General features: G+C 70.3%; 48 protein-coding genes and 1 riboswitch (2 of these 49 running past the window's edge). Of the genes, 19 read left to right on the top strand and 29 right to left on the bottom strand.

Annotated elements, in window-relative coordinates; all coding sequences use genetic code 11:
* Both LZ198_RS11320 and LZ198_RS11315 read left to right on the top strand, forming a co-directional pair.
* Positions 1–159, top strand: the end of a protein-coding gene (locus LZ198_RS11320; protein WP_253971932.1) for a MaoC/PaaZ C-terminal domain-containing protein. 369 nt of this gene lie to the left of the window's left edge; only the last 159 of its 528 coding nucleotides appear in the window; the start codon falls outside the window, past its left edge; the stop codon is at positions 157–159.
* Positions 146–1,141 (top strand): NAD(P)H-quinone oxidoreductase, encoded by a 996-nt coding sequence (locus LZ198_RS11315; RefSeq protein ID WP_253971931.1) that lies wholly within the window; start codon positions 146–148, stop codon positions 1,139–1,141. Before LZ198_RS11320 ends, LZ198_RS11315 begins: the two co-directional genes overlap by 14 nt.
* Here LZ198_RS11315 and LZ198_RS11310 read toward each other — a convergent pair.
* Entirely contained in the window at positions 1,130–2,149 is a 1,020-nt protein-coding gene (locus LZ198_RS11310; RefSeq protein ID WP_253971930.1) for a formylglycine-generating enzyme family protein, read from the bottom strand. The genes LZ198_RS11315 and LZ198_RS11310 overlap by 12 nt on opposite strands.
* 226 nt (positions 2,150–2,375) lie before the next feature.
* Here LZ198_RS11310 and LZ198_RS11305 point away from each other — a divergent pair, with 226 nt between their 5' ends.
* From LZ198_RS11305 to LZ198_RS11295, 3 genes are all read left to right on the top strand, one after another.
* Positions 2,376–2,873, top strand: a complete 498-nt coding sequence (locus tag LZ198_RS11305; protein ID WP_253971929.1) for a hypothetical protein — start codon at positions 2,376–2,378, stop codon at positions 2,871–2,873.
* Between the two features lie 7 nt (positions 2,874–2,880).
* Complete coding sequence (locus LZ198_RS11300) at positions 2,881–4,032, top strand: hypothetical protein (RefSeq protein ID WP_253971928.1); 1,152 nt, start codon at positions 2,881–2,883, stop codon at positions 4,030–4,032.
* Positions 4,033–4,146: 114 nt separating this feature from the next.
* Entirely contained in the window at positions 4,147–5,034 is an 888-nt protein-coding gene (locus LZ198_RS11295) for a hypothetical protein (RefSeq protein ID WP_253971927.1), read from the top strand.
* A 13-nt stretch (positions 5,035–5,047) separates the two neighbouring features.
* Here LZ198_RS11295 and LZ198_RS11290 read toward each other — a convergent pair whose 3' ends face one another.
* From LZ198_RS11290 to LZ198_RS11280, 3 genes are read right to left on the bottom strand one after another with little or no spacing between them, the layout of a single operon-like run.
* A complete protein-coding gene (locus tag LZ198_RS11290) occupies positions 5,048–5,968 on the bottom strand; it encodes an HAD family hydrolase (RefSeq protein ID WP_253971926.1) in 921 nt (306 codons plus the stop codon).
* A 15-nt stretch (positions 5,969–5,983) separates the two neighbouring features.
* A complete protein-coding gene (locus LZ198_RS11285; RefSeq protein WP_253971925.1) occupies positions 5,984–7,822 on the bottom strand; it encodes an aspartate:alanine exchanger family transporter in 1,839 nt (612 codons plus the stop codon).
* Positions 7,823–7,882: 60 nt separating this feature from the next.
* Positions 7,883–8,599, bottom strand: coding sequence for an outer membrane beta-barrel protein (locus LZ198_RS11280; protein WP_253971924.1), 717 nt, complete (start codon positions 8,597–8,599; stop codon positions 7,883–7,885).
* Between the two features lie 218 nt (positions 8,600–8,817).
* Positions 8,818–8,877: riboswitch (guanidine-III (ykkC-III) riboswitch) on the top strand.
* Between the two features lie 17 nt (positions 8,878–8,894).
* Between LZ198_RS11280 and sugE the strand changes: the two genes are divergently transcribed.
* Entirely contained in the window at positions 8,895–9,221 is a 327-nt protein-coding gene (gene sugE, locus LZ198_RS11275) for a quaternary ammonium compound efflux SMR transporter SugE (protein ID WP_253971923.1), read from the top strand.
* Positions 9,222–9,242: 21 nt separating this feature from the next.
* Here sugE and LZ198_RS11270 read toward each other — a convergent pair whose 3' ends face one another.
* The gene (locus LZ198_RS11270; protein WP_253971922.1) at positions 9,243–10,244 is read right to left on the bottom strand and encodes a hypothetical protein; all 1,002 of its coding nucleotides are present in this window, start codon (positions 10,242–10,244) and stop codon (positions 9,243–9,245) included.
* Between the two features lie 199 nt (positions 10,245–10,443).
* Here LZ198_RS11270 and LZ198_RS11265 point away from each other — a divergent pair, with 199 nt between their 5' ends.
* From LZ198_RS11265 to LZ198_RS11255, 3 genes are all read left to right on the top strand, one after another.
* On the top strand, positions 10,444–11,799 hold the full coding sequence (locus LZ198_RS11265; protein ID WP_253971921.1) for an amidohydrolase: 1,356 nt from the start codon (positions 10,444–10,446) through the stop codon (positions 11,797–11,799).
* Positions 11,800–11,915: 116 nt separating this feature from the next.
* Entirely contained in the window at positions 11,916–12,203 is a 288-nt protein-coding gene (locus LZ198_RS11260) for a hypothetical protein (protein ID WP_253971920.1), read from the top strand.
* Positions 12,204–12,389: 186 nt separating this feature from the next.
* Complete coding sequence (locus LZ198_RS11255) at positions 12,390–13,922, top strand: methyl-accepting chemotaxis protein (RefSeq protein ID WP_253971919.1); 1,533 nt, start codon at positions 12,390–12,392, stop codon at positions 13,920–13,922.
* On the opposite strand, the gene LZ198_RS11250 is transcribed toward LZ198_RS11255, so the two are convergent.
* A complete protein-coding gene (locus LZ198_RS11250) occupies positions 13,910–15,418 on the bottom strand; it encodes an MFS transporter (RefSeq protein ID WP_253971918.1) in 1,509 nt (502 codons plus the stop codon). The two genes, LZ198_RS11255 and LZ198_RS11250, sit on opposite strands and share 13 nt — an antisense overlap.
* 204 nt (positions 15,419–15,622) lie before the next feature.
* On the opposite strand from LZ198_RS11250, the gene LZ198_RS11245 reads away from it, so the two are divergent.
* The 3 genes from LZ198_RS11245 to LZ198_RS11235 are packed head-to-tail and all read left to right on the top strand — an operon-like array spanning position 15,623 to position 17,745.
* Positions 15,623–16,621, top strand: coding sequence for a polyprenyl synthetase family protein (locus LZ198_RS11245; protein WP_253971917.1), 999 nt, complete (start codon positions 15,623–15,625; stop codon positions 16,619–16,621).
* Complete coding sequence (locus LZ198_RS11240; protein ID WP_253971916.1) at positions 16,618–17,208, top strand: GbsR/MarR family transcriptional regulator; 591 nt, start codon at positions 16,618–16,620, stop codon at positions 17,206–17,208. The genes LZ198_RS11245 and LZ198_RS11240 overlap by 4 nt, the downstream gene beginning before the upstream one ends.
* 15 nt (positions 17,209–17,223) lie before the next feature.
* The gene (locus LZ198_RS11235) at positions 17,224–17,745 is read left to right on the top strand and encodes a gamma-glutamylcyclotransferase (RefSeq protein ID WP_253971915.1); all 522 of its coding nucleotides are present in this window, start codon (positions 17,224–17,226) and stop codon (positions 17,743–17,745) included.
* Between the two features lie 6 nt (positions 17,746–17,751).
* Here LZ198_RS11235 and LZ198_RS11230 read toward each other — a convergent pair whose 3' ends face one another.
* The 15 genes from LZ198_RS11230 to LZ198_RS11160 all read right to left on the bottom strand — a co-directional run bounded on the left by LZ198_RS11230 (position 17,752) and on the right by LZ198_RS11160 (position 38,008).
* Positions 17,752–20,913 (bottom strand): efflux RND transporter permease subunit, encoded by a 3,162-nt coding sequence (locus tag LZ198_RS11230; RefSeq protein ID WP_253971914.1) that lies wholly within the window; start codon positions 20,911–20,913, stop codon positions 17,752–17,754.
* Positions 20,914–20,922: 9 nt separating this feature from the next.
* Positions 20,923–22,176 (bottom strand): efflux RND transporter periplasmic adaptor subunit, encoded by a 1,254-nt coding sequence (locus LZ198_RS11225; RefSeq protein ID WP_253971913.1) that lies wholly within the window; start codon positions 22,174–22,176, stop codon positions 20,923–20,925.
* Positions 22,173–23,399, bottom strand: coding sequence for a TolC family protein (locus LZ198_RS11220; protein WP_253971912.1), 1,227 nt, complete (start codon positions 23,397–23,399; stop codon positions 22,173–22,175). Before LZ198_RS11220 ends, LZ198_RS11225 begins: the two co-directional genes overlap by 4 nt.
* A gap of 391 nt (positions 23,400–23,790) precedes the next feature.
* Positions 23,791–24,120, bottom strand: a complete 330-nt coding sequence (locus LZ198_RS11215) for a hypothetical protein (RefSeq protein ID WP_253971911.1) — start codon at positions 24,118–24,120, stop codon at positions 23,791–23,793.
* Between the two features lie 303 nt (positions 24,121–24,423).
* On the bottom strand, positions 24,424–25,875 hold the full coding sequence (locus LZ198_RS11210; RefSeq protein ID WP_253971910.1) for a bifunctional 2-methylcitrate dehydratase/aconitate hydratase: 1,452 nt from the start codon (positions 25,873–25,875) through the stop codon (positions 24,424–24,426).
* Between the two features lie 11 nt (positions 25,876–25,886).
* A complete protein-coding gene (gene prpC / locus LZ198_RS11205; RefSeq protein WP_253971909.1) occupies positions 25,887–27,047 on the bottom strand; it encodes a bifunctional 2-methylcitrate synthase/citrate synthase in 1,161 nt (386 codons plus the stop codon).
* Positions 27,047–27,946: a methylisocitrate lyase gene (gene prpB, locus LZ198_RS11200; RefSeq protein WP_253971908.1), complete on the bottom strand. Its 900-nt coding sequence runs from the start codon at positions 27,944–27,946 to the stop codon at positions 27,047–27,049. The genes prpC and prpB overlap by 1 nt, the downstream gene beginning before the upstream one ends.
* Before the next feature lie 31 nt (positions 27,947–27,977).
* Positions 27,978–29,021, bottom strand: coding sequence for a ribosome small subunit-dependent GTPase A (rsgA, locus tag LZ198_RS11195; protein WP_253971907.1), 1,044 nt, complete (start codon positions 29,019–29,021; stop codon positions 27,978–27,980).
* Positions 29,018–31,342: a 5-methyltetrahydropteroyltriglutamate--homocysteine S-methyltransferase gene (metE, locus tag LZ198_RS11190; protein ID WP_253971906.1), complete on the bottom strand. Its 2,325-nt coding sequence runs from the start codon at positions 31,340–31,342 to the stop codon at positions 29,018–29,020. Before metE ends, rsgA begins: the two co-directional genes overlap by 4 nt.
* A gap of 45 nt (positions 31,343–31,387) precedes the next feature.
* Positions 31,388–32,272 (bottom strand): 3-hydroxyisobutyrate dehydrogenase, encoded by an 885-nt coding sequence (mmsB, locus tag LZ198_RS11185; RefSeq protein WP_253971905.1) that lies wholly within the window; start codon positions 32,270–32,272, stop codon positions 31,388–31,390.
* Complete coding sequence (locus LZ198_RS11180) at positions 32,269–33,387, bottom strand: enoyl-CoA hydratase/isomerase family protein (RefSeq protein WP_253971904.1); 1,119 nt, start codon at positions 33,385–33,387, stop codon at positions 32,269–32,271. The genes mmsB and LZ198_RS11180 overlap by 4 nt, the downstream gene beginning before the upstream one ends.
* A gap of 10 nt (positions 33,388–33,397) precedes the next feature.
* Entirely contained in the window at positions 33,398–34,183 is a 786-nt protein-coding gene (locus LZ198_RS11175; RefSeq protein ID WP_253971903.1) for an enoyl-CoA hydratase, read from the bottom strand.
* Complete coding sequence (locus LZ198_RS11170) at positions 34,180–35,340, bottom strand: acyl-CoA dehydrogenase family protein (protein WP_253971902.1); 1,161 nt, start codon at positions 35,338–35,340, stop codon at positions 34,180–34,182. The genes LZ198_RS11175 and LZ198_RS11170 overlap by 4 nt, the downstream gene beginning before the upstream one ends.
* Complete coding sequence (locus LZ198_RS11165) at positions 35,330–36,496, bottom strand: acyl-CoA dehydrogenase family protein (protein ID WP_253971901.1); 1,167 nt, start codon at positions 36,494–36,496, stop codon at positions 35,330–35,332. The genes LZ198_RS11170 and LZ198_RS11165 overlap by 11 nt, the downstream gene beginning before the upstream one ends.
* A 9-nt stretch (positions 36,497–36,505) precedes the next feature.
* The gene (locus LZ198_RS11160; protein ID WP_253971900.1) at positions 36,506–38,008 is read right to left on the bottom strand and encodes a CoA-acylating methylmalonate-semialdehyde dehydrogenase; all 1,503 of its coding nucleotides are present in this window, start codon (positions 38,006–38,008) and stop codon (positions 36,506–36,508) included.
* 236 nt (positions 38,009–38,244) lie between these two features.
* On the opposite strand from LZ198_RS11160, the gene LZ198_RS11155 reads away from it, so the two are divergent.
* Positions 38,245–39,666, top strand: a complete 1,422-nt coding sequence (locus LZ198_RS11155) for a short-chain fatty acyl-CoA regulator family protein (RefSeq protein ID WP_253971899.1) — start codon at positions 38,245–38,247, stop codon at positions 39,664–39,666.
* Between the two features lie 157 nt (positions 39,667–39,823).
* Here LZ198_RS11155 and LZ198_RS11150 read toward each other — a convergent pair whose 3' ends face one another.
* The 6 genes from LZ198_RS11150 to LZ198_RS11125 form a co-directional block, all read right to left on the bottom strand.
* Complete coding sequence (locus LZ198_RS11150) at positions 39,824–40,033, bottom strand: hypothetical protein (RefSeq protein ID WP_253971898.1); 210 nt, start codon at positions 40,031–40,033, stop codon at positions 39,824–39,826.
* A gap of 605 nt (positions 40,034–40,638) precedes the next feature.
* Complete coding sequence (locus tag LZ198_RS11145) at positions 40,639–42,195, bottom strand: FAD-dependent monooxygenase (RefSeq protein WP_253971897.1); 1,557 nt, start codon at positions 42,193–42,195, stop codon at positions 40,639–40,641.
* A 52-nt stretch (positions 42,196–42,247) separates the two neighbouring features.
* The gene (glgB, locus tag LZ198_RS11140) at positions 42,248–44,449 is read right to left on the bottom strand and encodes a 1,4-alpha-glucan branching protein GlgB (RefSeq protein ID WP_253971896.1); all 2,202 of its coding nucleotides are present in this window, start codon (positions 44,447–44,449) and stop codon (positions 42,248–42,250) included.
* A complete protein-coding gene (locus LZ198_RS11135; protein WP_253971895.1) occupies positions 44,446–45,777 on the bottom strand; it encodes a maltokinase N-terminal cap-like domain-containing protein in 1,332 nt (443 codons plus the stop codon). The genes glgB and LZ198_RS11135 overlap by 4 nt, the downstream gene beginning before the upstream one ends.
* Positions 45,774–47,429 (bottom strand): maltose alpha-D-glucosyltransferase, encoded by a 1,656-nt coding sequence (treS, locus tag LZ198_RS11130; RefSeq protein WP_253971894.1) that lies wholly within the window; start codon positions 47,427–47,429, stop codon positions 45,774–45,776. The genes LZ198_RS11135 and treS overlap by 4 nt, the downstream gene beginning before the upstream one ends.
* A gap of 15 nt (positions 47,430–47,444) precedes the next feature.
* Complete coding sequence (locus tag LZ198_RS11125; RefSeq protein WP_253971893.1) at positions 47,445–49,439, bottom strand: alpha-1,4-glucan--maltose-1-phosphate maltosyltransferase; 1,995 nt, start codon at positions 49,437–49,439, stop codon at positions 47,445–47,447.
* Between the two features lie 220 nt (positions 49,440–49,659).
* On the opposite strand from LZ198_RS11125, the gene LZ198_RS11120 reads away from it, so the two are divergent.
* The 3 genes from LZ198_RS11120 to LZ198_RS11110 all read left to right on the top strand — a co-directional run bounded on the left by LZ198_RS11120 (position 49,660) and on the right by LZ198_RS11110 (position 52,849).
* Positions 49,660–50,265: a sigma-70 family RNA polymerase sigma factor gene (locus tag LZ198_RS11120; RefSeq protein ID WP_253971892.1), complete on the top strand. Its 606-nt coding sequence runs from the start codon at positions 49,660–49,662 to the stop codon at positions 50,263–50,265.
* 110 nt (positions 50,266–50,375) lie between these two features.
* A complete protein-coding gene (locus tag LZ198_RS11115; RefSeq protein WP_253971891.1) occupies positions 50,376–51,050 on the top strand; it encodes a response regulator transcription factor in 675 nt (224 codons plus the stop codon).
* Positions 51,051–51,631: 581 nt separating this feature from the next.
* Positions 51,632–52,849, top strand: coding sequence for a sensor histidine kinase (locus LZ198_RS11110; RefSeq protein WP_253971890.1), 1,218 nt, complete (start codon positions 51,632–51,634; stop codon positions 52,847–52,849).
* Positions 52,850–53,065: 216 nt separating this feature from the next.
* On the opposite strand, the gene LZ198_RS11105 is transcribed toward LZ198_RS11110, so the two are convergent.
* Both LZ198_RS11105 and LZ198_RS11100 read right to left on the bottom strand, forming a co-directional pair.
* A complete protein-coding gene (locus tag LZ198_RS11105) occupies positions 53,066–53,416 on the bottom strand; it encodes a hypothetical protein (protein WP_253971889.1) in 351 nt (116 codons plus the stop codon).
* 24 nt (positions 53,417–53,440) lie between these two features.
* Positions 53,441–54,091, bottom strand: a complete 651-nt coding sequence (locus LZ198_RS11100) for a metallophosphatase domain-containing protein (protein WP_253971888.1) — start codon at positions 54,089–54,091, stop codon at positions 53,441–53,443.
* Between the two features lie 275 nt (positions 54,092–54,366).
* Here LZ198_RS11100 and LZ198_RS11095 point away from each other — a divergent pair, with 275 nt between their 5' ends.
* From LZ198_RS11095 to LZ198_RS11085, 3 genes are all read left to right on the top strand, one after another.
* Entirely contained in the window at positions 54,367–54,672 is a 306-nt protein-coding gene (locus LZ198_RS11095; RefSeq protein WP_253971887.1) for a hypothetical protein, read from the top strand.
* Positions 54,673–54,988: 316 nt separating this feature from the next.
* Positions 54,989–55,693 carry a hypothetical protein gene (locus LZ198_RS11090; protein WP_253971886.1) on the top strand — a complete coding sequence of 235 codons (705 nt, stop codon included), beginning with the start codon at positions 54,989–54,991 and terminating at the stop codon, positions 55,691–55,693.
* A 12-nt stretch (positions 55,694–55,705) separates the two neighbouring features.
* Positions 55,706–56,176, top strand: partial view of a hypothetical protein gene (locus LZ198_RS11085; RefSeq protein WP_253971885.1) — the beginning only. 489 nt of this gene lie beyond the right edge of the window; 471 of the gene's 960 nt are visible here — the first part of the coding sequence; the start codon lies at positions 55,706–55,708; the stop codon falls past the right edge of the window.

Here is a 56,176-nt window from a genome sequence, read left to right as displayed (position 1 = left end):
GTGTTGGCGAAGCGGAAGTCCCGCTCACGCAAGACCCAGGGCGTCGTCACCGTGGAGACCCGGGGCCTCAAGGCCGACGGCACGGTGGTGATGACCTTCGAGCGCTCGTTCCTCGTGCCCTTCCGGGGCCATGGCGTGGATGTGGATGCGAACTACTGATGCGATGCGAGCGGTGGTGGTGGAGCAGCCTGGTGGCCCGGAGGTGATGTGCCTGCGGGAGCTGCCGCGCCCGGTCCCCGGTCCCCGTCAGCTCCTCGTGCGCGTGCATGCCTCCGCGCTCAACCGCATGGACCTGGTGCAACGCGCGGGGGGCTACCAGGCGCCCGCGAGCGCCGCCAGCCCGCTGATGGGCGTGGAGGTGGCGGGGGTCGTGGAGGCGGTCGGCGTGGACGTGCGCGCCTTCGAGCGCGGCGCCCGCGTCTTCGGGCTGGTGGACGGTGGTGGCTACGCGGAGGCCTGCCTGATGGAAGAGGGGATGGCCGTCCGCGTCCCCGACGACTGGTCCTTCGTCGAGGCCGCCGCCACGCCCGAGGCCTTCTGCGCCGCGCACGAGTCGCTGCTCGAGCTGGGCGGGCTGCGCGAGGGGCAGAGCGTCTTCGTGCATGCCGGGGGGAGCGGCATGGGCACCGCGTGCATCCAGGTGGCGCGAGCGGTGGGCGCCCGCGTCTTCGTCTCCGTGGGGACGGAGGACAAGCGGCGGCGCTGCGTGGCGCTCGGCGCGGAGGCGGGCGTGCTGCGCGGCGAGGACTTCAGCGCCGCGGTCGCCGGGTGGACACGGGGTGTGGGGGTCGACGTGGTGGAGGACTTCATCGGGGGCTCGGCCATGGCCCGCAACCTCGCCTCGCTGAAGGAGGGCGGCAGCCTGGTGCTCGTGGGGGCACTGGATGGGATGTGGGCCGACCTGGACCTGAAGCAGGTCATCCTCCGGCGCCTGCAGATCAAGGGCATCGCGCTGCGCCCCATGTCCCAGCCCATGAAGGAGGCCGTCACGGGCCGCTTCCGCGAACGCTGGCTGCCGGAGTTGGTGGCGGGGCGCGTGCGCCCCATCGTCGACTCGGTGTTCCCCCTGGAGCAGGTGGCGGACGCGCACCGGCGCCTGGAGTCCAACCAGACCTTCGGCAAGGTCGTCCTAACCCTCTGAGGCCAACGGCCGGACGACGCAACGGAACCCGATGTGCGTCGTCCCGCTGTCGACGGCCTGCGGGGAGCGCGCGGCGGGCCGGTATCTCAGGCAGTAGTTGGAAGCGCACAGGTGGCTGCCGCCCTTGAGGACGCGGCGGGGGATGCGGACCTGGGGCGTGCAGGGGTCGAAGCTGCGGCCCTCCGACGCGGGGCCGCGCGGATTGACGGGGATGCAGCAGGGCTTCCCGCCGTTGCCCTGGTGGCGCTCCTGGAACCAGTCCGTGGTCCACTCCCAAACGTTGCCCGCCATGTCGAAGAGGCCGTAGCCGTTGGCGGGGAAGCTGCCCACCGGTGACGTGCCCTCCTGGCCGTCCGGATTCTGGTTCTGCCAGGGGAACTCACCCTGCCAGATGTTGGCCATGCGCCGGCCCTCCGGCGCGAACTCGTCGCCCCAGACGTAGACCTTGCGGTCCAACCCTCCACGCGCGCCACGCTCCCACTCGGCCTCGGTGGGCAGCGCCTTGCCGGCCCAGGCCGCGTACGCCTCCGCGTCCTCGAAGCCGACGTGGACCACGGGATGTCGCTCGCGGCCCCGCCAGTCGCTGCCCGGGCCGGAGGGGTGCTTCCAGCAGGCGCCGGGGGTGTAGACCCACCACTGGGTCAGGTCCTTGAGGTCCACCCGGTGCGCCGTCTTGCGGAACACGAGGGAGCCGGGGACGAGCAGCTCGGGGCGCGCGCCGGGGAAGTCCTCCGGGGCCAGGGGACGCTCGGCGACGGTGACGTAGCCGGTCGCTTCGACGAAGCGCGCGAAGGCCTCGTTCGTCACGGGCGCGACGTCCATCCAGAGGCCGCTCACCGTCACCTGATGCGTGGGCCGCTCCTCGGGGTAGTGGTGGTCCGAGCCCATCCAGTAGGTGCCACCCGGAATCCACGCCATGCCAGGGTGCGGCGCGGGCCCGGGGGCGACCTCGTTGCGGCTGACGTGTCCACTCCGGCCCGCTTCCTCGCCGACGACATCCGTGCTCATCCGACGCCTCGCTCTCCGGCAGGCGGGGCGCGTGCGCCCCCCGGACGGCAAGCTGGGGAGCCCCCGACGCGACGACAATCCGGTCCTCCAGGGCGGGGGAGGCGAGGCGCTTCGGGATGGAGCGCGCGAGCCCGCGAGCGCCCGCGGCCGAGGCGGGCCTTCGATGGCAAGCCGTTACCGCGTGGACAACGTGTCCTGGCCAACACGGCGCCAGGAGGGTGACGGCATGGGCACGCAGACGACGACGGACCCGGGCACGCGCGTGGGCGAAGCCGCCGCGCCCGGAGCGCGGGAGCTGCACGAGCTCAGCCCCTTCGAGCTGAAGGACACCCTCATCGAGCTGGCGGCCGAGGCCCAGCGCACGCGCGCGGCGGTGATGCTCGACGCGGGACACGGCAATCCCAGCTGGGTCGCCACCACGCCCCGTGAGGCCTTCTGCCTGCCAAGCCAGTTCGCGCTGCGCGAGAGCCGCGGCACGTGGAGCGAGCCCGAGGTGGGGTTGGGGGGCATGCCTCGTTCGCCCGGCATCGCCCGGCGCCTGCGCGACTTCCTGTCGTCGTGCGAGGACGGCCCCGCCGTGCGCAGCGCCTCGAGGACATCGTGCTTCGCGCCCTCCGCGAGTGGAGACGCGGCGCGCTGGAGGCGTGAAGGGAGTGAGCGCCAACGGGCGTTGCTGGAGACGCAGGACCCGCAGCGGGTCCAGAAACCCTTCGAGGAGCCCTGAGCATCCGATGGTCGCGACGATTCCCTGGCAGGAGTTCTCCCTGGTGCGAGGCGGGCCCGCGTACAGGTTGATGCGCTGGCTGCACCTCGTCCGTCCACCGAGACAAGGCGTGATCCGCTGCGCGTTCGTCCTCGCGATGGTGGGTTGGCTGCCCATCGTCCTCTTCGCCGCGCTGGAGCGGGGGGACGTGCTGGCGCGGCTCTTCCGCGAGCTCCAGGTCCACGCGGAGCTGTTGCTGTCGATACCGGCGCTGGTGCTGGCGGAGCCCTATATCGACGGTCGCCTCGGCGTCGCGGTCCGGCAGTTTCCCCGGGCCATGTTGATCGAAGGCGAGGGGAGGGCGCGCTACGAGGCCCTCCTCCGGCGGGTGACGGACTGGAGGGACCTGCCGGCGGTGGAGCTGGCCCTGGTGGCGTTGGTGCTCGCCCTGGGGATGCTGGTGCCCCCGGACGGCACGCGTGACTGGCTGGAGTCCGAGGGCACGGGCCATCACGTCACGATGGCGGGGACCTGGTACCTGCTGGTGGCCCAACCGCTGCTGCGCTTCCTGGTGCTCCGGTGGCTGTGGCGGGGCGTGGTGTGGACGGTGTTCCTGTGGCGGGCCTCGCGGCTGCCCCTGACGCTGATCCCCACCCACCCGGACATGATGGGGGGACTGGGCTTCCTGCCCATCTGTCAGGCCAGCTTCTCCATGGTGGTGTTCGCGGTGGCCATGCCCGTCGCCGCCTACTCCTTCCGGAGGAACGCCGCCGCCATCACCGAGGCCCCCATCGAGTACGTGATGCCGCAGCTCATCTTCGGCGTGCTGTCGTGCCTCGTGGTGTTCGGGCCGCTCGCGTTCTTCAGCTCGGCGCTGGTCAAGTCCAAGCGCTGGGGCGACCCCTGGTTCTCCGTCGTCGCGGCGCGCCACTCCCGCGACTTCGAGCACCGCTGGTTCCGGAGGGAACCGGGGGTGGACCCGCTGTCGGCCGAGGACTTCTCGTCGCTGACGGACCTGGGGACCTCCTTCCAGGTCTCGCGGCGGATGCGGCTGTTCCTCTATGACCGGCGCGCCTTCATCGCGGTGGGCATCGCCGCGCTCCTGCCGCTGGGGCTGCTGCTCATGCTGGACCGACAGTTCCTCTCGGTCGTCGACCAGCTCCGGGAGAGCGTGAGTTGAGCGCGCGGGGGGACGTGGGCGCGGAGCCCCGGTCGCCCGGCCCTTCCGACGCACGCCCCGAGTGATGAAGACCCATGGTGGGGCCCGGTGCGCGCCGCCCGACAGGAGCCGAGCATGCTCAGGACCCTCATCGTGTTCGTGTTGTCCAACATCGTGACCCTGTTCATGTTCACCCAGGGGCTCGTCCGGCAGCGCGGCGCGCTGCGGCAGGTGCTCGACCGCCCGGCGCTCTACCTCCGCGCGCTGCTCGTGGTCCTGGTGCTCGTTCCGCTGGTGGCCCTCGCCGTCGTCATGCTGTTCCGCCTGCCGACGGTGGTGGGCAGCGCCGTCCTCCTGATGGCCGTCTGCCCCGGCGCGCCGCTCCAGTTGAACCAGGCGAAGTCGTTCGGCGCCAGTCCCACGACGTCGATGAACCTGCTGATGCTCCTGTGCGTGTTCTCCCTCGTGACGGTGCCGTTCTGGGTCGCACGCCTGGACGTCCGCATGGGCGTGGACTTCGAGGCCACTCCCGCCCTGGTGTTCCGCCTGCTCGCGGTGAAGATCTTCCCGCCGCTCGTGGTGGGGATCGCCGTCCAGCGGCTCTTCCCCCGCGCGGCGGCGGCCCTGGCGCCCTGGTGCAACCGGCTGTTCACCGTCCTGCTGCTGGCCGTGGCCGTGGTGTTGCTGTTCATCGTCGGCCCCCAGCTCCTGAAGGTCGCGTGGCTCGCGGTGCTGGCGCTGGTGGTGATGGTGACGCTGGCGGCGCTCCTGGGGCACTGGGCCGGAGGCCCCCGGCTGGAGGACCGCAAGGCCGTGGCCATCGCCGCCGCCTTCGCGCACCCCGTCTTGTCGATGACCATCATCAGCCAGAGCTATCCGAACCTGCGGGCGCTGCAGGTCGCGGGGGTCGTCGGCGCCTATGTGCTCATCCGCGTCGCGGCGCTGCTGCCGTATCGGATGTGGGTGAAGCGACGGGAGGACTCCACGCGCTCGCGGTGGCCCCATGGGGGCGTTCCCGCCTGAGGCCCCCGGGGTGTCACTGGACCGGGAAGACGTCCTTCCAATCCGAGCGCATGCTCACCACGGTCCACCCGTCACTCGCGGCGTAGTCGAGGGCATGGTCCAGCCTTCCGGCGCGAGCGTCGCGGTCGTAGGCGTACTCCCGCTCCGCGTCGTCGTGGTGCAGGAGCAGGCGCAGGTGGGGGAGCCCGTCCGCGCTCGCGTACTGGAGCATCTGGAGGTCGCCGTCCGAGTTGCCGAACGCGAGCAGCGGCCGCTTGCCGATGTGCAGGTGGATGTTGATGGGCTTGCCCTCGCCGTCATCGAGGCTGGTCAGGCTGGGGAGCTTGACCAGCACGGGCCCTTCGTCGCGCAGCTCGAAGCGCGTCTTGCCGCTGCTGCCGATGATGTGGGAGGCGGGGATGCCATAGGTCTCCTCGCAGAACGCGCGCAGGAAGTCGACGCCACCACCGGAGACGACGTGCAGGTCGAAGTCGTGTTCGCGCAGGTAGTCGAGCAGCTCGAGCATGGGCTGGTAGACGCAGCGGGTGAACGGGCGTTGGAAGCGCGGGTGGCGGGCCGCGGCCAACCACTCGCGGGCCTGGCGCCTGAACTCACCCGTGGTCATCCCCGCGTGGGTCGCCACCACGAGCGCGGCGGCGTCGTGCTCGCTGAGCGCCTGGAGGGCCTCCGCGTCGTCCTCGAGGACGGCCTTGAACGGCTGCCGTCCGTGCCACTCCGGGTGATGGAGCGCGAGCGCCTTGACCCGGTCGATGGCGAAGCGGGCTTGGACGTACATGGGCTGTTCGGCCCACAGCGTCCCGTCGTTGTCGAACACGGCGACCCGGTCCTCGGGGCGGACGAAGGTCGGGCTCCCTTCGGCGGTCACCGCGGCGACGAAGGACAGCAGCGCCCGCCGGGCGTCACCGTCGTTCCAGGAGGGCAGGGCAGGGCTCACGACGCGACCTCCAGCTCACCCCATGAGGGCGAACAGGTAGGAGATGAGGGTCAGCAGCAGGTTGGAGATGGCGAAGGTGACGGGGTAGCCGATGGCCGGGACGATGCTCTGGGCGGCCTCCTCGGAGGCCCGCATGCCCGCGCTGTTGCAGCGCGCGCCGGAGATGGCGCCCATGAGCACCGCGCTGTTCATCTTGAACGCGTACTGCCCGATGACCCAGCCCAGGATGGGCGGCACGAAGGCGGCGACCGCGCCGATGACGAGCGTGGGCACGAGCAGCCCCCCTTTGATGGCGTCCGAGACGCCCGCGCCCGCGTTGAGCCCGAGGATGGCGATGAAGACGTTCAGCCCGATGTCCTCCAGCAGTTGACGGGCCGACTCCGGGAACGGTCCCCCCAGCGCGGGGTTGTGCGTGCGCAGGATGCTCAGGCCGATGCTGACGATGAGCAGGCCGACGGCGGACCCCAGGCTGAACCTGATGCCGAACACGGGGACGGTGAGGGCGCCGAGCAGCGCGCCCGCGGCCAGGCCCAGCCCCAGGGTGATGATGTCCGTGGACATGCTGGGCTTCACCTCCGGGCCCAGCTCGTCGCGCAGCGACGCGACGCGCCGGGGGCTGCCGGTGATGCGCAGCACGTCGCCCTTGCGCACGAGGCGATCCCTGCTGATGGGCACGTGGTCCCCGGCCCGGAACATGGCGTTGAGGTAGATGCCTTGCCCCATCCGCAGCGCCAGCTCGCCCAGCGTCTTGCCCACCACGTCCGGGTTGTGGACGATGAACTCCACCGTGTCGAAGCGCACGTTGCGCAGCTTCGAGTCGTCCACCTCCGGTCCGATGTGGGGCCCGCCGGCGAGCAGCAGGGAGACGGGGCCGAGCATGGCCACCTCGTCGCCCCGGTGCAGCACCAGGTCGGGCGGCGGGTTGTAGACGCGGCCCGCGTGGTACACGCGCTCGATGGCGACGCGCGGATGCGCGTGGTCCAGGTCCGCGACGGTGCGCCCGTCCAGGGCGGGGTTCTCCACCCGGAACACGCGCAGGTCCAGCGGCATGTAGCCCCGCATGAAGGAGTCGGCGGTGCCCGGCAGCGGCGTGGTGTCCTCGCCCTCCATCTCCTTCTCCATCTGCTTCGCGTCCGCCACGGCGTTCCGGCCGAAGAGCCGCGGCATCACGGACATCATCACGGTGAACAGCACCATGCTGGTGCAGTAGAGGAAGGCGTAGGACGTGGTGAGGTTGGCCGTCGCCTTCTTGAGCTGGTCGGGTGGGATGGCCGAGGCGCCGCTGTCGAGCGCGGCCTTCGCGGCGCCGAAGCCCGGCGTGGCGGTGTTCGCGCCGGAGACGATGCCCGCCAGCAGCCCCGGCGCCAGATGGAAGACGTAGCGCGAGAGGTAGGTGAGCAGCGTCGACAGCAGCGGCACGAACAACGCCAGGAGGATGAGGTGCTTGCCCTCGCGATGGATGCCGCCCAGGAACTGGGGGCCCACCTTCATCCCGATGGCGAAGATGAAGAGGTTGAAGAACACCGTGCTGGTGAACTCCGGCAGCGCGTACTGGACGTGGTATGACTGGAAGGCCCAGAAGCTGATGACGAGCGCCAGCAGCAGCGTGGCCGCGGTGGAGCCCATGGCGATGCCCTTCACCTTCACCGCGCCGAGCGCATAGCCGGCGGCGATGACGAGGAACATGATGATGAAGGGCTCCTTGTCCATGTAGGCCAGGACGCGGCCGATGGGGCCGTGCTGGGGCGGCGGCGGTTGCGGCGGTGGCTCCCCTTGCTGGGCGTACGCGAAGACCGCCAGCCCGAGGACGACGGCACCTGCGAGAATCATGGCGTGACGCGCGTGGCTTCGCATGCGTCGCTCCCTCCTGCGGGATGGTGGCCTTCCAGGGACGGACGGACGTGGAGCCGCTCCTCAGAAGCGCAGGCCGAGGTTGATGGGCAGGTACTGGCCGTTCGCCCGGTGGGAGCCGGTGGGCGTGTCGAAGCGCGGGCCGAAGATGTAGTGGTAGCGGGCCTCCACGTAGACGCGCATGGGGCCGTAGACGCGGTAGGTGAAGCCCACGCCGCCGTTGAGGCCGAAGTCCGTGGAGCTGCGGGAGCCGAGCACGTTGTCCACCGCGACGACGTCGTCGAAGCAGACGAGCAGCCACGGGTCGCAGACCGGCGCCACCACGGCGCCCCCGAACTGAGTCAGCTCCACCTTGCGGTAGTAGATGCCGGGCCCGCCGAGCAGATAGATGCCCCAGCGCTTGCGGGGCACCAGGTTGACGATGACGTTCAGGTCGCCGTACTGGAGGACGTGGTCGCCGGAGATGGCCTCCTGGGCGAGCGCGCTGTCCTTCACGTCGAAGTCGCTGTACTGGTACTCGGCCTGGACGCTGAACATGTCCGTGAAGTTGTAGGCGCCACCGACGACGAAGCCCCAGCCGACGTCGAAGCGGTTGTTCGCGTCGGAGATGGGGATGACGAGGCTTGCGCCCACGTTGATGGCGAACCGCCCCTCCAGGGACGGCTCCTCCTGCACGAACCCCTCGGTGGGAGACATGTCCTGATGGAGTTCTTCGCCTCGGGCCGGTGGCGTGAGCAGCAGCGCGGGGAGCACCAGGGACACGGCGAGCCATCGGGACATGAGGTCCTCCTTGGGGAGCCGACCGACGGGCCGCTCCAGGTCCCGGGGAACCTAGGGACGCGGGGAGGGGACGGGACGAGGCGCCCGAAGGGCCGCCTCTCCCCGGGATGACGGGGTCGTGTCCGGATTGGAGCAGGCCTTCCGGGAATCCGGCGGGCGCGGAGGCGTTGATACCTGGGAGTCGAGGCGCTATGAGGCCTCGCGTGCGGCGCGCCCGGGGTGGGCTCGCCGTGCCCGGACGAGGTGCGCCGTACCCGGTCAGGACAAGACGACGCTCACACAGGAGTCGTACGTCATGGCGTGGATCCTCCTCATCGTCGCCGGGCTGCTCGAGGTGTGTTGGGCCGTGGGGCTCAAGTACACCGAGGGCTTCACCCGTCCCCTGCCCAGCGTCCTCACCGGAGCGGCCATCGTCGCCAGCATGGGCCTGCTGTCCTACGCGGCGAAGACGCTGCCCATCGGCACGGCCTATGCCGTGTGGGTGGGGATCGGCGCGCTGGGCGCCGCCATCCTCGGCGTGGTCCTCTTCCAGGAACCCCTCACGGGGCCACGCGCCCTCTTCCTGGGGATGTTGCTGGTCGCCATCGTCGGCCTGAAGGCGACGAGCGGCGCGGGGCACTGAGCGCGCGCCCCGACGCGGGCCTCACCAGTTGTAGCGCAGCAGGACCTGGCCGGCGACGGGGTGACCGGCGTCGTCCAGGGTGAGCTCCGGCTCGGCGTCGAGGGTCGCCACGGCGCCGAGCCCCACCTGGAGGTCGGAGCGGCCGGAGTAGAAGACCCCGAGGCCCACGGTGTTGTCCTCGAGCAGCGTGTCGTCCGCGCCCACCCGTTCCTGGGCGCCGGTGCGGAAGACGTATTCCCCCATCAGCGCCACGGGCACACCCGTGGCCGGGGACAGGTCCGCCGTCACCGCGAGCGCCATGAACACGCGCACCGCGTGGGTGCTCTCTCCCCGGCGCGCGCCGACGATGGAGTCGAAGGGGCGTCGGTTCTGCCAGGCGAACTCCGCGGACATGCCGCACTGCAGGGAGATGATGGGGCTGAGCGCCTGGACCACGAAGACGCCACCGTTCACGGTGGCCTCCTGTTCCGGGACGAAGCTGAACTCCCCGAACTCGTCCTCGACGAGCTGCTCCATCGTCACGCCGGGGGAGTCGAGGATGGCTTCCACCAGCGGGAGGAGGGTGGCCTCGCGCCCCTTCGCGAAGCCGAAGTGGCCGCGGACGGACACCTGGGGGCCTCGCGTGTCGTCGCGAGAGAGTCGCACCACGCCGCCTGCCCCGCCGATGAGCTCCAGCGTGGCGCCGTCCACCAGGAGCGCGTCCGCCCGCGCCCCCAGCGCGGGGAGGACCCGCGCGTAGCCCGTCAGGTCCAGCCACTCCGTGAGCGCCACGCGCAGGTCCAGCAACTGTCGCAACCCCGCCGACAGGATGCCCCGGTGCCCCAGGTCGAGCAGCGACATCCGGGGCGCGTCGTGAAGCGCCGTGCCCTCGCGGGCGCGGTCGAGCGTGCGGGGCTGGGGGTCGGGAAGCGGGCGGTCCAGGTGGGCCGGCGACGGCGGGCGCTCGAAGGGCGAGGCTCGCGCCGCCGCGGGCGCGCCGCCCAGGGGGAGCAGGAGGCCCAGGCACAGGAGTTCACGCTTCATCTCCGGGAAAGTGGGGAAGCGAGCCACCCGCGACCATCGCCCTCGCGCCCCCCGTCATCGTCACGACCCCGACAGGCAGGCGCACGAGCGCTCACGTGCCGTTTCCTCACGGACACTGGCGCGCACGACCCGGGTCTCCAGCGCACTCCCTCGCCGGGCAAGGGCCATGTTGCGCGCGCCCAACTTTGGAGGAGGCGGAATGGACGTAACGGAGACCTCGCGCCAGGCCCAGTGGATGAATGCCTGGAAGCCCCAACTGACTCCCGCGCACGAGCTGCTCGGTCCGAGATTGGAGGCGTTCTACCGGGACCTGCATGCGCACCCGGAGCTGTCCATGCACGAGCGCGAGACGTCGGCGAAGGTGGCGAAGTGGTTGGAGCGGTGTGGCTATGACGTGACGACGGGGGTGGGGCGGACGGGGGTGGTGGGGGTGCTGCGCAACGGCCGGGGGCCCACCGTGTTGATGCGCGCGGACATGGACGCGCTGCCGGTGGAGGAGAAGACGGGGCGTTCGGACGCGAGCCAGATTCGCGTGAAGGGGCAGGACGGGCGCACGGTGCCGGTGATGCACGCGTGCGGGCACGACGTGCACATCACCTGCCTGATGGGGGTGGCGGAGCTGCTGTCGTCCTCCCGGCCGCACTGGCGGGGGACGTTGATGATGGTGGCGCAGCCCGGCGAGGAGACGCTCCAGGGCGCGCGCGCGATGATGAGCGATGGGCTCTACGAGCGCTTCGGCCGGCCGGACGTGGCCCTGGCGCAGCACGTGGGCCCGCTCGGGGTGGGGATGATCGGCCACCACGCGGGCGCGGCGACCATGGCGTCCGCCAACGTGCGGATCCGCATCCACGGCAAGGGCGGGCACGGCTCGCAGCCCCAGAACGCCGTGGACCCGGTGGTCATCGCCGCGTACCTGGTGACGCGGCTGCAGACCATCGTCTCGCGCGAGGTGGACGTCCTGCAGGGCGGCGCCGTCGTCACGGTGGGCCACATCCACGCCGGCAGCCAATCCAACGTCATCCCGGACGAGGCGGTGCTCGAGTTGACCGTGCGCACGCCGACCAACGACCTCCAGCACAAGGTCATCGAGGCCATCACCCGCATGGCGCGGGCGGAGTGCGAGGCGGGGCGCTCGCCGCGGCCTCCGGACATCGAGGTGATGAGCCGCACGCGGGTGATGGTGAACGACGACTCGTACTTCGCCCGCGTCCGTTCGGCGCACGCCGCCTGGTTCGGCGAGGAGCGCATCTTCGACCCCGGGATGCTCGCCGGCAGCGAGGACTTCCCGTACTTCGGTGGCGAGGTCCGTCATGGTGACCGGGGGGAGGTGCCCATCGTCTACTGGTACTTCGGCGGCACGTCCCACGAGGCGTGGAAGCGAGCGCCCGGGCGCAGCGTGGCCGAGAAGCTCCAGCACCTGCCGTCGAACCACTCACCCCAGTTCGACCCGTCGCTCGACTGCCTGCGCTTCGGGTGCGAGTCGCTGTTGCTCGCGGCGTTGGCGTGTCTGGGCGAAGAGCCCGCGACCCAGGCGCGCTCGCACACGCGACACTGAAGAAAAGGCAGTCGTTGCCGGGGAGTTCCTACCGGTTCGCAAGCTCGCGCGGAGCCAACCGTCCGATTTTCTTCAATGGTCGGCTGGCACGCGGTCTGCTCCGTGCGGGCGTCGAGATGAAGTCCCCGAGGAACGTCCACCGTCCATACACACTGGAGATCTCCGCGGAGGCCTGGAGCCAGGTCGCTCGCCTCACACGCGAGCGCTACCGGGCCATCCAGGCGTGCCTGGAGGGAATCGCCGCGCAGGCCCATCCCGCCGACGCTCCCTCGAGCTTCGACGTGGATGAGTTGACCGTGCACCACGTGGTGGATCCACGCCGCCGCCTGGTGACGCTCGTGCGCATCGTGCCGCGTGCACCCGGGTCGTCGGTGACGCGCGCGACGCACCCGTTCACATCCTGAAACGAAGGTGGTGTTGCGGTACATTTCGCGCGGGCCCGCTGGAGTTGCGCACGCGAGAGATGCGCGTCCAGAATGAGTGACTCGCTGGAATGGTCCACGGGTTTTCCAATACAGACTTCGTCCCCGGAATGGAGCGCGCCGCGGCTGTCTCGTGAGCGGCTGCGCCCTGCATTCCCGCGTGCCCGGATGCGAATCTCACTGTCCCAGAAGATCACCCTCGCGCCCGTCCTGGTGGCGCTCTGCTTCACCCTGATGTCCCTGGGGTACACCATCCCGCGCATCCGCGAGGCCTTCGAGCAGCAGGGCCACGAGATGAGCCAGGCGGTGCCGACGGCGCTCGCGTCCTCCATGGCGGAGATGCTGCGCAACGGCGAGCTGACGGACATCCAGGCGGCGCTCGACGCGGTGGCCCAGGAGGGGACGCTGGCGTACGTCGCGGTGTTGGACCCGAAGGGCGCGCTGGAGGCGGTGGCCGGCCCCCACGCGGCCGTGCTGCGAGAGCATCACCTCGAGCTGAAGCCGGTGAGGGAGGGCACGCCGCTGCAAGCGGACGACGTGGAGCTGCTCGACATGGCGGCGGCGGTCCCCGGTGGACTGGGTTACGTCCACGTGGGCTTCAACCGGACGGAGGCGCGCGGGCGCATCGTCGGGGTCATCGCCAACCTGCGGTGGGTGACGCTGGTGGCGCTGGTGGTGCTCACGGGGGGCGCGTGGCAGTTGAGCCGTCGCGTGGTGGCGCCCCTGACCAACCTCAAGAACGCGGTCCAATACATCGCGGAGAACGGCGACCTGCGCGAGCCGGTGCACGTGGACTCGAAGGACGAGGTGGGCGAGCTGGCGCGCGCGGTGGGCCTGCTGGTGGCGAAGCTCAAGGCGCTGCTGCACCAGCTCCAGTCCTCGACGGAGCTGCTCAGCGACTCCGTGGCGGGGCTGAACGATTCGGCGGCCGAGCAGAACCAGATGGTGTCGCGGCAGGCGGCCGCCCTCCAGGAGACCCAGGTGACGGCGCAGGAGATCCGCCAGACGGCGCTGCTCGCGTCGAACTCCGCGGAGTCCGTCATCCAGGTGGCCGAGCGCGCCGAGTCGCTGGGCCGCACCGGCGAGGAGGCGGTCCAGGCGAGCATCGACGGCCTGGTGGACCTGCGCACGCAGGTGGAGCAGATCACCGAGCGCATCATGGCGCTGGGGGAGCGGGCGCAGCAGATTGGCGGCATCACGGAGACGGTGAAGGACCTGGCGGACCAGTCCCACCTGCTGGCGGTGAACGCGGCCATCGAGGCGGCGCGCTCGGGGGAGCATGGCAAGGGCTTCGCGGTGGTGGCGCGGGAGATCCGCGCCCTGGCGGACCAGTCCATCCGGGCCACGCATCAGGTGCGGAAGATCCTCGCGGACATCGGCGAGGCCATCTCCGGGACGATGGAGATCACCACCGCGGGCGCGCAGCGGATGGACGCGGGGCTGGCCCAGGCGCGGGCCTCCGGCGACACGCTCCGGCAGCTCACCACCATCGTCCAGGACAGCACCGCGGCCGCGCGGCAGATCGCCGTCACCGTCAACCAGCAGGCCACGGGCATCGAGCAGATCTTCACCGCGGTCAATGAGCTGAACTCGCTGATGGGGGACACGGTGCAGCGCATCTCGACGACGGGGGACTCGGCCGCGTCCCTGCGCATGCTGTCCGAACGGGTGGCGGAGGTGGTGCGCGGCTACCGCGTCTGAGTCCGGGGTTGGGTGCGTGAGGTGGAGGCCAGCGCGGGCGCGGTGGGCCGGGGCGTCAGGCACGCGACGAGCGCGCCCAGGGACGTGACGGGGCGCGCGCCGGGCTCCGGCAGGCGCGTGGCGAGCATGCCCGCCGCCAGCCGGGCGACGGAGGACAGCACGAACAGCACGTGCAGGTTCACCCACGGGAGGCCGCCGAGCAGGAACTGTTCGGGGAGCGCGGAGGCGATGGCGCCGCCCAGCGCGGCGGCGGCGGAGTAGGCCAGTCCGCCCGCGGTGGCGAACGCGGCGAGGTAGAAGGGGCGGCCCTTGCGCGGCGCCACGGTGAGCGGCAGCGCGAAGATGGCCAGGCCATGGCCGCTCCACAGCGCGCCCGCCAGCAGCACGTCGAACAGCAGGGGCCACAGCGTCCCGGCCGAGGGCAGCAGCCACAGCGCGGGGATGACGCCGATGCCCAGCGAGCACGCCATCAACACCGGCTGCGCGCCGACCCGGTCGATCATCCGGCCCCACAAGGGCGCGGTGAGGATGCGCACGGTGGCCACGCCCGCGGCGTGCAGGGCCATGATGACGAAGGTCATCTTGAGGTTCTGGAGGCTGTGCAGCGCGAAGAACGGCGCGGACACGCCCACCGCCGCGTTCCAGGCCACCTGGTACGTCAGCAGCCGCCGGGACTGGGGATCCTTCAGTGGCACCAGCGCGCCGCGCAGCTCCAGCCGGGGCGCGGTGCCCGGCGGCGCCGGGTCATGCTGCGTGGCCATGAGCAGCGTCGTCACCACGCCCATGACGCAGGCGACGAGCGCGAGCAGCGGCAGCGCCAGCCCGGGGCCGGTGGGCGGGCGCAGCCGGTCCATCAGCAGGCCCGCGCCGAGCGAGGCGATCGTCCCCGCGAGCGTGGTGAGCGCCGTCCTGCGGCCGAAGAAGCGGCCCCGGATGGGACGCGGCACCAGCTCCCCCATCCACGCCACCCAGGCGTTGTTGCCCACCACCCCGAGCACCGCGGACGCGCCCGCCACGCCCAGCAGCAGGTGCTGCTGTCCGGTCAGGGAGAGCCCGAGCCACGGCACCACCACCAGCGGGAACATCACCAGGCGCGACAGGCACACGGCGGTGAGCGCCACGCGGCGGTGTCCGAACGTCGACGTCAGCCACGCCGCGGGGAACTGCACGAACTGGGCGCAGAAGGGCAGCGCCGTCATCACCCCGACGAGGAGGGGCCCCAACCCCAGGGCGATGGCCCACGCGGTGAGGACCGTGGCCCCGGCGCACGCGGTGAAGATCTCCGCGAACATGCCCTCCACCACCGACGCGCCGAGCGAGCCCCGCAGCCGCCGGGGCGACGCCACGACCGGCCCCGCCGGGGCATCCGCGGCGGGGGCTCCCAGCAGGGGCGCGGCGGCCCCCGGCAGCGACGAGCCAGGGCGGAACAGGGGCACGGCCGTGGCGAGCGACGCGAAGCTGCTCAGGACGTAGCGACGGAAGGCTGCGGGGCTCAACGCAATCCTTGCTGCGAAAGGAACGGACGCTCCCGTCTGTCGCATGCCGCCCACGGGGGTCTCAATCCGACCTACAACCCCCCACGCCCGCCCGGCCGCCCCCCTGCCGGACCCGGCCCGGCCGGCCGCCTGGAGGGGGGCGCTGGAATCAGGTGCAGTTCAAGCGGTCTTGAACTATATGAACGTGTGAGGAGAACGGCGCACATGGATCTGGCTCGGGAGCTGACGGACTTTCTGGGGGCGGTGGAGCAGCGGTTGAGCACCACGCTGGTGGATGGCGACGCCGGTCCGGACGTGAAGGGTGACACGCTGATGGAGGCGGCCCGTCACCTGTGCCTGGGCAGTGGTGGCAAGCGCGCGCGGCCCATGCTGGCGCGGCTGTTCGGGGGCGCGGTGGGGGTGCCGGCGGAGCCGCTGGTGGACGTGGCGGTGGCGGCGGAGCTGATCCACTCGGCGAGCCTCCTGCACGACGACGTGGTGGACGCGGGCATGTTCCGCCGGGGCCGTCCGACGGTGAACGCGCGCTGGGGCAACATCGTGGCGGTGATGAGCGGCGACCTCATCCTGTCGACGGGGCTGCACCAACTGGCGCGGCTGGATTCGCGGCTGACGCTGTCGGCGCTGGCGGTCGTGGCGGAGATGACCCGCGCGGCCATCGCGGAGGTGGAGGCGCGCGGCGACCTGGACCTGCCGCTCAACCGGCTGCGCTTCATCGCCGAGGGCAAGACGGGCTCGCTGTTCGGCTGGTGCGGGCACGCGGCGGCGACGCTGTCGGACCAGCCGGAGGCGGTGGCGCGCTTCGACGGGTTCGGCCGTCACCTGGGCGTGGCGTTCCAGATCGCCGACGACATCCGGGACATCCTGGGCACGGACCCGGGCAAGCCGCGCTACGCGGATGTCCACTCCCGCACGCCGTCGATGCCCATCCTGCTGGCGGTGGTGAAGGACGAGTCGCTGCGCCGTAAGCTGAAGGACGCGTGGGCCTTCAGCGTGATCACCCCGGAGCGCACGAAGGAGATTGGCGCGGCCATCGAGGCCACCGGCGCGGTGGAGTCGTCCATGGCGCGGATGAACGTGGAGATCGAGGCGGCCCTGGACAAGCTGGGCTCCTTCGCCCAGGAGCCCGCCGGCGCGGAGCTGGTGGACTGGGCGCACAAGCTGTCCGCCGGCATCGCCGCGCAGGTGCAAGGGCGCGCTGCATGAAGGGCTACCTGTGGACGGGGGGACACGGGAGCACGAGCACGGAGGCCGCTCCGAGCGAGGGGCGTCTGGCCCCCTGGGAAGCCATCGCGGTGGACGCGGTGGGCAACGTCATCGAGTTCTGGGGCTTCAAGCGCAACCAGGGCCGGGTCTGGGCGCTGCTGTACCTGCGGGGCGAGCCGCTGACCGCGGGGGAGATCGAGCGCGAGCTGGACCTCTCCAAGGGCGGCGTCTCCATGCTGCTGAGGGACCTGGAGCGCTGGGGGGTCATCCAGCGGGTCCGGCTGCCCCAGGACACGGTGTGGCGGTACGGGGCGGAGACGGACCTGGTGCGGATGGTCCGGCACGTCATCGAGGAGCGGGAGGCGGGATTCGTGGCCCGCATCCGCGCGGACCTCGCCGAGGCGCGGCGGCTGGCGGAGACGGCGGGGAGCGTCCCGGCCGAGCGCCTGGAGCGGTTGGAGAAGATGGCCACGCTGGCCGAGCACGTGGAGCGCGCGCTGCGGCTGTTCATCAAGACCTCGCGCCTGGACGTCTCCGGAGTGCTGGCGGTGTTCCGCGACGGTGCCGGGCGGCGGGGCGAGAAGTAGCGCAAGGGAGCGGACATGGACTCGCACTATGATCAGGTCATGAAGGCCCGTGAGGGCGCGGACCCGAACGCGACGCGGCTGTACTTCGCGTACTCCACCATCCTGGACCGGGCGGCGTTCGACGAGTGGAAGCAGCAGCACTCGTACGCCTTCTTCGAGCTGCCGGAGGGGAAGCTGGCCGAGGCGGTGGACGTGGACCTGGTCTACGACTTCCCCTCGCGCTGGTGGGGTGGACGCGTGGCGGGTCTGGAGGACTCGCCGGGGGCCCGGGTGTTCGGCCGGCTCTTCGAGATTCGCGGGCAGGACTGGCCCATCGTCCAGCACAAGGAAGGCTTCGTGACGGGGATGTGCGTGGAGCGCCCCGTGAAGGTCCTCGTGAACGGCGAGCAGGTGGAGGCCACCGCGTTCGTCACGAACCCGCGGCGTGCCTCCGGCGACGGTCCGGTGAGCCCGCGCTTCGTGGAGGCGCTGGTGCGCGGCGCTCAGGCGGCCGGGCTCCCGGCCGCCTACGTGGAGCGCTTGAAGCGCGGCGCCTAGGCCCGTCTACATGCCGCCGCCCTGGGCGACCGGGGCGTGTCGCTCGGGCGCCGGGGGCTCCACGGGAGGCGCCGGGGCGAGCTCCCGGGTGCCCCGGTCGAACCAGGCGTAGACGGTGGGGAGCACCAGCAGCGTGAGCAGCGTGGAGCTGAAGAGGCCGCCGATGACGACGGTGGCCAGCGGCTTCTGCACTTCCGCGCCCGCGCCGGTGGAGAAGGCCATGGGCAGGAAGCCCAGGGATGCCACCAGGGCGGTGGTGAGCACGGGCCTCAGGCGCTGATGGGCCGCGTCATGGGCCGCTCGTTCTGGCGAGCGGCCCTCCTGCCTCAGCTTGCGGATGGCGGCGACGAGCACCAGGCCGTTGAGGACCGCCACGCCGAAGAGCGCGATGAACCCCACCGCCGCGGAGATGGAGAGGGGCATCCCGCGCGCCAGCAGCGCCAGCAGACCGCCTGTGATCGCGAAGGGGATGTTGAGGTAGATGAGCAGGGCGGGGCGCACCGCGTCGAACGTCGTGTAGAGCAGGACGAAGATGAGCGCCAGGGTGAGCGGCACCACGAAGGCGAGCCGGCGCGAGGCGGACTGGAGGTTCTCGAACTGGCCTCCCCAGTCGATCCAGTATCCCGCGGGCAGCTCCACCTCCCGCGCGAGCGTCCGTTGGGCCTCCGTGACGAAGCCCTGGAGGTCCCTGCCGCGCACGTTGGCCTCGAGGGTGAGCCGCCGCTGGATGTTCTCCCGGCTCACCTGCGCCGGGCCCTCCTCGACGACGATCCGGGCCAACTGGGAGAGGGGGATGAGCTGCCCCGTGGGGCTGGCCACGCGGATGCCCTCGAGCTGCTCCACGCTGGTCCGTGAGCCGGGCGCGAAGCGCACCTGGAGCGCGAACCGCCGTTGGCCCTCGACCACCGTCCCCACCTCCTTTCCGCCGAGGGTCTCGATGGTGTCCAGCACCTGCCGGACGTTGATGCCGTAGCGGGCGATGGCCTTCCGGTCGACCTGGATGCGCGCGACGGGAAGTCCCGCGACCTGCTCGGCCTTGACGTCCGCGGCGCCCGGCACCCGGGCCAGGGCCGCCACCAGCTTGTCACCGGTCCGCTTCAGCACGTCCAGGTCGTCGCCGTAGAGCTTGACGGCGACGTCCGAGCGCACGCCGGCGATGAGCTCGCTGACGCGCAGCTCGATGGGCTGTGAGTAGCTGAAGAGGCTGCCGGGGACCTCCCTCGACAGGACCTCGTCGAAGCGCGCGATGAGGCCCTCGCGGTCCTTCGCCGTCGTCCATTCGTCGTGGGGCTTGAGCATGACGAAGATGTCGCTGATCTCGACGCCCATGGGGTCGGTGGCGATCTCCGCGCGGCCCGTGCGGGAGACGACGGTGGTGACCTCCGGGAAGCGCTGGAGCGCCTTCTCGATGAGCCCCGTCTGGCGCGTGGACTCCTCCAGGGAGACCGAGGGGACCCGCCAGGCCTGGATGGCGATGGCGCCCTCGTCCAGCCGGGGGATGAACTCGGCCCCCAGGAAGGGCGCGGTGGCCAGGCTGGCCAGGAGCAGCGCGGCGGCGACTCCCACGACGACGCCTCGCTTCCGGAGGCACCACGAGAGCGCGGGCTCGTACAGGCGGCGCGCGGCTCGGACGATGAAGCTCTCCGTCTCCGTCGTCTTCCGGGGCAGCATGACGGACGCGAGCGCGGGGACGAAGGTGAGCGACAGCACGAACGCCCCGGCCAGCGCGCAGATGACGGTGATGGCCATCGGCTTGAACATCTTCCCCTCGATTCCGCTCAGGGCCAGGATGGGCAGGTACACCACGCCGATGATGACTTCGCCGAAGGCGGCGGCCTGCCGCACCTCCACCGCGCTGCGGTAGACGACCTCGTCGCGCTCGTCGCGGGTCAGCGCCCGGCCGAGCTCGTGGCTGCGCTCCGCGATGTGGCGTACGGCGTTCTCCACGATGATGAGCGCGCCGTCGACGATGAGCCCGAAGTCGATGGCCCCCAGGGACATGAGGTTCCCGGAGATGCCCAGGGCCCGCATGCCGATGAAGGCGCTGAGCATGGCCAGGGGGATGGCCGTCGCGGCGAGCAGGCCCGCGCGCAGGTTCCGGAGCATGAGGAAGAGCACCACGACGACGAGCAGGCCACCCTCGACGAGGTTCGTCGCCACCGTCTGAACGGTTTTACGGACCAGGTCCGTCCGGTCGTAGAACGTGTCGAGGGTGACGCCCGGAGGCAGCGAGGGGCGAATCCGCTCCACCTCCGCCTTGACGTTGTTGACCACCTCGCGCGAGTTCTGGCCGATGAGCATCATGACGATGCCCGTCACGGCCTCGCCCCGGCCGTCCCGCGTGACGGCGCCCTGCCGGACCTGGGGCGCGAAGGCGACCTCCGCGACGTCCCGGACGTAGACGGGGACGCCTTGCGCCGAGGTGGTGAGGACGACGTCGCGGAGGTCCTCCAGGCCCTCCACGAGGCCTTCACCCCGGATGAGCACCTGCTCAGGTCCCCGGGCGATGTAGGCGCCGCCGGCGTTGGCGTTGTTCTGCTCCAGGGCCGCGAAGACCTGCTCCAGCGACAGGCCGTAGGAGGCGAGCCGGGCGGGGTCCACCTGCACTTCATAGGTCTTCAGCTCGCCGCCGAAGGCATTGACCTCGACGACGCCCGGCACGGCGCGCAGCCGCGGAGAGATCTGCCACTCGAGGATGCTGCGCAGCTCCATGGGGCTCTTGCCCTCGCCCTTCACCTCGAACTGGTAGATTTCACCCAGGCCCGTGGAGATGGGGCCCATCTCCGGGGAGCCATAACCTTCCGGGATGCCCTCCCTCGCGGCCACCAGGCGTTCCTGGATGAGCTGGCGCGCGAAGTAGATGTCCACGTCGTCCTGGAAGACGACGGTGACGACGGAGAGGCCGAACTTGGAGACCGAGCGGACCTCCTCGGTGTCCGGCAGTCCGCTCATCGCCGTCTCGACGGGCACGGTGATGAACCGCTCGACCTCCACGGGGCCGAGTCCGGGCGAGGAGGTGAGGATCTGCACCTGCACGTTGGTGACGTCCGGCACCGCGTCGATGGGCAACGTGCGCAGGGCATTCAGCCCGAACCCGACGAGGACCAGGGTGAGGAGGAAGACGAGGAAGCGGTTCTTGATGGAGAAATGGATGAGCCTGTCGAACATGGTGGCCCCCTAGTGGGAGTGGCCCTCGCCCATGCTCTCCTTGGAGAGCTCGGACTTGAGGATGAAGGCGCCCTGGGTGACGAAGTGCGCGCCGGGTTCGAGACCGGAGAGGAGCTCCACCTCGGTGGCGGAGCTGGCGCCCGTCCGGACCTCGACGGGGCGGAACTGATACGCGGCGACGGGAACGAAGACGACCTGCTCCTCTCCCACTTGCTGGACGGCTTCTCGGGGGACGACCACGCGCCCGCTGGAGCCCGCGTCCGTCGTCGCGGCCGTGGTGGCGATCTCCGCCTGCGCGAACATCCCGGGCTTGAGCGCCCCGTCGTCATTGGCCACCACGACCCGCACGGGGATGGTGCGGGTCTTCTCGTCGACGATGTCGCCGATGTAGCCGACCTCCCCGCCGAAGCGCTTCCCGGGGAGCGCCTGGACGGTGAGCACGACGTCCTGACCCGCGCGGATCCGCGCGAGCTGGGACTCCGGGAGGTCCAGCAGCGCCCAGAGCCGTGAGAGGTCGGCGACGGTGAAGAGCGAGGTGGTGGCCTCGACGGCCTGTCCCACGGTGCCCTGGCTCTCCACCACGGTGCCGTTCATCGGGCTGACGGCGGGGAAGCGCGAGCTGTAGTGCTCGTTGGCTCGCAGGGTGGCGATCTCCCCGTCGGACAGCCCCAGCGCGTGGAGCCTCCCATCCGCCGCGTTGCGCTCGGCCTGGGCGGTGACGAAGGCGCTCTCCGCTTCGCGCATCTCCCGTTCGCTGGTGATGCCCTTGGCGAGCAGTTCCTGCTCACGGCGGTAGTTGGCCTCGGCCACGCGCGCCTTGGTGGCCGCGGAGAGGTAGTCCGCTCGCGCCTGTCCCAGCTCCGGGCTGTCCAGGTGGCCGAGCACCTGACCCTTCTTCACCTTCTGGCCCAGGACGACGGCGATGGAGTCGAGTCTCCCAGGAACACGTGAGGCGACCTTGGACACGCCGTCTTGGGTGAACGTGAGGCGGGCCGGGACGGAGAGGCCGGACGCGAGCGGCTTGAGCTGGGCCTGTCCGAGCTCCAGGCGCGCCGCGCGAGCGGCTTCGGGCGTGAGGGTGATGAGCTCCTCGTGGTCCTGGTCGTCCGCGCCGCCATGCGCCCCGGCGCCTTCGCCGTGCGGTTCGTCCGTGGCGGGGGCCTTCGTGGCCGTCTCCGGAGGAGGGGTGGACTGCTTGCCGGTGCAGCCGCTGAAGAGGACGGCCAGCGCCACCAGGACGGAGCGATAGACAGAGGTGTTCATTGGATGTTCCCCACGGCCTTCAGGAGTTGAGCCTTGGCGCTGTTGAGCTCCTCGAGCGCCTCGATGTAGCCGCGGCGCGCGTCGAGGGCGTCGCGGCGGATGATGAGCAGTTGCAGGAAGTCCACCTTGCCCGCCCGGTACGCTTCGGTGACGAGGCTCAGGTTCTCCTGGAGGGCGGAGAGGACGTCTCCGCCGAACACCTCGGCGGCGGCCTGGGCCGTGAGGTACCGGTTGAACGCGAGCTCCACCTCGGTGCGCGCGAATCGCTCGAGCGCGGCGAGGTTCTCCCGGGCCTGTCGCTCACGCGCGGAGCTCACGCCCCGCGCGGCCTGGTTGCGGTCGAACAAGGGGAGGTCGATGCCAATCGTCCCCTGGAGGATGTTGCTGTCCTCCTCGCGGCCGTAGCTCACGCCGAGGCTGGGCGTGGGCAGGGCCTGGCGACGGGCGAGTCGCGACTCCGCCTGGGCCGCCTCGTGTTCGAACCGGGCGGCCTCCACGTCCTGGCGCTGGCTCACCGCCTTCTCGACCAGCGAGGCGAGGCTGGGGGCAGGCTCCACGTCGGCACGAAGCTCGCCGTCCGGGGTGATGGGTTCGCTCGGGTCGAGGCCGAGCAGGAGCTTCAGCTCGGTGTGGGCCCGGGTCCGCCGCCGCTCGGCCCGGACCCGCTCGCTCTGGGCGCGTCCCAGATCGACCCGCGCCGTGTTCACCTCGATGTGGGAGGCCGCGCCAGCCTTGAGCCGCTCCTCCGCGGCCTTGCGACCTTCCTCCGCGAGGGACAGCGCGTCCTGGGCCAAGGCCAGCGCTTGTTCGGACGCCAGCACCGCGCCGAAGGCCTGTCGCACCTCCGCGGCGAGCTCCACCTTCGAGGACTCCAGCCGGGACTGACGCGCGGCGACGGTGGCTCTCGCCGCCTCCTTCCGGGCGCCCCGCTGTCCGAAGAGCTCGAGGGGCTGGCTGAGGCCCACGTTGATTTCGACGGTGTTGCCCACGTCGCGGATGCGTGGGCCGACGGCGGCCTGGAGCTGGGGATTGTCCTGGACGAGGCGGGAAGCCCCTTCGAGCAGGGCCTGGGCCGACGCGGCCTCGGCCCTCTCTTCGATGAGCCGGGGGCTGCGCTCCAGGGCGAGTGCGACGGATTGCTCCATCGTCAGGGGGCGGGCCGCGAGGGCCGGCGCCGAGGCGACGAGGAGCAGCGCTGCGAGACGGAGAGGTCGAGGGAACACGTGGCGCGTACCAGGAAGGTGGAGGTCAGCGGACGCGCGACGCGCGGGTGCGGCGCCCGGCGGAATACGGCCGCGAGGACGCGCACGCCGCTCGGAGCGGAGGGCCGCCGAGGGGTGGATGGACGACTCCCTTGCCGTTCCCTTGCGGGACGGCGCGCGAGCCATGACGCAGCGCTAGGTTGGGAGGGCGGTGGCCCGACTCTCACGTCCGTCCGCGCGGACGCGGCCCGTGCTGGGACGCGCCCACGCGTGACGATGCGCGGACGACACGTGTCGAATGAGAGAGGGGAGGGCGAGCGCCGTCAGCGCGACCTGGAAACCTCCCGTCGGGCACGCGACGGCGTCCGGCGAGAAGACTCGCTCGAGGAAGACGAGCAGCGACCAGGTCGGCCTACGCCCCTATGGGCGGACGCAGCAGCCTAGAAGCGAACGCGCCGGTTTCACGCAGCGCCTTCCCGATGACCTTCTGGGAGGCGCTTCGCGTGACGGCGAGTTCGATGGGGGGCGCCGCGGGTGCGACGAACTGACTCACGCAGCACCCGCAGTGGTGCTGGGTCGGGCCGCAACCATGCTCTCGACCGAGGTCGCCGAGGTCCGACTCATCGACCTGCTCATGCGCGACGTGACCGGTGCTGGCGTAGTGAACGACCAGCTCGATGGCTTCCCCGAAGGAAGGCACGAGGCCGTGCACCAGCAAGAGGATCAGCAGCACGCGCAGCACGAGGTCTTCGTAGTCGGTCTGGAGGGGGTTCGCAAGCCAGAGGGTCGCTTGCCCGGGATGTGTGCGCGCTCCATCGAACACCCGGCTCGCGGGAGGTCGGGCGAGTGGCGTTGGCGTCACACCGGCCTCGCGACTCTCCCGCATATCGTGCGGAGAGCGTCACAAGGAGGAGGCCGAGCCCACGCCCGAGCCGCGAGGAAGGAGGCGGATGGCAGGACACCGCGTCCCTCTTCCTCTCCTCCGAGGGGCTCCCCACCCAGTTGGGGAGAGCCCCCGTCGGCCGGATGGGGAGCCGCCGGAGCGCTACGCGACGAAGGCGTCCACGTACTCGTGGACGGGCGTCTCGTCGAGGCGGTGTGCATCGAGGGACAGCGCGAGAATCCTGTCGCGCTGCTTCTCTGCGAAGCGCCGCTCCAGGTTCCGCCGGAACTTCGCCTCCAACAGGGGAATGCCCTCGGTCCTACGCCGCTTGTGACCGACCGGATACTCGACGACCACCTCAGGCAGGGTGGTGCCGTCCTTCAGCGTGACGGTGAGGCCGTTGGCGATCGAGCGCTTCTCCGGGTCGTGGTAGTCCCGCGTGAAGGCGGGGTCCTCGACGCACACCGTCTTCTCCCGGAGTTCGTCGATGCGCGGGTCGGACGCGACGCGGTCCTCGTAGTCGGCGGCGGTGAGGCGCCCGAAGAGTAGCGGTACCGCGACCATGTACTGGATGCAGTGGTCCCGGTCCGCGGGGTTCGCGAGCGGCCCCTTCTTGTCGATGATGCGGATGCACGCCTCGTGCGTCCGGATGGAGATGCGCGCGATGTCCGCCGTGCTCTTCCCGCGCCGGGCGAGCTCGCCATGAAGGCTCATGGCCGCCTCCACGGCAGTCTGTGAGTGGAACTCCGCCGGGAAGGAGATCTTGAACAGCACGTTCTCCATCACATACGAGCCGTAGGGGCGCTGGAACTGGAACGGCTTTCCCTTGAACGAGACGTCGTAGAAGCCCCACGTCTTGGCTGTCAGCGCGGAGGGGTAGCCCATCTCGCCGGTGCGGGCGATGAGCGCGAGCCGGACGCCGCGCGCGGTCGCGTCCCCCGCGGCCCAGGACTTGCGCGAGCCGGTGTTCGGCGCGTGCCGATAGGTGCGCAGGCTCTGTCCGTCCACCCAGGCCAGGGACACCGCGTTCATGATCTCCTCCCGGGAGAGCCCCAGCATGTGCGCGACGACGGCGGTGGTGGCCACCTTCACCAGGATGACGTGGTCGAGCCCGACGCGGTTGAAGGAGTTCTCCAGCGCGAGGCACCCCTGGATTTCGTGGGCGCGGACCATGGCCGTGAGGACCGAGCGCATCGTGAGCGGGGATTTGCCCGCGGCCACGGCGGTCCGAGAGAGCCAGTCCGCGGTGGCGAGAATCCCGCCCAGGTTGTCCGAGGGGTGTCCCCACTCCGCGGCGAGCCAGGTGTCGTTGAAGTCGAGCCAACGAATCATGACCCCCAGGTTGAAGGCCGCCTGGACGGGGTCCAACTGGTAGGACGTCCCCGGGACCTTCGCTCCGTGCGGGACGACGGTGCCCGGGACGACGGGGCCGAGCAGCTTCGTGCATGCGGGGTACTCGAGTGCCTCCAGCCCGCAGCCCAGGGTGTCCAGAAGGCAGAGCCGCGCCGTCTCGTGGGCCAGCGGGGTGGGGGGCTCCGCCTTCATCACGTAGTCGACGATGTCCTGGATGACCGCGTCGAACGGGGGGCGGTGGGTCGAGAAGTGGTTGCTCATGGGTGAGTGGGTTACGCGCGATTGGAGAGGGAGACGAAGGGCCGGTTTTCCGGGCCGACATAGCGGGCGCTGGGGCGGATGATCTTGTTGTCGGCGCGCTGCTCGAGAACGTGCGCGCTCCAGCCGGTGGTGCGCGCGATCACGAACAACGGCGTGAACATGGCCGTGGGAATCCCCATCTGGTGGTAGCTGACCGCGCTGAACCAATCGAGGTTGGGGAACATCTTCTTCACGTCCCACATCACCGTCTCGAGCCGCTCGGCGATGTCGAACAGTCGCATCGAGCGCGCCGACTGCGACAGGGAGCGGGCCACCTCCTTGATGACCTGGTTCCGAGGGTCGGCCACCGTGTAGACCGGGTGGCCGAAGCCGATGATGACCTCCTTGTTCGCGATGCGCCGGCGGATGTCCGCCTCCGCCTCGTCCGCGGACGCGTAGCGCTTCTGGATCTCCAGCGCGACCTCGTTGGCGCCGCCGTGCTTGGGGCCGCGCAGGGCGCCGATGCCGCCGCCGATGGCGGAGTAGATGTCCGAGCCCGTCCCCGCGACCACGCGGCACGCGAAGGTGGACGCGTTGAACTCGTGCTCCGCGTAGAGGATGAGGCTGGTGTGCATGGCCCTCGCCCACTCGGCGGACGGCTTGCGGCCATGCAGCAGGTGCAGGAAGTGCTCGCCGATGGAGGCGTCGTCCGTGGCGACCTCGATGCGCCGGCCGTTGTGGGCGTAGTGGTGCCAGTACAGCAACATGGAGCCGAGCGAGGCGAGCAGGCGGTCCGCGATGTCGCGGGCTCCGGGCGCGTTGTGGTCGTCCTTCTCCGGCTCGCTGCAGCCCATCACCGATACGCCCGTGCGCAGCACGTCCATGGGGTGGGTGGACGGCGGCAACTGCTCGAGCGCCGTCCGGACCGCGGTGGGCAGGCCGCGCAGGGCGCACAGCCTGGTCTTGTAGGCCTCCAGCTCGGCCTCGTTCGGGAGGTGGCCGTGAACCAAAAGGTGGGCGACCTCCTCGAACTCGCAGCTCTTCGCGATGTCCAGGATGTCGTAACCCCGGTAGTGCAGGTCATTGCCGTGGTGCCCGACGGTGCTCAGCGCCGTCGTCCCCGCCTCGACGCCGGAGAGCGCCACGGACTTCTTGCCTCCTGCGACGGCGCGCGTTTCGACCTTGTCGTTCATCATTCCTTCCTGCCTTTCGCGAAGAGGGCGTCGAGCTTCTGCTCGAACGCGTGGTAGTCGATGACGTCGTAGAGCTCCGCTCGGGTCTGCATCGTCTCGACGACGTCACGCTGGGTGCCGTCCCGGCGGATGGCGCGGTAGACGTTCTGCGCCGCCTTGTTCATGGCCCGGAACGCGGACAGCGGATAGAGGACGAGCGCCACGCCGGCGGACGCCAACTCGGCCGTCGTGAACAGCGGCGTGGCGCCGAACTCGGTGATGTTCGCGAGGACGGGCACCTTCACCGCGTCCACGAAGCGCCGGTACTGGTCCAGGCGGGTCATCGCCTCGGGGAAGATCATGTCGGCGCCCGCCTCGACGCAGGCCACGGCGCGCTCGATGGCGCGCGCCTCTCCCTCCACCGCGAGCGCGTCCGTGCGGGCCATGATGACGAAGTTCGCGTCGGTGCGCGCGTCGACGGCCGCCTTGATGCGGTCGACCATCTCCTCGCTCGAGACGATTTCCTTGTTGGGGCGGTGGCCACAGCGCTTGGCGCCCACCTGGTCCTCGAGGTGCATCGCCGCCGCGCCGGCCTTGATGAGCGAGCGGGTGGTCCGGGCGATGTTGAACGCGCTCGGGCCGAAGCCCGTGTCCACGTCCACGAGGAGGGGCAGGTCACAGACGTCCGTCACCCGCCGGATGTCCGTCAGGACATCGTCGAGCGTGGAGATGCCCAGGTCTGGCACCCCCAGCGAGCCGGCGGCGACGCCGCCGCCGGAGAGGTAGATGGCTTGGAAACCCTCCCGGCGCGCGAGCAGAGCGTGGTTGGCGTTGATGGCGCCGACCACCTGGAGGGGGCGTTCACGTTCGACGGCGGCGCGGAACCGCGCGCCTGGTGTCGAGGGGGGAGACTGACTCATGGAGACCTCTCGCGTTGTGGGACAGCGACTTTCAGGAGCGACTTCGGGGGGAACCTCTGCGGCGTCTGGGCTGCCCGCTGCCGCTCAACTCGGCGAGGAGCTTCAGGTACTCCTCCACGCGCGCCGCCGACAGGCGGCCTTCGCGAAGGTCTTTTCGGACCGCGCAGCCTGGCTCGTCTTGGTGCTGGCAGGCCCGGTGGAAGCACCTGCGCGCGGAGGCGCTGACCTCCGGGAAGGTGGCGTCCAGGCTCGCGCTACCGCCCAGCAGCCCGAGCTCTCGGATCCCCGGCCCGTCGATGAGCAGCCCCCCGCCGGGCAGTTGGAACAGTTGACGGTGGGTCGTCGTGTGGATGCCCTTGCGGTCCTCTTCGCGGACGGCGCGTGTCCGCATCGCGCCTGTCCCCATCAAGTGGTTGAGCAGCGTGGACTTCCCGACGCCGGACGCGCCCACCAGGACGGCGGTCCTGCCGGTGCCGACCAGCGCCGCGAACGCCTGGGTACCGATTCCCGTCTGGGCACTGACCGCCAGGACTTGCACGGCGGGCAGGAGCTGGCGCGCTTCGTCCACCTGTTCCTCCCATTCCTCACTCAAGTCCAACTTGTTCAACACCACGACGGGCTGGACACCTCCCGCGCGAGCCATCACGGTGGCGCGCTCGAGCAGGCCCGGGTTCAGCGGCCGGTCCAACCCCACCACCACGAGCGCCAAGTCGACGTTCGCGGCGAGCGGCTGTGCCTCCGGTGCCGCGCCGACCTTCCGGCGCAGCAGCACGCTCCTGCGCGTGAGCACGTGCTCCATCCGCAGACGCTCGTGGCCCGCCTCCTCCGCTTCCCGCGCGACCAACACCCAATCCCCGATGACGGGCAACTGCGCGAGGCTCGTCGTGTGGTGCCGCAGCGTCCCCGCGATGCTCGCCCGTATCTGTCGCAGCCCCGTGTCCACGTCGAACCAGGTGCGCTCCTGCCGGACCACCCGCGCGGGCAGGTGGGTGCCCCTGGAGGGGTGCGCGGCGAGCACCTCCTCGAAGGGCCGCCCCCAGCCGAGCCGCGCGAGGCCGTCTTCGCGCGTCGTCATTCGCTCCGCGGGCGGGAGGCGCCCTCGAGCCGCTCCCGCATCACCTTCGCGGCCGCCACCATGTGGGTGAGCGCGGCCTCCACCTCCGGCCAGCCGCGGGTCTTCAGACCGCAGTCCGGGTTCACCCAGAGTTGGCTCGCGGGCAGCACGGAGCGGGCCTTCTCGAGCAGGTCCACCATCTCCTCCCGCGACGGCACGCGGGGGGAATGGATGTCGTAGACGCCCGGACCGATCTCATTGGGGTACTTGAAGTGGGCGAAGTCGACCAGCAGCTCCAGCTTGGAGCGCGAGGTCTCGATGGAGAGCACATCCGCGTCCATGCGCGCGATGTCGTCCAGGATTTCGCCGAACTCCGAGTAGCACATATGGGTGTGGATCTGCGTCTCGTCCCGGACCCCGCTGGTGGCGACCTTGAAGGCGTCGACCGCCCACCGCAGGTACTCCTTCCAGTCCTGACGCCGCAGGGGGAGCCCCTCGCGGATGGCGGGCTCGTCCACCTGGATGATGGAGATGCCCGCGGCCTCCAGGTCCTGGACCTCGTCGCGCAGGGCGAGGGCGATCTGCTGGCACGTCTCGCCCCGAGGCTGGTCGTCGCGCACGAACGACCACTGGAGGATGGTGACGGGCCCGGTCAGCATCCCCTTGACGGGGAGGGGCGTGAGGGACTGCGCGTAGGTGGACCAGGCGACGGTCATCGAACGGGGACGCGCGACGTCGCCGTAGAGCAGGGGAGGCTTCACGCAGCGCGAGCCGTAGCTCTGGACCCAGCCGTTCTCGGTGAAGACGAAGCCGTCGAGCTGCTCGCCGAAGTATTCCACCATGTCGTTGCGCTCGAACTCACCATGCACGAGCACGTCCAGGCCGATGGCCTCCTGCTTCTGGATGCAGCGGCGCGTCTCCTCCTTCAGGAAGGTGTCGTACTCCGCCGCGCTCATGTGGCCCGCGCGCCAGGCTGCGCGAGCGCCTCTCACGTCGCTTGTCTGGGGGAACGAGCCGATGGTGGTGGTGGGCAGCACGGGCAGGCGCAGCCGCTCATGATGGCGACGGGCCCGCTCATGGAAGGGGGCCGCCCGGCGCGACATGGACGCATCGACCGTGCGCATCCGCGTCCGGACGGTGGCGTTCCGGGTGCGCGGCGACGCGCGCCTCACGGCGATGGCCGCTCGAGCCCTCGTGAAGTCCTCCGCGGTGGGCGCGTCCTCCTCGGAAGCGTTCGCCAGGGCCCGGACCTCGTCGAGCTTCTGGTTCGCGAAGGACAGCCAGCTCTTGACCTCTGGATCGAGCTTGCGCTCGTTGTCGAGGTCCTCGGGGACATGGAGCAGGGAGCAGGATGGGGCGACGAGGACGCGGTCCGCGCCGAGCTTTCGGACCGCGCGGCGGACGAGCTGGTGTGCGGCGTCGAGGTCCGTCCTCCAGACATTTCGGCCATCCACGACGCCCACGGAGAGGCCCATGGTGGCCGGCAGGGACCGCAGGACGGCGTCGAGTTGGGAGGGCGCGCGCACCAGGTCCACGTGCAGCGCTTCGAAGCCCGAGCCGGTCGCCAGCGACAGGTTCGCGCCGAGCTCGCCGAAGTAGGTGGCGAGCAACAGCCGGGGCCGCTGGCGCAACTGGCTCAGCCTCCGCAGCCCCTGCTCGTAGGCCGCGCGCGCGCCGGGCGAGAGGTCCAGCACGAGGCAGGGCTCGTCGAGCTGGACCCAGGACACGTCCCGCGCGGCGAGCACCGCCAGCAGTTGTTCGTACACGGGCAGTACGGCGTCGAGCAGCGCCAGGGTCGAGGCATCCTTCGGAGCGTGGGGCGCGTGCTTCGAGAGCAGGAGGAAGGAGAGCGGCCCGAGCAAGACGGGGCGCGGCTCGAGTTGGAGGTTGCGCGCCTCCTCGAGCTCCGCGAGCAGCTTGGTGGCATCCAGGGCGAAGCGCTGGCCCACTTCGAGCTCGGGCACGATGTAGTGGTAGTTGGTGTCGAACCACTTCGTCATCTCGAGCGCGGCGAGGTCGAGCCCGCGTTGCCCATCCTGGTGCCCGCGCGCCATGGCGAAGTAGCGCTCCAGGGGGTCTCGCAGGGATTGGTAGCGCTCCGGAACCACGCCCAGGCACACCGCCATGTCGAGCACGTGGTCATAGAGCGAGAAGTCGTTGCAGGGCACGTGCGTGAGGCCCTTGGCCTTCATCGTCGTCCAGTGTCGACGGCGCAGGTCAGCCGCGGTGGTCAGCAGGTCGCCGGCGGCACTCTTCCCGCCCCAATAGGACTCCAGGGCCTTCTTGAGCTCACGGTGGCCTCCGAAGCGCGGATGGCCGAGGGATGTTGCTGGCGTCGTCATGTGCGGTTTCCTTCACGGCGGCGAACGTGCGTCACCGGTTGATGCTCAGGACTTCAGGAACATGCGGATGATGCTGGAGAAATCGAGGTCGCCATGGCCCGCGAGGCAGTGGGCGGCGTAGAGGCTCCGGGCGAGGCTTCCCAGCGGAGTCGCCGCGCGCACGGCCACGGCGTTCTCCTGCGCCAGTCCCAGGTCCTTGAGCATGAGGTGGGTGCCGAAGCCGCCGCTGTACCCTCGGGTGGCGGGAGTCCCGTCCATCACGCCGGGCACGGGGTTGTACTTCTCCAGCACCCAGTTGCCGCCGGAGCTGCGCTTCATGATGTCCGAGAGCACCTGCGGCGACAGGCCATTGGCCGCGCCCAGGGAGAGCGCTTCGGCGGCGCCCACCATCTGGATGGCGAGCATCAGGTTGTTGCACATCTTCGTGAGCTGGCCGGCGCCGATGGGGCCCGCGTGGAAGACGTTCTTGCCCATCTGCTCGAGGAGCGGGCGCGCGCGCTCGAGGACCTCGGCCGCTCCGCCCACCATGAACGTCAGCGTGCCCGCCTCGGCGCCGGCGGTGCCCCCGGAGACGGGCGCGTCGATACAGCCGATGCCGCGCGCCACCGCCGCCGCCCCCACCTTGCGCGCGCTCTCCGCGGAGATGGTGCTGCAGTCGATGACCAACGTGCTCGGCGCGAGGTGGGCGAGCAGCCCGTCGTCGCCCAGGTAGAGGGCTTCGACGTGCTCGCCCGCGGGCAGCATGCTGATGATCGCCGCGGAGCCCTCCGCGGCGGTCCGCGCGGAGGGGGCGGTGCGGATGCCCGCGTCCGAAAGGCGCTGACTGGCGCGTGGCGCGGGGTCGAACCCCACGACCTCGTGCCCGGCCTTGTGCAGGTTGATGGCCATGGGCCGGCCCATGTTGCCGAGCCCCAGGAACGCGAGCTTCATGGTGTGCTCCTCTCCAGCGACGCCAGGGGGTGTCGTCCGGTGAAGCGGGGTTGGAAGTGGTCTTCGACCAGGTCCTTGCTGACGGCCTCCAGCGAGTCCGGGGTCCAGCGGGGCGTGCGGTCCTTGCTGATGAGAAGCGCGCGGATGCCCTCGACGAAGTCAGGGTGCGCGCAGCAGCCCAGGGAGACCGTGTATTCGAGGCGGAAGACCTCCGCGAGGGACAGGTGCCTTGCGCGTCGAGCCAGCTCGAAGGACAGCGCCGCGGACGTGGGCGATCCTCTCTGGAACGTCGCGACCGCGGTGGACAGCCAGGGGTCTTCGGTCCGCAGCCCGCGGAGTCGGGAGGCGATTTCGAGCAGGCTGCCGCCGGCCATCAGCTCGCGGAGCAGGTCGAAGTGACGGCGTACGTTGGACTCGGGCAGCTCGCGCGAGGACAGAGCGCTCAACAGCCGGGAAAGCGTGTGCCGGTGGTCCTCGGGCGCTCCGCTCCAGGAAGCCGCGCGCAGGGCCGCCAACAGCGCGGTGTCGTCCTGGGCCCCGACGTAGTGGTCGGCGAGCCCGCAGAAGAGGGCATCGGCGGCATTGAGGGGGGCCCCGGTGAGGGCGAGGAAGAGCCCGAGGTGCCCGGGGATCCGTCCGAGCACCCAGCTCCCGCCAACGTCGGGATAGAGTCCCACGCTGATCTCTGGCATTGCCAGCCGGCTCCGCGCGGTCACCACGCGGTGGGACGCGCCCGCCATGAGGCCCATCCCGCCGCCCATGACGATGCCGTGGCCCCAGCAGATGAAGGGCTTGGCGTAGGTGTGGATGAGGTGGTCCAGCTCGTACTCCTCCGCGAAGAAGCCCCGGGCGTAGTCGCTGACCCCGGCGCTTTCCCGGAGTGACTGGTACAGCGCCCGCAGATCGCCTCCGGCGCAGAAGGCCTTGTCGCCCGCGCCGCGCAGCAACACCCCGACGATGGCGGAGTCCTGCTCCCACTGTCGCAACCTGGGTGTCAGGGCGCGGACCATCTCGAGCGACAGGGCGTTGAGGGACTCCGGCGTGTCGAGGGTCGCGAGGCCGAAGCGGCGACCGTCGGACGTGGACAGCTCTTCGAAGCGGACGACGTCACCCATGGCGGAGTCCTCAGGCGTTGCGCCACTGGGGGGCGCGCTTGGCGAGGAAGGCCGCGACGCCCTCGCGTTGGTCCTGGCTGTCGAACAGGTCCACGAACGCCTCGCGTTCCGAGGGCAGCACTCCGCGCGGAGGGTGGGCGCGAGCTGCCTGGATGAGGCGCTTGCATGCGGCCACGCTCGTGGGACTCTGCTTCTCCACGAGCGCCGCCAGCTCCAGCGCTCGGCGGGGGCCCTGGCCCCGGGGGACGAGTTCCTCCACCAGGCCGATGCGCAGCGCCGTGGCGGCATCCACGCGCTCGCCACACAGGATCATCCGCTTGGCCCAGCCTTCGCCCACGAGCCAGGGCAGCCACTGCGTTCCTCCCGCGCAGGGCAGCAGCCCCACGCTGGCCTCGGGCAGCGCGAGGATGGCGTGCTCCTCGGCGACACGCAGGTCACACGCCAGCGCGCATTCGAGCCCGCCGCCCATCGCGTAGCCGTTCAACGCGGCGATGGTCAGGCCACGGAACCCGGCGAGCGTTTCGAAGGCGATACCGAAGCGGCGGGCCATCTCCCGTGCCACCGCCTTGTCTCCGTCCGCGAAGGTCTTGAGATCCGCCCCCGCGGAGAAGAACTTCTCCCCCTGTCCGGTGAGGACGAGGGCATAGACGTCGCGGTCGTCATCCAGTGTCCGGACCAGGTCCGCGAGCGCGGCCAGGCTCTCCCCGGTCCAGGTGTTCGCCGGAGGATGGGCGAGCGTGACGAGCGCCACGTGCCCACGGCGCTCCCATTGCAACCCCTCGTACTCTTTCGTCATCGGACCTCCTCGTGAAACGCTTCGTCGAGCAGGCGCCGGGAGATGATGACGCGCATGATCTCGTTGGTGCCTTCGAGGATCTGGTGGACCCGGGCATCGCGCAGGTACCGCTCCAGCGGGTACTCGCGCATGTAGCCGTAGCCTCCGTGCAGTTGGAGGGCCTCGTTGCAGATGCGGAAGCCCGCGTCGGTGGCGATCTGCTTGGCCATGGCGCAGTAGACGGTGGCCTGGGAGGAGCCGCCGTCGAGCTTGGCGGCCGCCAGCCGGACCATCTGCCGGGCGACGACGAGGTCCGTGGCCATCTCCGCGGCCTTGAACCGCAGCGCCTGGAAGCTCGCGAGCTTCTGCTTGAACTGGGAGCGTTCGAGCAGGTGTCGCCGCGCTGCCTCGAGCGCTGCCCGTCCGACGCCAATCGAGCACGTCGCGATGTTGATGCGCCCCCCGTCGAGCGCCTTCATCGCGATGCGGAACCCCTCTCCCTCCTGCCCGAGGAGGTGGTCGGCGGGGATGCGCACGTTCTCGAGGAAGACGGTCCGCGTGGGCTGGCTGTGCCAGCCGAGCTTCTCCTCGTTGCGTCCGTAGCTGACACCGTCCGTGTCCGCGGGGACCAGGAAGGCGGAGATGCCCTCCGCGCCTTCCGCGCCCGTGCGGGCCATGACGACCAGGACGTCCGTGGCGCCCGCTCCGGAGATGAAGGCCTTGGTCCCGTTGAGCACGTAGGTTTCGTGCTCGCGGGTGGCGCGGGTGCTCAGCGCCGCGGCATCGGAGCCCGCGTCGGGTTCGGTGAGGCAATAGGACGCGAGCGTCTGGCCCGAGGTGAGCCGAGGCCCCCAGTGTGCCGCGACGGCGGGCTGGGCCCAGCGGGTGACGAGCCACGTCGCCATGTTGTGGATGGTGAGGTAGGCCGTGGTCGACGTGCAGGCCGCGGCGAGTTCCTCGAAGATGAGCGCCGAGTCCAGGCGGCCGAGGCCCAGGCCGCCGTGGCGCTCGTCGGCGTACATGCCACAGAAGCCGAGCTGCCCCGCTCGGGTCAGGACCTCGCGCGGGAACAGGCCCTCGGCGTCCCAGCGGGCCGCGTTTGGCGCCAGCTCCTGCGCGGCGAACTCCCGGGCGGTGTCACGGAAGGCGCGCTGCGCGTCGGAGAGTTCAAAGTCCATCGCCACCTCCGGCCGTCACCTCGTCGAGCAGGTACCGTGAGACGATGACGCGCATGATCTCGTTGGTGCCGCCGAGGATCTGATGGACGCGCGTGTCGCGCAGGTAGCGCTCCAGCGGATACCTGCGCAGGTACCCGTAGCCACCATGGAGCTGGAGGGCTTCGTTGCAGATGCGGAAGCCCGTGTCCGTGGCGACCTGCTTGGCCATGGCGCAGTAGACGGTGGCCTGGGGCGAGCGGCTGTCGAGCATGGACGCCGCAAGCCTCGCCATCTGCCGCGCGGCGACGAGGTCCGTCGCCATGCCGGCGAACTTGAACTGGACGGACTGGAAGCCCGCGAGCTTGCGGTTGAACTGGCTGCGCCGGTGGAGGTGCTGTCGCGCGGCGTCGAGCGCGGCCTGCGCCGCTCCGACGGAGCAGATGGCCAGGTTGACGCGCTCGCCGTCGAGCGCCTGCATCGCGATGCGGAACCCTTCGCCCTCTTGTCCGAGGCGGAGGTCCGCGGGGACCCGAACGCGTTCGAAGTGGACCGTGCGGGTCGGCTGGTTGCGCCAGCCGAGCTTCTCCTCGGGGGGGCCCAGTTGGATGCCGCGCGTGCTCGCGGGGATCAGGAACGCGGTGAGTCCCTGGGCGCCGCTGGCGCCGGTGCGCGCGATGACGAGGAGGGCCTCCGTGACGCCGGAGCCAGAGACGAAGGCCTTGGTTCCCTCGAGGACGTAGTCGTTGCCGTCGCGCGTTGCGGTCGTCCGCAGCGACGCGGCGTCCGAGCCGGCCTCCGGTTCAGACAGACAGTACGAGGCGAGCGAGTGCCCGGAGGTGAGCCGTCGCGCCCAACTGGAGGCGTGCTCGGTGTCGGCCCACCGGCTCGCGACCCAGGCCACCATGTTGTGGATGGTGAGGTAGGCAGCGGTGGAGGGGCAGGCCGCGGCGAGCTCCTCGAAGACGAGCGTCGCATCGAGCCGCCCCAGCCCCAGGCCTCCCTGCCGCGACTCGGCGTAGAGCCCGCAGTAGCCCAGTCGCGCCGCCTGGGTGAGGGCGTCTCGGGGGAAGGTGCCCTCGGCGTCCCAGCGGGCCGCGTGTGGGGCGAGCTCGCGCTCCGCGAAGGCGCGAGCTCGCTGCTGGGCGTCGCGCTGGGTGTCCGAGAGCTCGAAGTCCATGGGCGTCGTTCAGCGCAGGCTGATGGTGGTGTTGACGCCGCCCGTGGTCGTCGCGTCGTCGAACCAGCGCTCGGTGACGGTCTTCGTCTGCGTGTAGAACAGCACCACCTGCTTGCCGTAGGGCCCCAGGTCCCCCAGCTTCGAGCCGCGAGAGCCGGTGAAGGAGAAGAGGGGGACTGGCACGGGGATGGGTACGTTGATGCCGACCTGACCCACGTCGACCTCCTCCTTGAACCGGCGGGCCGCCGCGCCGGAGCGGGTGAAGAGAGCCGTGCCGTTGCCGTTCGGGTTGGCGTTGATGAGCGAGATGGCCTCGTCGAGGCTGGCGGCGCTCATCAGACAGAGCACCGGACCAAAGATCTCCTCGTCGTAGAGCGCGCTGCCTGGCTTGACGCCGGAGAAGATGGTGGGGCCGACGAAGTGGCCGTGGGCGACGGCCTCCGAGAGCGCGGGCCGCCGGCCATCCAGCTCCAGCTTCGCGCCTTCTTCCTGGCCCCGCGCGATGAGCTGCTCCACCCGAGCGCGAGCCGCGGCGGAGATGAGTGGACCGACGTCCGTGCCCTGGGCCGCGCCATCGCCCACGGTGAGCTTCTTCGCCCGCTCGACGAGGTCCGGAATCCAGGCGCCCGCCTCGCCCACCAGCACCGCCACGGAGACGGCCATGCAACGTTGCCCCGCGGCGCCGAACGCGGCGCCGACCAGGTTGTTCAGGGTCTGCTCCCGGTGGGCATCCGAGAGGACCACCGCGTGGTTCTTCGCGCCCATCATGCACTGCACGCGCTTGCCCGCGAGGGAGGCGCGTCGATGCACGTGGGTGCCGACACGGGTCGACCCGACGAAGGACACCGCCTTGATGTCCGGGTGGTCGCAGAGCGCGTCCACGGCCGCGGCGCCCCCGTGCACCACGTTGAGCACACCCGGGGGAATCCCCGCCTCGAGCGCCAGCTCCACCAGCCGCATCGTGGACATGGGGTCCTGTTCGGAGGGCTTCAGCACGAAGGTGTTCCCACAGGCGATGGCCATGGGGAACATCCACAAGGGAATCATCGCCGGGAAGTTGAAGGGCGTGATGCCCGCACAGACCCCGAGGGGCTGCTGGAGGGTGAAGGTGTCCACGCCAGTGGCGACGTTGTTCGCGAACTCGCCCATCTGGAGCGTGCCGATGTTGGCCGCGTGCTCCACCACCTCGAGTCCGCGGAAGACATCCCCCTCGGCGTCGGCGAGCGTCTTGCCTTGCTCGGCGGTGAGGAGGGCGGCGATCTCCTTCTGGTGGCCGCGAATCAGCTGCTGGTACTTGAGGAAGATGCGCGCGCGTGTGCCGATGGACGTGGAGCGCCAGGGGCCGAAGGCCTTCTTCGCGCTGGCCACCGCGCCCATCACCTCCTCGTGGGTCGCGAAGGGGACGCGGGCGAGCGTGGCCTGGGTTGCGGGATTGACGACGTCGCGCCACTCGGATGAACGCGACTCGACGAACCTGCCGTCGATCAACAGCTTGACGCTGGCAACACTCATGGGGCGCCTCGTCTTCACCGGGCTCCGTGATCGGCTTCGAGTCGATGGACCCGGCCTGGAGCGCGGCGGACCTGCCAAGGAGGATGGGACCACGGGCGGAGCCCCTCTCTGCGAGGGGTCTCTCGAATCCGATTCGCAGAGTACGCACGCTCAATGGGTGGACCAACCCCTGAAAAGGCGTATGAATGCGTGAGGAATATTGCGAATTAGCGAATCTTGCGAATGGTGGTCAGGCGATGAGCAAGAGCTTCATGGGGATGCGGCTTCGGCGGCTGCGCGAGGAGCGCGGGCTGAGCCAGAGCGCGGCGGCGCGGGCGCTGGGGTTGTCGGCGAGCTACTACAACCAGATCGAGAACGATGAGCGCCCGTTGACCGTCGCGGTGCTGGTGAAGGTCAGCGCCGTCTTCGGGGTCGACGTGCAGGTGTTCTCGGAAGAGGAGGAGGCGCGCCTCATCTCCGACATGCGTGAGGCGCTGACGGCCTCGGTGTCGGGTGAATCCATCTCCGTGGCGGAGTTGCGTGGGATCGCGACGGGGATGCCCGCCGTGGGGCGGGCGCTGGTGGCGATGCATCGGCAGTTGCGCGAGGCCCTCGAGCGGGTGGATGTGCTCGTGGATCGGCTGGGCGGCTCCGCGCGGGACCTGTCGACCCCGCTTCCCCTCATGCCATTCGAGGAGGTGCGCGACTTCTTCTATTCGCGACACAACTACATCGACGAACTCGACACGGCGGCGGAGCGGCTCTTCAAGGAGGCGAGGCTCCAGGTGGGTGATACCGCGAGCGGGCTCGCGGCGCGCCTCGAGCGCAAGCACGGCGTCAAGGTGCTCACCACGAGCGGCGTGGATGCGGAGGTCCCCCAGCGCAAGTACGTTCCGAGCCAGCGCACGCTGATGCTCGAGAGCCACCTCACCTCGGGCCAGCAGGCGTTCCAGATGGCCACCCAGCTCGCGTTCCTCGAGTTCGGGACGTTGCTCCAGAAGATCGTGGACGAGACGAGCTTCTCGAGCGACGAGACCCGGGCGTTGGCGCGTATCGGTCTGGCGAACTACTTCGCGGGGGCGCTCGTCATGCCCTATCAGGAGTTCCTGCGCGCGGCGGAGGCGTTGCGGTACGACATCGACCTGCTCCGGCATCGCTTCGGGGTCGGGTTCGAGGTGACGTGCCATCGCCTCAGCACGCTCCAGCGGGGCGATGCGCGGGGCGTCCCCTTCTTCTTCGTCCGTGTGGACCGCGCGGGGAACATCTCCAAGCGTCAGTCAGCCACGGATTTCCACTTCTCCCGTGTCGGCGGCACGTGTCCCCTGTGGAACGTCTACGAGGCCTTCGCGCAGCCGGGCCGCGTCCTCCGGCAGCTGGCGCAGATGCCCGACGGGCGGACCTATCTCTGGATTGCGCGCACGGTGTCGCGAGGTCATGGGGGGTATGGCTCGCCCACGAAGACCTTCGCCATCGCGCTCGGCTGCGACGTGAGCCATGCGGGACGACTCGTCTATTCGAAGGGCCTCGCGCTCGACGACCCGTCCGCCCCGACGCCGATTGGCGCGGGGTGCAAGGTCTGCGAACGCGAGGCATGCCCGCAGCGTGCGTTCCCTCCGATGGGCGCGCGAATCATCGTCGACGAGAACGAACGGCGGCTCGAGCCGTACTCAGCCTCGTAGGGGCGGGCGAACCCAGCTTCCGAACCACGACCACCGGATTAGATTTGGCTCGGTCATGTTCTTCTTCTTCTCGAACCGCCTGGGCTGCCTGGGCAGCATCGCCGTGTCGATCGTCCTGAGCGCGTTGATCTACTTCCTGTTCATGCGCTGAGGTCGCTCACGGCTCTCCGCGCCAGAGGTCGGGCTCGTCCTCGTCCTCGAGCGGATGGATGGTCACCACCGTTCCGTCCTTGTCCGGCGTGCTGCGCACCGCATCGGCTTCGGCGGGGGTCTCCGGTCCGCGTTCGGAGAAGTTGTCGCCCTGAAGGTGCCGCTGGCGTTGCTCGCTGGTACCGCCGTACCCCTCGTCGATCTTCTTACGCGCCATCTGCGGTTCCCTCCGTTCCGGGTCGAACGTCCATCCCCTCAGGGTGGGGATGCCCAGCCGGGCCAGCAATCGTGACGCACCGCTCGCCGCGCCTGCTGTCGAGGGACCGAGCATCGGTGAAGGCCCACCACGAGCCCGTTCCCCCGTCGATCAAAGCGTCCATGCCTACATGATTCAATGTTCAGTGATTTTCCGTCTCGCAACCCCGCGTGAAGACTCGACCCGGGTTCACGGATCGTCATTTTCTGGATCACCCTGGAGCTGAGTTGTTCGGGCATGCGGCGATCACGTCGCGATCTGCGTTCGGGCCGGGCACTGAACGCATCACCAGTGAGTCGAACCCTCCCGATTCCGTGAGGACGCGGGCGACGGCGGAGGCGTATGCCCACCTGAACGCATCTGCAGGCATTTCGCCCAGGGAAGGGCGTTGGTCTCCGTGTCCTCCAAGGAGTCAAATGCCTACCTGAACGAATCAGTAGTGGTTTTCTGCGGTGGCGCCACGACGCGTTTGCCATGGCCGGAACCACAATGCCTACATGATCGCCTTTTCAGGCACCTCAAAGATAAATCAAACACCATGACTGTGTATTTGATTGGCCTTGGGCTCAAAGACTTTCATGTGAGCGATTGTTGATATGTGTGCGAGGGACGAACCATCTCTCCGCGGCGCGTGTGATGTCCTCGGGGTTGGGCGTCGTATCGCTTGCCCAGGCGACGAACCCATCAGGGCGCACGAGCAGCGCGCTCAGTCCCAATCGCTCCCTGACGTCGCTGGCCACGTGGCGGACCTGGTCACCCCAATGGCCATCCAATGTCTGGAGTGACGCCTGCCGGCCGAAGTCCAACAGCAGTCCGGTGCCGGCTCGGAGCCAGGTGCCGAGCCGGGTTCCGTCCTCCCACTCGAAGTCCGGACAGCTGCGGCCCACCAACGGGTGTTCGCCGCCGAGGTCGTAGCGGAGGGACACGCCCCAGAGGCGTTCCGCGAAGTACGTCGCGCCGTCGCGCGTCTCGATCAGGTCGCGGACGATGGCTTCGAGCGCTCGGGAATGAGGGGAGGGGCGCATCAGCTCGACCTGGGCCCGCGTCCAGTCGAGGATGCGCGCGCCGACGGGGTGTCGCTCCGTGGTGTAGCTGTCGAGCAAGCCGTCCGGGGCTTCGCCTCGGAGGGTCGCGGCGAGCTTCCACCCGAGGTTCATGGCATCCCCGAGTCCGAGGTTCAAACCCTGTCCACCGAGTGGTGAATGGATGTGCGCGGCGTCTCCCGCCAGCAGCACCCGGCCCTTCCGGTACGTCGTTGCCTGGTAGGAGCGGTCGGTCCAGGTCGAGGCGAGGTTCAAGGCCGTGACGGTCACGTCCGTGCAGGACACGCGCCGCAGGACCGTTTGCACGTGCTCGCACGTGAGCGGCTGGGTGCGATGGAGCGCTCCGCCATCGAAGTCGACCAGCGCGAGCACGCCGGGCTGCCACTGCGTGTACATCCCGGTGGGCGTGTAATGACGGCCGAGGCGGAGCTTCTCCGGGTCTGCGAGCTCGACCTGGGCCGAATAGCCCGTGAACTGAGGTTCGGTCCCGCTGAACTCGAAGCCACCTTGCTTGCGGACGGTGCTGCGGCCTCCGTCACAGCCCACGAGCCACCGCGCGCGGAAGCGCCGCTCGCCGGACAAGACGGTGACTTCGTCGCTCGAGGCCTCGAAGCCGTCGACCCCCTGGCCTCGGTGGAGCTCCACCCCGAGGGAGACCGCGTGAGCGGCGAGGACGTCCTCGAGGTGCTCGAGTTCACTCCCCAACAAGGTATCGGCGGGGCCCGGCAGTCGATACGTCCACCGCGATGAGTCGATGTTGCCGTAGTCGAGCGGGATGCCCGCGAAGTGGCCGGCCGGCCCTCGGAGCTGCGCGCCGGGCGTGATGGAGCCGGGTCTGGGTTGGCCCTGGGCCCCCTCGGCGCGACGTTGCGACGCGACGCGCTCCAGCAGCCCGCGCCGGTAGAACGCTTCGATGCTCGGGCCCCAGAGTCCCCGCATTCCGAAGGGGAGTCGCTTCAGCGGGGAATGTGGATCCTCCGCTTGCTCCAGCACCAACACGGAGCGCTTCGCCAGCCGCAGCTCGCAGGCCAGGAACAGGCCGACCGGGCCGGCCCCCGCGATGATCACGTCGTAGATCATGATGTCCTGTCTGGAGTGCGCCGACTCCAGCTCGGTCGACCCCAGAAGGCTGTCAGCCCGGCGTGAACCAGAGCACCGACAGGGGGGGGAGGGTGATGGTCGCGGAGGCGGGCTGTCCATCCCACCCCATGGGCTCCGTGTGGAGCTGTCCCTGGTTGCCCACGTTGGAGCCGCCGTACTCGCCCGCGTCGCTGTTGAGCACCTCCACGTAGCGCCCGTGCATCGGGAAGCCCACGTGGTAGTCCTCTCGCACCGTGGGCGACAGGTTCGCCACGCACACCACGTGGCGCCCCGGCTGTCGCGAGCGCCGCACGAAGGCGAGCACGTTCGCCGCGGCCGAGTCCGGCTGGAGCCACTGGAAGCCCACCGGCTCGCTGTCCGCGTCGTAGAGCGCGGGCAGCTCCTTGTAGATGCGGTTGAGGTCGGCCACGAGCTTCTGGATGCCGGCGTGTCCCGGCTCCTGGGTCAGGTGCCAGTCCAGGCTCTTGTCGTGGTTCCACTCCGCGGGCTGCCCGAACTCGCCGCCCATGAAGACCAGCTTCTTGCCCGGGTGCGCCCACATCCACGCGAACAGCGCGCGCAGGTTGGCGCGCTTCTGCCACGGGTCTCCCGGCATGCGGCCGTAGAGGCTGCCCTTGCCGTGCACCACCTCGTCGTGGCTCAGCGGCAACATGAAGTGCTCGCTGAACGCATACAGCAGCCCGAACGTGAGCTGGTTGTGGTGGTACTGGCGGTAGATGGGGTCCTTCGAGAAGTACGACAGCGTGTCGTGCATCCACCCCATGTTCCACTTGAAGTGGAAGCCCAGGCCGCCCTCGCTGGTGGGCGCGGTGACCTTGGGCCACGCGGTGGACTCCTCCGCGATGACCACCACGCCGGGGTGCTTGCGGCGCACGGTGTCGTTGAGCTCGCGCAGGAACTGGATGGCCTCCTCGTTCTCCCGCCCGCCCCAGCGGTTGGGGACCCACTCGCCCTGCTTGCGGCTGTAGTCGAGGTAGAGCATCGAGGCCACCGCGTCCACGCGAAGCCCATCGACGTGGTACTCCTCGATCCAGAACAGCGCGTTGGCGATGAGGAAGTTGCGCACCTCGTTGCGCCCGAAGTTGAAGACCAGCGTGCCCCAGTCCGGCTGCGAGCCCTGGCGTGGATCCGCGTGCTCGTAGAGGGCCGTGCCGTCGAACTGCCCCAGCGCGTGCGTGTCCCGTGGGAAGTGCCCCGGCACCCAGTCGACGATGACGCCGATTCCGTGCTGGTGGAGCTGGTCGACGAGGAAGCGCAGGTCGTCCGGGTGGCCGAAGCGCGCGGTGGGGGCGTAGTAGCTGCCCACCTGGTAGCCCCAGGAACCTCCGTAGGGGTGCTCCGCCACGGGCAGCAGCTCCACGTGCGTGAAGCCCATGTGCTTCACGTACTCGGCCAGCGCGGGCGCCAGCTCCCGGTAGGTCATGGGCCGGTCGCCGTCCTCCACGACGCGGCGCCAGCTCCCCAGGTGGACCTCGTACACGCTCCACGGCTGGTTCGCGACGTCGCCGCGCCCCCCGCGGGACTCCACCCAGCGACCATCTCCCCAGTCGTAGCGGCTCAGGTCGTGGACGACGGACGCCGTGGCGGGAGGGACCTCCGCGCGGAAGGCGAAGGGGTCCGCCTTGAGCACGCGGCCGCCCTGGCCCGGGCGGATCTCGAACTTGTAGCGCGCGCCTTCGCCCACCTCGGGGACGAACAGCTCCCAGATGCCGGAGGCGCCCATGCGCCGCATGGCGTGGAGCCGCCCGTCCCAGCTGTTGAAGTCGCCCACCACCGACACGCCGGCGGCGGTCGGAGCCCACACGGCGAAGGCGGTGCCGTTGACGCCGTTGTGGTGGATGAGGTGCGCGCCCATGCGCTCCCAGAGCCGCTCGTGGCGCCCCTCGCCGGCGTAGTACAGGTCCATCTCCCCGAGCGTGGGCAGGAAGCTGTACGGGTCGCGCAGCTTGAAGACGCGCTTGCCGGGGTACTCCACCTCCAGCAGGTAGTTGAACGTCTGCTCCCTGCCGTTGATGCGGGCCTCGAAGACGCCGCCCAGCCGGTGGGTCATGGGCACGCGCCCCCCGAACTCCGGCAGGACGTGGATGGCCACGGCGTCCGGGCGGAAGGCGCGCACGACCACGCCGTCGCCGTCCGAGTGGATGCCCAGCACGGAGTGCGGCTCCGGGTGCCGGAGCTCGAAGATCCGCTGCAGCTCCGCGTCGACCTGTGCCTTGTCCGAGGGCTTCCTCACGGGGCTTCCTCCATCCTCAAGAGGGCCTCGACGGGGATTCGCACCCAGTCAGGCCGGTTCTGCATCTCATACCTCACTTCGTACAGGAGCTTCTCCAACTCGAACGCGCGCAACATCGTCTCGAAGGTGGCCTCGTCCGTGGGCAGGAAGGGCGCGCCCCGGGTCGTCTTGCGGTAGCCCTCGAGGAACGCCGCGCGGCTGGGCCCCACGCGTCCGCGCGGGGTTCCGCCCTCCAGCGCCACCGTCGCCTCCGCGTAGTCGAACGAGCGGAGCATCCCCGCCACGTCCCGCAGGGGGCTGTACTTCTCCCGCCGCGCCGTGAAGCTCCGCGCCGGCTCGCCCTCGAAGTCGAAGATGAGCCACTGGTCATTGGCTCGCAACACCTGCCCCAGGTGCAGGTCGCCGTGGATGCGGATCTTCTGCCCGGACGGCGGCACCTGGGCCAGGCGCCGCGCGTATTCGATGAGCCGATCCCTCCGGCCCTCCAGGTCCGTGTGCAGCTTGCCGGCCGCCGCCAGCGTCACGCCCAGCTCCCCGACGAGGGAGGCGCTCCAGCGCTGGACGTCCTCCTGGAGCAGCGGCTCCGGCGCGAAGGCCGGGTCATCCGGCGGCGCGGACCCGAAGGCCTGGTGCAGGTCGCCCAGGCGCGCGCCCAGGTCCTCCATCTCCGACAGGAATCGCTCCCCGAGCGGCCGCTCCTGGCGCAGCCGGTCCAGCGTGTACTTCCAGCCATCCGTCGCGTCGGGGATGAACCGGTGGGCCAGCGCGAGCGTCGCGCCGGCGGTGCCCTCCAGCCTCAGCGCCCCCACGAGCGTGGGCGTCGCCCGGAAGGTGGTCCGCGTGGCGAGGAAGCGCCCCACCTCGTGCTCCGGGTTCACCCCGGCCTCCAGCTTGCGGATGACCTTGATGATGACCTGCTCGCCCAGGACGACGGAGGTGTTGCTCTGCTCGACCATCAGCCGGCGCACGGGCGTCTGGGGGCCAGCGGCCAGCCCCTCGTCTCGGCCAATCCACTCGCCCACCACGCGCCCCGACGCGGAGGGGAGCTGGCCCGCGTCGCGGATGAGCCCGTAGAGGGCCCGCAGGCAGTCGTCGTCCTCCAGCGCGTCTCGCACGCCGTCCGTCGAGGGTTTGACGGGCAGGAGGTAGCGCTCGGGTTGGCCCAGCTCGTAGGCGACCTCCACCACCGCGAGCGACATGCTGCAGGGGGTGCTCTCCAGCGTGGCGTGGTCCACCACGGTGACGTGCTTGATGGGCCAGGCCTTGCCGGCGAACCAGCGCTGGTGCTTGAGGTACTCGGGCAGCTTCGTGAGGTCGAGGGTCGTCACGTGGGGCTCCCTCCCGTCTGGAGCTTGTCCAGCCGGAACCAGAGGAACATGTAGGGCCCCATCGAGAACTGATAGGGCAGGGGGCTGATGCGCGGGAACGGGGTGTCGCCAATCATCTCCACGGGCACCAGGCCCTCCCATTCGCTCAGGTCCAGCACCGCCGGCTGGGCGAAGCGGGACAGGTTGCAGACCACCAGCACCGTCTGGCCCTCCCACTCGCGCACGAAGGCCAGCACCTTGCGGTTCTCGAGCGGGAGGAAGCGCAGCCGTCCCAAGGAGAACACCGGGTAGCGCTGGCGGATGCGGATCATCCGCTTCACCCACTGCAGCAGGCTGGACTTCACCCGGTCCTGCGCCTCGACGTTGATGGACTGGTAGCCGTAGACGGGGTCTGCGATGACGGGCGCGTAGAGGCGCGCGTAGTCCGCGCGGCTGAAGCCCGCGTTGCGATCCCCCGTCCACTGCATGGGCGTGCGCACGCCGTTGCGGTCGCCCAGGTAGATGTTGTCGCCCATGCCGATCTCGTCCCCGTAGTAGAGGACGGGGGTGCCGGGCAGGGTGAACAGCAGGCTATGCATCAGCTCGATGCGGCGGCGCCCGTTGTCCATCAGCGGCGCGAGCCTGCGGCGGATGCCCAGGTTGATGCGCATGCGCGGGTCCGTCGCGTACTCCCGGTACATGTAGTCCCGGTCCTCGTCCGTCACCATCTCCAGCGTCAGCTCGTCGTGGTTGCGCAGGAAGATGGCCCACTGGCAGTTGTCCGGGATGTCCGGCGTCTGCTGCATGATCTCGACGATGGGCGTGCGGTCCTCGCGGCGCACCCCCATGAAGAGCCGGGGCATGACCGGGAAGTGGAAGCCCATGTGGAACTCGTCGCCGTCACCGAAGTAGACGCGGACGTCCGCGGGCCACTGGTTGGCCTCCGCCAGGAGCATCTTCCCCTGGTATTCGGAGTCGATCGTCTTGCGCAGGCGCTTGAGGAAGGCGTGCGTCTCCGTGAGGTTCTCGCAGTTGGTGCCCTCGCGCTCGAAGAGGTAGGGCACCGCGTCGCAGCGGAAGCCGTCCACGCCCATGTTCAGCCAGAAGCGCATGACGTCCAGCATGGCCTCCTGCACCTGGGGGTTGTCGTAGTTCAGGTCCGGCTGGTGGCTGAAGAAGCGGTGCCAGAAGTACTGCTTGGCCACCGGATCCCACGTCCAGTTGGAGCGCTCGGTGTCGGTGAAGATGATGCGCGCGCCCTTGTACTGGTCATCCGTGTCGCTCCACACGTACCAGTCGCGCTTGGGGCTCTTGGGGTCGCTGCGCGCCTCCTGGAACCAGGGGTGCTGGTCGCTGGTGTGGTTGACGACCAGCTCGGTGATGATGCGCAGGCCGCGCTTGTGGGCCTCGTCCACCAGGCGCTGGAAGTCCGCCAGCGTGCCGTAGTCCGGATGCACCCCGTAGAAGTCCGCGATGTCGTAGCCGTCATCGCGCAGCGGCGAGGGGTAGTGCGGCAATATCCACAGACAGTCGATGCCCAGGTCCTGCAGGTACGGCAGCTTCTCGATGAGGCCCGGGATGTCTCCGTGGCCATCGCCGTTGGAGTCGTAGAACGCTCGCAGGTGGAGCTCGTAGATGAGGGCCTTCTTGTACCAGAGGGGATCCAGGTCCATACGCCTCTCGGGTTGTCACTCGTAGTAGTCGAACGCGTGCTCGGTACGGCGGAAGCGGTAGACGGCCCAGATGGTCGCGGGCTGGCCGGGTGTCAAGCGCACCTGGAGGTCCGACCCCTGCCAGAGCGAGCGCTGGTCCGTCATCTGCTCATGGACCTGATAGGTCTCGTCGGGGGTGGCGCCCAGCCAGTCCAGCGGCAGGCGCAGGAGCGCGTCCTGGGGGGTGTACGGGTCCAGGCTCACCGCCACCAGCGCGGTGCTGGCCCCGTCCGCCGAGCGTTTGCCATAGAACAACACGCGCTCGTTGTCGGACTCGAAGAAGCGCAGCGAGTCGTACGCGTGCAGCGCGGGCAGGGTGCGCCGGGCGGCGTTGAGGCGGGAGATCCAGTCCCGGATGTTGCCGGCCCGGTCCCAGTCCCACGCCACCAGTTGGTACTTCTCCGAGTCCAGGTACTCCTCCTTGCCGGGCAGCGGGCGGCCTTCGCACAGCTCGAAGCCGCAATACATCCCGTAGACGGAGGAGAGCGTCGCCGCAAGCGCCGCGCGCAGGCGGAACGCGCCGGGCCCCGCGTTCTGGAGCAGCTCCGGGAGGATGTCCGGCGTGTTGGGCCAGAGGTTGCCGCGGAAGTAGTCGGACACGGGGGGCCGGGTGAGCTCCTCCAGGTACTCCTGCAACTCGCCCTTGAAGTTGCGCCAGGTGAAGTACGTGTACGACTGGGTGAAGCCCACCTTGGCCAGGGCCTTCATCACCTTGGGGCGCGTGAAGGCCTCCGACAGGAAGAGCACGTCCGGGTGGCGGTCCTGCACGCGGCGGATGAGCCGCTCCCAGAACTGGATGGGCTTGGTGTGGGGGTTGTCCACGCGGAAGGTGCGCACGCCCTGCTGGACCCAGTGCAGCACCACCGACTCCAGCTCCGTCCACAGCGCCTCGCGCGCCGGGCCCATCCAGTCGAAGTTGACGATGTCCTCGTAGCGCTTGGGTGGGTTCTCCGCCGTCTTGATGGTGCCGTCCGGGCGGCGCTGGAACCACTCCGGGTGCTCCTTCACGTAGGGGTGGTCCGGCGAGCATTGGAACGCCAGGTCCAGCGCCACTTCGATGCCTCGCGACTGCGCGGCCTGCACGAACTGGCGGAAGTCCGCGAGCGTCCCCAGCTGCGGGTGCACGGCCTTGTGGCCGCCCTCCGCCGCGCCGATGGCCCAGGGGCTGCCCACGTCGTCCGGGCCCGCCGTGAGGCTGTTGTTCCTGCCCTTGCGCGCCGTACGGCCGATGGGGTGGATGGGCGGGAGGTAGACGACGTCGAAGCCCATGCCCTGGATGTACGGCAGCCACGCCTCCGCGTCCTTGAAGGTGCCGTGCGTGCGCCCGTCGCGCTTCGCCGAGCGCGGGAAGAACTCGTACCACGCGCCGAAGCGCGCCTTCTCCCGGTCCGCGAAGACCTCGAACACCGTCTCGTGCCGCCGCGCCAGGCTCCGGTCCGGATACGCGGAGGCCACGGCCGCGAGCTCCGGCGCCAACGCCACCGCGACCAGTTCGGGACCGGCGGGTTGACGCAGTCGTGACGCCGCCTCGCCGAGCAGCCGCGCGTCCTCCGCGTCCACGCGCTTGGCCCGGGTGGTCGCGGACTCCAGCAGCGCGGCGCCCTCCAACAGCTCGCTGCGCACGTCGCGTCCCGCGTCCACCTTGCGCTTCAGCTCGGACGTCCACGTCCGGAACAGGTCCGGCCAGGCTTCAATCGTGTACTGGTAGCGCCCATTGCGCTCGAGCGGGAAGTCGGCCTCCCAGGCGTCGTTGCCGAGGGCGCGCATGGGGACCTCGCTCCAGTCGGTCTGTTGCTCCTGGGGAGCGACCTGGCGCCAGCGCACGACGGCGACGAGGAGGTCGTGGCCTTCCTTGAAGATGTCGGCGCGGACGGTGAGCCGGTCCCCGACGACCCGCTTGACGGCATGGCGGCCGGCGTCCAATCCGGGCTGGACTCCCTCGATGAACACGCTCCCGATTCTGTCGTTCATGGCGGCTCGCGGCTCTTTCAGGGGTGAGGTTGGGTGAAGCCGGGCGGCGTGTCGCGGGGTGTGTCGCTGAAGGACGGCGGTCGCGGCGGCCGCGTTGGCTCGTCAACGTTAGGGACGGGGGAGCAGGGCGCCCACCGGAGGGTCTGGAACGGGCTGGATGCCCGGTTGCCCCTACTTGAAGCTGGGATCCGCCCCTCGGATTGCGGTATCCGGGGATTCCATGGTGCCTCCCTCATCCTCCGCCCCCCGGGCGAGCGACCCGGCGGCCGACAAGGCGCTGCTCCAGCAGGTGGCGCTGGGCAGCGGCGCGGCCATGCGGGAGGTGTATGCGCGCTGTGGTGCCCGGGCCTTCGCGGTGACGCTGCGGCTGCTGCCGTCGCGCGCGGACGCGGAGGAGGTGCTCCAGGAGGCCTTCCTGGAGGTGTGGCGCCGCGCGCGCGACTTCGACCCGGCGCGTGGGGGGCTGGAGACGTGGGTGACGACCATCGCCCGGACGCGCGCCATCGACCGGCTGCGCTCGCTGGGCACCGTGTCGCGGCTGGTGGAGGGCGCCGCGCGTCAACCGCCGCCGGTGAGCGCCACGCCCACGGCGCCGGACGAGGCGGCCTCGCTCGGCCAGGACCGCGCGCGGGTCCGCGTGGCGCTGCGGCGGTTGCCGGCGGAGCAGCGCGAGGTGGTGGAGCTGGCGTACTTCGAGGGCCTGTCCCAGCGGGAGATCGCCGAGCGGACGGGAGACCCGCTGGGCACGGTGAAGACCCGGGCGCGCCTCGCCCTGGAGAAGCTGGCCGACCTGCTGGGCGAGGGCTTCGACCTCACGGGGGACTGAGGTTCCCTTCGGCGCCGGGCCGCTTGCGGAACGGGCGGCGGGGTTCAGAGACTCTTAAGGATTCAGCGGTACCGTGGGCCTTCATTCATGCATGCGGGACGGAGTGGCACATGGGAGAGCGAATCCTGCTGGTGGAGGACGACGCTCGGCTCGGCGCGCAGATTGTCGAGCACCTGCGGGGCGCGGGCTTCGAGCCGGTGTGGTGGACGGAGGGCCGGACGCTGCTGCCCGGGGAGCTTCCGGACGTGCGGCTCGTGGTGCTCGACCTGATGCTGCCGGGGACGTACGGCCTGGACATGCTCAAGGCGTTGCGGGCCTTCTCGGAGGTCCCCGTGCTCATCCTGAGCGCGCGCAACGACACGTTGGACAAGGTGCGCGCGTTGAAGCTGGGCGCGGACGACTACATGACGAAGCCCTTCTGGCCCGAGGAGCTCATCGAGCGGGTCCGGGCGCGGCTGCGCCGTCCGGCGCTCCAGAAGAGCGAGACGGTGCTGGAGCTGGGCTCGTTGCGGCTGGACTTCCAGGGGCGGGAGGTTCGCGTCGACGGGCGGGTGGTGGAGTTGACGCGGGTGGAGTTCGAGCTGCTCGCGGCGCTGGGGCGCAGGCCGGGTGAGGCGCTGACGCGGCAGTGGCTGGCGGAGCACGTGTTGGATCCGGAGCGCGAGGGCACCGAACGCACGCTGGACGTGCACGTGTCGCGGCTGCGGCGCAAGCTGGCGCCAGCGCAGTGCGTGGAGACGGTGTGGGGCGTGGGCTATCGCCTCGTCGCGGGGAACGGGGCGTGAGGCTCCGGCTGAGGTTGGCGCTCACGGCGGTGGTGGCGGCGCTGCCCGTCGTCGCGGCCATGGCGTACTTCCAGCAGTCCCTGCGCGAGCGCTCGCAGGAGGAGATCCTCGAGGCGTCCGCGACGGCGCAGATGTTGTCGGAGCGCTCGCGGTGCGAGGCGGCGCCGGAGACGTGGCGGCCTCGTCCGTCGGAACGGCGGCCTCCGTTGGACATGGGGCCGGGGGCTGCGGGGCCGTTCGATGGGCCACCTCCGCGCCCAGGAGGGTTCCCGCGCGGCGAGGGCATGCCACCGCCGCGAGGAGGGGCGGGCACGGAGTTCGATGACGGGCGGCCGCCCCCGCCACGACGAGGGGAGGGGGCCTCGCGGCCTGGTGCGCATGGGGCCGACGACGAGGTTGTGTCGCCCCCGCCACGACGAGGGGCGGGGGCCTCGCGGCCTGGCGATCATGGCGCCGACGAGGTTGTGTCGCCCCCGCCACGACGAGGGGCGGGGGCCTCGCGGCCTGGCGAACATCGTGCCGACGATGAGGACCTGCCGCCTCCTCCTCGACGTGGCGAGGGCTCGCCTACGCCCGGCCTGATGCCACCTCCTCGGGAGGCGCCGGGGCCGGAGGGGCGGCCTCCCGCGCGGGTGCAGTACTTCCCGTTCGATCGCGTGCTCACGTCCCGCAACACGCGGGCGCCGGAGCTCGCGGAGGATGTCCGAGAAGAGGCGCTGTCTGGAGCCTCGACCGTCATCCGCCATTCGAGGATGGACGGCGCTCGCGTGCTGGACGTGCTGCTGCGCATGCCCTGGGACGAGGGACCCTGTGTCTTCGTCCTGGCCCGACGGATCGAATCCCCGAGCGCGACGATTCCCTTCTTCCCACCCCTCAAGGACTGGTCGCTGTTGGTGTCCATCGTCGTCGCGGCGGTAGTCCTCGCGCTCGGTCCGGTGGTGCGGCGCATCCGCGTGCTCACGGACGAGGTCCGTGCCTCGGCGCGCAGTCGCTACGCGCAGCCCGTGTCGGTCCGAGGCCGGGACGAGATCGCCGACCTGGCCCGTGCGTTCCAGGAGGCGCGCGGCGAGATTCAAGGGCAGATGGCGCGACAAGAGGCCCGCGAGCAGGCCCTGCGCGACTTCCTGGCCAACACGACGCATGACGTGATGACCCCTCTCACCGTGTTGCAGGGCAACCTCTCCTCGATGCAGCAGCGCGTGGCGCAGGGCGAACCGGTGGACCCCGCCTCCGTGGCCTCGGCGATGAACGAAGCGCACTACATGGCCTCGCTCGTCCACAACCTGGCGGCGGCGACACGACTGGAGGCAGGCGCCCCACACGTGCAGCACGCTCCCGTGGACTTGAACGAGGTGGTGGCGCGGGTGCTCTCGCGACATCAGCCCATCGCCCGGCAGCAGCACATCGCCCTGGAGCGCGGCGTGCCTGGGACTCCCGTCATGGTGATGGGCGACGTCACCCTCATCGAACAGGCGGTGAGCAACGTCGTGGGGAACGGCGTCCGTTACGGCAAGGAGGGTGGCCACGTGGCCGTGGTGCTGGAGACCTCGCGCCAGGGGCGCTTCCAGTTGCGCGTCCTCGATGACGGGCCGGGCATCTCCGAGGAGGAGCGGACCCGCCTGCTGGAGCGGGGCTTCCGCACCAACGTGGCCCGGACGCGCGCGCCGGAGGGACAGGGGCTGGGGCTCCACATCGCCCACGACGTGGCCCAGGTCCACGGCTGGACGCTGAGCCTGAACCCGTCGGAGTACGGCGGGCTCGAGGTGTGCTTCACGGGGGAGGTGTTGCCCCCAGGCTGAGCCCTTCGCGCTTCAGCCGCACGGTGGACTCACCACACCCAACTGCCGTCGCGGACCAGCGTTCCCTCATCGAAGTGCGCGTCGCCGCTCTCCAGGAGCTCCAGGTACCGCGCGAGGGACTCATCCAGGGATGAGGCCTTGGGGTGGCTCGGGCCGCCATGGTTCTCCCAGGCTCTCCCACCGACCGCCGCCTCGAAAAGTCGCGATGGGCGGGCCTCAGGGGAACCGGGAGATGAACTCCGCGAGGAGGGGACCTCCCGAACGGGCCTCCACCGGGGACCGGGGGCCGCCTTCGCGAAGCTGTCCTCGCAAGGACTCGAGGGCGGGCTTCATCGCGTCGAAGGCCGCGTGGGCGTCCTCGGCGTCGTCGAAGAACCGGTGGTGCATGAGCCAGCCCGTGACGGTGCAGGTGACGGCGTGGAAGGAGCGGGACTCATCGGCTTCGTACGTGAGACGGAGCTGGTCCGCGAAGTCCTCGTCGCGGACGATGGTGCCTCCCTGGGAGCCCATCCATCCCACCGAGCCTCCGTCGTTGAAGGGCCTCCAGCCGTACGGCTGCTGCTCCATGGTGTCTCCATGCCGTGTCGCGGGTCAGCGCGCCGGCGGGATGTGGACCTCGGTGATGCCATGCTCGTCGATGTCGATGACGGTGGCCGCGCGCTCGCACTCCCACGTCGTCACGTTGGCGAAGCAGGTGCCGTCCTCACGCCACGCGCCGCCGTCCTCGTGGATATGCCCGAACAGATGCATCCGAGGACGGGCGGCGCGCACGCGATTGCGCAGGTCCTCACAGCCCAGGCGCCCGGGCATGGACGCCCTGTCGCCCATCCCTGCCGGCGGGCCATGCGTGATGAGCACGTCGATTCCTTCCGGGATGAGCGCCCAGCGATCCGCGAGCGGCCCACCGCGCGGGAGGTTGAAGGCCCAGCCCCCGAAGGCTGGCTGCCACGGGCTCCCCCAGAAGCGCACCCCGTCGAGGGTGACCTCGGAGTCCTCCAGGTAGAGGACGTCCTCCAGCATCGCGCGTGCCCGACCCGGCATCCGAGCGAAGGCCCAGTCGTGGTTGCCCGCGACGATGACCTTGTGTCGGTAGGGCAGGCCGCGAATCCAGGCCACCGCGCGTTCGAGCTCCTCCAGGTCTCCCCGCCGGCACATGTCGCCCGCGTGGACGAAGACATCTCCGGGGGGAAGGTGGAGGTCCTCGTGGAAGAGATGCGTGTCCGCGACCGCGACGAGGCGCATGGTGCGCTGCCTTTCAGGAGGCCATGCGGCCCAGGCCCCCTGGGCGTGGGGGCGCGTTCATGGAGGGAGGCGTCACCATTCCAGTCTCCACGACAGGCGTGCAAGGGGGCTCATCGCCCCATCTCCCTGGTGCCCGTTGCACGCGGACGTCCGCGGCCCGACGTTCGTGAGAGGTTCCCCTGGCTGACGCAGCGCCGCTGGAGGGGGCGGGCATCGTGCCCAGCAGGTCGCGAGCGCGATGTGCCCGGTCGAATCGAGACGAGGAGGCCCGCGTCATGCCAGCCGAACCGTTCAACCTCCCCGCGTCCGAGGCGCGCGCGCCCAAGCCTCCTCGACGGGCGCGGCCCTCGTCGCGTCGCGCCCTCGGGCTCTGCTCGGCGCTCTTGATCACCATCGCGGTGGTGCTCACGCTCGGGGCGAGACAAGGACACCTCTCCCACCTCCTGCTCATCATCGCGCTCGTCTGCGCCGTGCTCGGCGCGTTGCTGTTCGGCTATCAGGTGCTCACCGACGTGGGCCCGAGCCATCGCGAACCCCGGGCGAGGTCCGGCAGGAGGCCCCCTCCCGTCACGCCTCGGTGACGCGCGCCTCCAGGACGCGCGTGGGTGCGCGAAGGTGCGACGAACGCCGAAGCGCGCGTGCAAGGGGGACGTGAGCGCGAGGGGGGCCGCGAGGCTCGCGTGCGCGACGGGGGCCGGGCGGACGGGTGACGACCTGACAGCCCCCTGCGTCCCACGGGCGAGGCGCGGACGCCCGGCGTCGGACATTCAGGACCTGGAGGGTGATGCGCTTCGGCGCTGGATGCCGGTGACATGACATCCGCGAGCACGTGCGATGGCCGTGAAACACTGCGTCGAGGGCGTGTTTGTGTGGCGAGAGCCAACGTCCTAACCTGTCATGTCCATGAAGGCGATCCTCGTCTCCCTCCTCCTCCTGGGCGCGGCTCCCGATGGCTCGACGCCCGCTCTTTCCCCCGATTCGCTCGCGGCCCCACCGCTGGCGGATGAATCCCCCACTGCGTGGGCGTGCACCATCGACACGCTTCGCGAAGGCAAGGAGTGTGTCTTCGAATCCGACGCGGCGCCGTCGACGACGCCGAGCCCTGACCAGGACTCCGCCAACCGGAAGCTGCTCAAGGACATCTCCAACATCCTGTGCTCGGAGGCGGTGAGCAACGCGCGCGAGGGACGGGCCGACGCGGCCCTCACGTCCCTGTGCGAGCGCCGCTATGTCGCCGCGGTCGAGCAGTGCGGCCTGCGTGGCGCCGCGCCCGTCGTGGACGCGAAGGGGCGCTTCGTGGCCCAGGCACGCACCTGCTACCGCGCGCTCTCCACCGTGCTCCAGGAGGTCCAGTTGATGGCCTCCGTGGCCGCGCCGTGCTGCGAATGCGCCGCGCGCAACGGTTGCCCGGGCACGGGAGACCGCTGCTTCGCGGACCTCTCCCGCCAGAGCGCCGCGCCCGCGACGCTCGCGTGCCTCAACGAGCGCTGCGAGTCCGCGTGCTCCATGGTGCTGCCCTCGACCGAGACGAGCGGCGCCCGCACGTCGTCCTCGTCCCCCCCGCGCGAGCGCGCGTCCCGCGCCGGTTCCGCTTCGCTCTAGGAGTCCCCACCCATGCTCCGCTCTTCCTGGTCGCTCCCCGCCTGGACCGTCCTCGGCTCGCTCGTCGCCGCTGGCTGTGGCGCGTCCCACTCCCATGTGACGTGGACCGAGAAATCCGCGCGCGACGACATGCCTCCGCCCGAGGTCGCCGCGCCGCCGCCCCCCGCGCCGCGCGTCGCGGAGGACCCGAGGTCCTTCGTCGCCCGCTATCCGAATCCGGCGCTCTGCGAGGCCGCCGCGCGCCGCATCCAGCCCGAGTCACGCGAGGAGGCCTGGACGGCGCTCAAGGCGTGCATCGAGCTGACGCCGTTCACCCAACTGCGGGCGCTGCTCGGCCCGGCGTGGACGGAGGACCTGCGCACGCGGCCCGAGGCCGCCTCGCTCATCGCGCGCGTGGTGGCCCAGCGCGGCGGCAGCGTGAACGGCGAGCTCCAGTACCTCCAGGAGAAGAAGATCCCCATCTTCTCGCTGGCGTCGGCGGTG

It is taken from the genome of Myxococcus dinghuensis, from assembly GCF_024198235.1.
Classification (GTDB): Bacteria; Myxococcota; Myxococcia; order Myxococcales; family Myxococcaceae; genus Myxococcus; species Myxococcus dinghuensis.
This window is presented reverse-complemented; position numbering and strand designations above follow the sequence as displayed.

Bases quoted from the DNA above. Each gene is read 5' to 3' on its own strand.
- LZ198_RS11315 (WP_253971931.1), top strand. From the start codon at position 146: ATGCGAACTACTGATGCGATGCGAGCGGTGGTGGTGGAGCAGCCTGGT.
- LZ198_RS11310 (WP_253971930.1), bottom strand. From the start codon at position 2,149: ATGAGCACGGATGTCGTCGGCGAGGAAGCGGGCCGGAGTGGACACGTC.
- LZ198_RS11305 (WP_253971929.1), top strand. From the start codon at position 2,376: ATGGGCACGCAGACGACGACGGACCCGGGCACGCGCGTGGGCGAAGCC.
- LZ198_RS11300 (WP_253971928.1), top strand. From the start codon at position 2,881: ATGGTCGCGACGATTCCCTGGCAGGAGTTCTCCCTGGTGCGAGGCGGG.
- LZ198_RS11295 (WP_253971927.1), top strand. From the start codon at position 4,147: ATGCTCAGGACCCTCATCGTGTTCGTGTTGTCCAACATCGTGACCCTG.
- LZ198_RS11285 (WP_253971925.1), bottom strand. From the start codon at position 7,822: ATGCGAAGCCACGCGCGTCACGCCATGATTCTCGCAGGTGCCGTCGTC.
- LZ198_RS11280 (WP_253971924.1), bottom strand. From the start codon at position 8,599: ATGTCCCGATGGCTCGCCGTGTCCCTGGTGCTCCCCGCGCTGCTGCTC.
- sugE (WP_253971923.1), top strand. From the start codon at position 8,895: ATGGCGTGGATCCTCCTCATCGTCGCCGGGCTGCTCGAGGTGTGTTGG.
- LZ198_RS11270 (WP_253971922.1), bottom strand. From the start codon at position 10,244: ATGAAGCGTGAACTCCTGTGCCTGGGCCTCCTGCTCCCCCTGGGCGGC.
- LZ198_RS11265 (WP_253971921.1), top strand. From the start codon at position 10,444: ATGGACGTAACGGAGACCTCGCGCCAGGCCCAGTGGATGAATGCCTGG.
- LZ198_RS11260 (WP_253971920.1), top strand. From the start codon at position 11,916: ATGAAGTCCCCGAGGAACGTCCACCGTCCATACACACTGGAGATCTCC.
- LZ198_RS11255 (WP_253971919.1), top strand. From the start codon at position 12,390: ATGCGAATCTCACTGTCCCAGAAGATCACCCTCGCGCCCGTCCTGGTG.
- LZ198_RS11245 (WP_253971917.1), top strand. From the start codon at position 15,623: ATGGATCTGGCTCGGGAGCTGACGGACTTTCTGGGGGCGGTGGAGCAG.
- LZ198_RS11240 (WP_253971916.1), top strand. From the start codon at position 16,618: ATGAAGGGCTACCTGTGGACGGGGGGACACGGGAGCACGAGCACGGAG.
- LZ198_RS11235 (WP_253971915.1), top strand. From the start codon at position 17,224: ATGGACTCGCACTATGATCAGGTCATGAAGGCCCGTGAGGGCGCGGAC.
- LZ198_RS11230 (WP_253971914.1), bottom strand. From the start codon at position 20,913: ATGTTCGACAGGCTCATCCATTTCTCCATCAAGAACCGCTTCCTCGTC.
- LZ198_RS11225 (WP_253971913.1), bottom strand. From the start codon at position 22,176: ATGAACACCTCTGTCTATCGCTCCGTCCTGGTGGCGCTGGCCGTCCTC.
- LZ198_RS11210 (WP_253971910.1), bottom strand. From the start codon at position 25,875: ATGAGCAACCACTTCTCGACCCACCGCCCCCCGTTCGACGCGGTCATC.
- prpC (WP_253971909.1), bottom strand. From the start codon at position 27,047: ATGAACGACAAGGTCGAAACGCGCGCCGTCGCAGGAGGCAAGAAGTCC.
- prpB (WP_253971908.1), bottom strand. From the start codon at position 27,946: ATGAGTCAGTCTCCCCCCTCGACACCAGGCGCGCGGTTCCGCGCCGCC.
- rsgA (WP_253971907.1), bottom strand. From the start codon at position 29,021: ATGACGACGCGCGAAGACGGCCTCGCGCGGCTCGGCTGGGGGCGGCCC.
- metE (WP_253971906.1), bottom strand. From the start codon at position 31,342: ATGACGACGCCAGCAACATCCCTCGGCCATCCGCGCTTCGGAGGCCAC.
- mmsB (WP_253971905.1), bottom strand. From the start codon at position 32,272: ATGAAGCTCGCGTTCCTGGGGCTCGGCAACATGGGCCGGCCCATGGCC.
- LZ198_RS11180 (WP_253971904.1), bottom strand. From the start codon at position 33,387: ATGGGTGACGTCGTCCGCTTCGAAGAGCTGTCCACGTCCGACGGTCGC.
- LZ198_RS11175 (WP_253971903.1), bottom strand. From the start codon at position 34,183: ATGACGAAAGAGTACGAGGGGTTGCAATGGGAGCGCCGTGGGCACGTG.
- LZ198_RS11170 (WP_253971902.1), bottom strand. From the start codon at position 35,340: ATGGACTTTGAACTCTCCGACGCGCAGCGCGCCTTCCGTGACACCGCC.
- LZ198_RS11165 (WP_253971901.1), bottom strand. From the start codon at position 36,496: ATGGACTTCGAGCTCTCGGACACCCAGCGCGACGCCCAGCAGCGAGCT.
- LZ198_RS11160 (WP_253971900.1), bottom strand. From the start codon at position 38,008: ATGAGTGTTGCCAGCGTCAAGCTGTTGATCGACGGCAGGTTCGTCGAG.
- LZ198_RS11155 (WP_253971899.1), top strand. From the start codon at position 38,245: ATGAGCAAGAGCTTCATGGGGATGCGGCTTCGGCGGCTGCGCGAGGAG.
- LZ198_RS11150 (WP_253971898.1), bottom strand. From the start codon at position 40,033: ATGGCGCGTAAGAAGATCGACGAGGGGTACGGCGGTACCAGCGAGCAA.
- LZ198_RS11145 (WP_253971897.1), bottom strand. From the start codon at position 42,195: ATGATCTACGACGTGATCATCGCGGGGGCCGGCCCGGTCGGCCTGTTC.
- treS (WP_253971894.1), bottom strand. From the start codon at position 47,429: ATGGACCTGGATCCCCTCTGGTACAAGAAGGCCCTCATCTACGAGCTC.
- LZ198_RS11125 (WP_253971893.1), bottom strand. From the start codon at position 49,439: ATGAACGACAGAATCGGGAGCGTGTTCATCGAGGGAGTCCAGCCCGGA.
- LZ198_RS11120 (WP_253971892.1), top strand. From the start codon at position 49,660: ATGGTGCCTCCCTCATCCTCCGCCCCCCGGGCGAGCGACCCGGCGGCC.
- LZ198_RS11115 (WP_253971891.1), top strand. From the start codon at position 50,376: ATGGGAGAGCGAATCCTGCTGGTGGAGGACGACGCTCGGCTCGGCGCG.
- LZ198_RS11110 (WP_253971890.1), top strand. From the start codon at position 51,632: ATGCCACCTCCTCGGGAGGCGCCGGGGCCGGAGGGGCGGCCTCCCGCG.
- LZ198_RS11105 (WP_253971889.1), bottom strand. From the start codon at position 53,416: ATGGAGCAGCAGCCGTACGGCTGGAGGCCCTTCAACGACGGAGGCTCG.
- LZ198_RS11100 (WP_253971888.1), bottom strand. From the start codon at position 54,091: ATGCGCCTCGTCGCGGTCGCGGACACGCATCTCTTCCACGAGGACCTC.
- LZ198_RS11095 (WP_253971887.1), top strand. From the start codon at position 54,367: ATGCCAGCCGAACCGTTCAACCTCCCCGCGTCCGAGGCGCGCGCGCCC.
- LZ198_RS11090 (WP_253971886.1), top strand. From the start codon at position 54,989: ATGTCCATGAAGGCGATCCTCGTCTCCCTCCTCCTCCTGGGCGCGGCT.